Origin of the sequence: Neorhodopirellula pilleata (assembly GCF_007859915.1) — a bacterium.
GTDB lineage: Bacteria > Planctomycetota > Planctomycetia > Pirellulales > Pirellulaceae > Rhodopirellula > Rhodopirellula pilleata.
Window position 1 is genome coordinate 475566 of sequence record NZ_SJPM01000004.1, and the last position, 57671, is coordinate 533236.

At 56.1% G+C, this 57671-nt stretch carries 47 protein-coding genes (2 of these 47 cut by a window edge); 27 read left to right on the top strand and 20 right to left on the bottom strand.

The genetic code is table 11. The features are described 5' to 3' along the window. On the top strand, window positions 1–33 hold the 3' portion of the coding sequence (locus Pla100_RS12790) for an alpha/beta hydrolase family protein (protein WP_146578045.1). The gene continues 2139 nt to the left of window position 1, outside the view; 33 of the gene's 2172 nt are visible here — the last part of the coding sequence; its start codon lies off the left edge, out of view; its stop codon occupies window positions 31–33. A 9-nt stretch (window positions 34–42) separates the two neighbouring features. Here the strand turns inward: Pla100_RS12790 and Pla100_RS12795 are convergent, their stop codons facing one another. Continuing rightward, the gene (locus Pla100_RS12795; RefSeq protein ID WP_146578046.1) at window positions 43–1611 is read right to left on the bottom strand and encodes a sulfatase; all 1569 of its coding nucleotides are present in this window, start codon (window positions 1609–1611) and stop codon (window positions 43–45) included. Between the two features lie 372 nt (window positions 1612–1983). Between Pla100_RS12795 and Pla100_RS12800 the strand changes: the two genes are divergently transcribed. Further along, entirely contained in the window at window positions 1984–3933 is a 1950-nt protein-coding gene (locus Pla100_RS12800) for a methyl-accepting chemotaxis protein (protein WP_146578047.1), read from the top strand. Between the two features lie 44 nt (window positions 3934–3977). Here the strand turns inward: Pla100_RS12800 and nhaR are convergent, their stop codons facing one another. After that, window positions 3978–4886 (bottom strand): transcriptional activator NhaR, encoded by a 909-nt coding sequence (gene nhaR, locus Pla100_RS12805; RefSeq protein ID WP_146578167.1) that lies wholly within the window; start codon window positions 4884–4886, stop codon window positions 3978–3980. Between the two features lie 232 nt (window positions 4887–5118). On the opposite strand from nhaR, the gene Pla100_RS12810 reads away from it, so the two are divergent. From Pla100_RS12810 to Pla100_RS12820, 3 genes are all read left to right on the top strand, one after another. Next, a complete protein-coding gene (locus Pla100_RS12810; protein ID WP_146578048.1) occupies window positions 5119–5460 on the top strand; it encodes an HPF/RaiA family ribosome-associated protein in 342 nt (113 codons plus the stop codon). A 54-nt stretch (window positions 5461–5514) separates the two neighbouring features. Then, window positions 5515–6153 carry a sigma-70 family RNA polymerase sigma factor gene (locus tag Pla100_RS12815; protein ID WP_146578049.1) on the top strand — a complete coding sequence of 213 codons (639 nt, stop codon included), beginning with the start codon at window positions 5515–5517 and terminating at the stop codon, window positions 6151–6153. Window positions 6154–6333: 180 nt separating this feature from the next. Continuing rightward, complete coding sequence (locus Pla100_RS12820; protein WP_146578050.1) at window positions 6334–8160, top strand: SHD1 domain-containing protein; 1827 nt, start codon at window positions 6334–6336, stop codon at window positions 8158–8160. A 105-nt stretch (window positions 8161–8265) separates the two neighbouring features. On the opposite strand, the gene Pla100_RS12825 is transcribed toward Pla100_RS12820, so the two are convergent. Continuing rightward, a complete protein-coding gene (locus Pla100_RS12825) occupies window positions 8266–9291 on the bottom strand; it encodes a hydantoinase/oxoprolinase family protein (protein WP_146578051.1) in 1026 nt (341 codons plus the stop codon). Window positions 9292–9733: 442 nt separating this feature from the next. Between Pla100_RS12825 and ileS the strand changes: the two genes are divergently transcribed. Next, window positions 9734–13309: an isoleucine--tRNA ligase gene (gene ileS, locus Pla100_RS12830; protein ID WP_146578052.1), complete on the top strand. Its 3576-nt coding sequence runs from the start codon at window positions 9734–9736 to the stop codon at window positions 13307–13309. After that, a complete protein-coding gene (gene purN / locus Pla100_RS12835; protein WP_146578053.1) occupies window positions 13306–13905 on the top strand; it encodes a phosphoribosylglycinamide formyltransferase in 600 nt (199 codons plus the stop codon). Before ileS ends, purN begins: the two co-directional genes overlap by 4 nt. Before the next feature lie 212 nt (window positions 13906–14117). On the opposite strand, the gene Pla100_RS12840 is transcribed toward purN, so the two are convergent. After that, entirely contained in the window at window positions 14118–16325 is a 2208-nt protein-coding gene (locus Pla100_RS12840) for an AAA domain-containing protein (protein ID WP_146578054.1), read from the bottom strand. Window positions 16326–16419: 94 nt separating this feature from the next. Between Pla100_RS12840 and Pla100_RS12845 the strand changes: the two genes are divergently transcribed. From Pla100_RS12845 to Pla100_RS12875, 6 genes are all read left to right on the top strand, one after another. Further along, on the top strand, window positions 16420–16758 hold the full coding sequence (locus Pla100_RS12845; protein WP_146578055.1) for a DUF1294 domain-containing protein: 339 nt from the start codon (window positions 16420–16422) through the stop codon (window positions 16756–16758). Window positions 16759–16768: 10 nt separating this feature from the next. Beyond that, complete coding sequence (gene smpB / locus Pla100_RS12850; protein ID WP_146578056.1) at window positions 16769–17335, top strand: SsrA-binding protein SmpB; 567 nt, start codon at window positions 16769–16771, stop codon at window positions 17333–17335. 125 nt (window positions 17336–17460) lie between these two features. Next, window positions 17461–18189 (top strand): ABC transporter ATP-binding protein, encoded by a 729-nt coding sequence (locus Pla100_RS12855; protein WP_146578057.1) that lies wholly within the window; start codon window positions 17461–17463, stop codon window positions 18187–18189. A 13-nt stretch (window positions 18190–18202) separates the two neighbouring features. Further along, the gene (locus tag Pla100_RS12860) at window positions 18203–19564 is read left to right on the top strand and encodes an ABC transporter permease (protein WP_146578058.1); all 1362 of its coding nucleotides are present in this window, start codon (window positions 18203–18205) and stop codon (window positions 19562–19564) included. Between the two features lie 346 nt (window positions 19565–19910). Beyond that, a complete protein-coding gene (locus tag Pla100_RS12865; protein ID WP_146578059.1) occupies window positions 19911–20303 on the top strand; it encodes a hypothetical protein in 393 nt (130 codons plus the stop codon). 546 nt (window positions 20304–20849) lie between these two features. Further along, a complete protein-coding gene (locus Pla100_RS12875) occupies window positions 20850–21263 on the top strand; it encodes an SseB family protein (RefSeq protein ID WP_146578168.1) in 414 nt (137 codons plus the stop codon). Window positions 21264–21301: 38 nt separating this feature from the next. Here the strand turns inward: Pla100_RS12875 and moaC are convergent, their stop codons facing one another. Then, the gene (gene moaC / locus Pla100_RS12880) at window positions 21302–21796 is read right to left on the bottom strand and encodes a cyclic pyranopterin monophosphate synthase MoaC (RefSeq protein ID WP_146578061.1); all 495 of its coding nucleotides are present in this window, start codon (window positions 21794–21796) and stop codon (window positions 21302–21304) included. Between the two features lie 840 nt (window positions 21797–22636). On the opposite strand from moaC, the gene Pla100_RS12885 reads away from it, so the two are divergent. The 6 genes from Pla100_RS12885 (at window position 22637) to Pla100_RS12915 (ending at window position 27508) form a co-directional block, all read left to right on the top strand. Continuing rightward, the gene (locus Pla100_RS12885) at window positions 22637–23209 is read left to right on the top strand and encodes a helix-turn-helix domain-containing protein (protein ID WP_146578062.1); all 573 of its coding nucleotides are present in this window, start codon (window positions 22637–22639) and stop codon (window positions 23207–23209) included. A 245-nt stretch (window positions 23210–23454) separates the two neighbouring features. Next, on the top strand, window positions 23455–24555 hold the full coding sequence (locus Pla100_RS12895) for a M24 family metallopeptidase (protein WP_146578064.1): 1101 nt from the start codon (window positions 23455–23457) through the stop codon (window positions 24553–24555). A gap of 91 nt (window positions 24556–24646) precedes the next feature. Further along, the gene (gene accB / locus Pla100_RS12900; protein WP_146578065.1) at window positions 24647–25210 is read left to right on the top strand and encodes an acetyl-CoA carboxylase biotin carboxyl carrier protein; all 564 of its coding nucleotides are present in this window, start codon (window positions 24647–24649) and stop codon (window positions 25208–25210) included. An 8-nt stretch (window positions 25211–25218) separates the two neighbouring features. Continuing rightward, complete coding sequence (gene accC, locus Pla100_RS12905; RefSeq protein WP_146578066.1) at window positions 25219–26574, top strand: acetyl-CoA carboxylase biotin carboxylase subunit; 1356 nt, start codon at window positions 25219–25221, stop codon at window positions 26572–26574. Between the two features lie 565 nt (window positions 26575–27139). Beyond that, window positions 27140–27298, top strand: coding sequence for a hypothetical protein (locus tag Pla100_RS30740; protein ID WP_197167891.1), 159 nt, complete (start codon window positions 27140–27142; stop codon window positions 27296–27298). 96 nt (window positions 27299–27394) lie between these two features. After that, window positions 27395–27508 (top strand): hypothetical protein, encoded by a 114-nt coding sequence (locus Pla100_RS12915; protein ID WP_261344791.1) that lies wholly within the window; start codon window positions 27395–27397, stop codon window positions 27506–27508. Between the two features lie 8 nt (window positions 27509–27516). Here the strand turns inward: Pla100_RS12915 and Pla100_RS12920 are convergent, their stop codons facing one another. After that, window positions 27517–29328: an AAA family ATPase gene (locus Pla100_RS12920; protein ID WP_146578067.1), complete on the bottom strand. Its 1812-nt coding sequence runs from the start codon at window positions 29326–29328 to the stop codon at window positions 27517–27519. 196 nt (window positions 29329–29524) lie between these two features. Between Pla100_RS12920 and gyrA the strand changes: the two genes are divergently transcribed. Then, window positions 29525–32464, top strand: a complete 2940-nt coding sequence (gene gyrA, locus Pla100_RS12925) for a DNA gyrase subunit A (RefSeq protein WP_390620601.1) — start codon at window positions 29525–29527, stop codon at window positions 32462–32464. A gap of 196 nt (window positions 32465–32660) precedes the next feature. On the opposite strand, the gene Pla100_RS12930 is transcribed toward gyrA, so the two are convergent. Then, window positions 32661–34727, bottom strand: coding sequence for a sigma 54-interacting transcriptional regulator (locus tag Pla100_RS12930; RefSeq protein ID WP_146578069.1), 2067 nt, complete (start codon window positions 34725–34727; stop codon window positions 32661–32663). Between the two features lie 108 nt (window positions 34728–34835). Between Pla100_RS12930 and Pla100_RS12935 the strand changes: the two genes are divergently transcribed. Continuing rightward, window positions 34836–36215 (top strand): DUF1598 domain-containing protein, encoded by a 1380-nt coding sequence (locus Pla100_RS12935; RefSeq protein ID WP_146578070.1) that lies wholly within the window; start codon window positions 34836–34838, stop codon window positions 36213–36215. Window positions 36216–36443: 228 nt separating this feature from the next. Continuing rightward, a complete protein-coding gene (locus Pla100_RS12940) occupies window positions 36444–38006 on the top strand; it encodes a hypothetical protein (RefSeq protein ID WP_146578071.1) in 1563 nt (520 codons plus the stop codon). A gap of 56 nt (window positions 38007–38062) precedes the next feature. Here Pla100_RS12940 and Pla100_RS12945 read toward each other — a convergent pair whose 3' ends face one another. Beyond that, complete coding sequence (locus Pla100_RS12945; RefSeq protein WP_146578072.1) at window positions 38063–39655, bottom strand: hypothetical protein; 1593 nt, start codon at window positions 39653–39655, stop codon at window positions 38063–38065. A gap of 207 nt (window positions 39656–39862) precedes the next feature. Between Pla100_RS12945 and Pla100_RS12950 the strand changes: the two genes are divergently transcribed. Further along, entirely contained in the window at window positions 39863–41938 is a 2076-nt protein-coding gene (locus Pla100_RS12950) for a FlgO family outer membrane protein (RefSeq protein WP_231603007.1), read from the top strand. Window positions 41939–42150: 212 nt separating this feature from the next. Next, window positions 42151–42435: a peptidylprolyl isomerase gene (locus tag Pla100_RS12955; protein ID WP_146578074.1), complete on the top strand. Its 285-nt coding sequence runs from the start codon at window positions 42151–42153 to the stop codon at window positions 42433–42435. 152 nt (window positions 42436–42587) lie between these two features. On the opposite strand, the gene Pla100_RS12960 is transcribed toward Pla100_RS12955, so the two are convergent. The 5 genes from Pla100_RS12960 to Pla100_RS12980 all read right to left on the bottom strand — a co-directional run bounded on the left by Pla100_RS12960 (window position 42588) and on the right by Pla100_RS12980 (window position 47639). Beyond that, the gene (locus Pla100_RS12960) at window positions 42588–42932 is read right to left on the bottom strand and encodes a hypothetical protein (protein WP_146578075.1); all 345 of its coding nucleotides are present in this window, start codon (window positions 42930–42932) and stop codon (window positions 42588–42590) included. A 58-nt stretch (window positions 42933–42990) separates the two neighbouring features. Continuing rightward, a complete protein-coding gene (locus tag Pla100_RS12965) occupies window positions 42991–44619 on the bottom strand; it encodes a sulfatase family protein (protein ID WP_197167894.1) in 1629 nt (542 codons plus the stop codon). Window positions 44620–44810: 191 nt separating this feature from the next. Continuing rightward, on the bottom strand, window positions 44811–45812 hold the full coding sequence (locus Pla100_RS12970; RefSeq protein ID WP_146578076.1) for a hypothetical protein: 1002 nt from the start codon (window positions 45810–45812) through the stop codon (window positions 44811–44813). A 131-nt stretch (window positions 45813–45943) separates the two neighbouring features. Next, window positions 45944–46819: a DNA adenine methylase gene (locus Pla100_RS12975; protein WP_146578077.1), complete on the bottom strand. Its 876-nt coding sequence runs from the start codon at window positions 46817–46819 to the stop codon at window positions 45944–45946. Window positions 46820–46886: 67 nt separating this feature from the next. Then, window positions 46887–47639 carry a hypothetical protein gene (locus Pla100_RS12980; RefSeq protein ID WP_146578078.1) on the bottom strand — a complete coding sequence of 251 codons (753 nt, stop codon included), beginning with the start codon at window positions 47637–47639 and terminating at the stop codon, window positions 46887–46889. Between the two features lie 66 nt (window positions 47640–47705). On the opposite strand from Pla100_RS12980, the gene Pla100_RS12985 reads away from it, so the two are divergent. After that, complete coding sequence (locus Pla100_RS12985; protein ID WP_146578171.1) at window positions 47706–48551, top strand: SDR family NAD(P)-dependent oxidoreductase; 846 nt, start codon at window positions 47706–47708, stop codon at window positions 48549–48551. A gap of 289 nt (window positions 48552–48840) precedes the next feature. On the opposite strand, the gene Pla100_RS12990 is transcribed toward Pla100_RS12985, so the two are convergent. Continuing rightward, window positions 48841–49635: an SDR family NAD(P)-dependent oxidoreductase gene (locus Pla100_RS12990; protein ID WP_231603008.1), complete on the bottom strand. Its 795-nt coding sequence runs from the start codon at window positions 49633–49635 to the stop codon at window positions 48841–48843. 36 nt (window positions 49636–49671) lie between these two features. After that, window positions 49672–50706 carry a DUF6807 domain-containing protein gene (locus Pla100_RS12995; protein WP_231603009.1) on the bottom strand — a complete coding sequence of 345 codons (1035 nt, stop codon included), beginning with the start codon at window positions 50704–50706 and terminating at the stop codon, window positions 49672–49674. 266 nt (window positions 50707–50972) lie between these two features. Here Pla100_RS12995 and Pla100_RS13000 point away from each other — a divergent pair, with 266 nt between their 5' ends. Then, a complete protein-coding gene (locus tag Pla100_RS13000) occupies window positions 50973–52931 on the top strand; it encodes a DUF1549 and DUF1553 domain-containing protein (RefSeq protein ID WP_146578081.1) in 1959 nt (652 codons plus the stop codon). Window positions 52932–52962: 31 nt separating this feature from the next. Then, the gene (locus Pla100_RS13005) at window positions 52963–54255 is read left to right on the top strand and encodes a DUF1501 domain-containing protein (protein ID WP_146578082.1); all 1293 of its coding nucleotides are present in this window, start codon (window positions 52963–52965) and stop codon (window positions 54253–54255) included. Window positions 54256–54314: 59 nt separating this feature from the next. Here Pla100_RS13005 and folE read toward each other — a convergent pair whose 3' ends face one another. From folE to Pla100_RS13030, 5 genes are all read right to left on the bottom strand, one after another. Continuing rightward, window positions 54315–54995 carry a GTP cyclohydrolase I FolE gene (gene folE, locus Pla100_RS13010; protein WP_146578083.1) on the bottom strand — a complete coding sequence of 227 codons (681 nt, stop codon included), beginning with the start codon at window positions 54993–54995 and terminating at the stop codon, window positions 54315–54317. Window positions 54996–55326: 331 nt separating this feature from the next. Then, window positions 55327–56367 carry a type II secretion system F family protein gene (locus Pla100_RS13015; RefSeq protein ID WP_231603010.1) on the bottom strand — a complete coding sequence of 347 codons (1041 nt, stop codon included), beginning with the start codon at window positions 56365–56367 and terminating at the stop codon, window positions 55327–55329. Then, on the bottom strand, window positions 56364–56996 hold the full coding sequence (locus Pla100_RS13020; RefSeq protein WP_146578084.1) for a hypothetical protein: 633 nt from the start codon (window positions 56994–56996) through the stop codon (window positions 56364–56366). Before Pla100_RS13020 ends, Pla100_RS13015 begins: the two co-directional genes overlap by 4 nt. Before the next feature lie 9 nt (window positions 56997–57005). Then, complete coding sequence (locus Pla100_RS13025; RefSeq protein WP_146578085.1) at window positions 57006–57491, bottom strand: hypothetical protein; 486 nt, start codon at window positions 57489–57491, stop codon at window positions 57006–57008. 9 nt (window positions 57492–57500) lie between these two features. Further along, window positions 57501–57671 carry the 3' portion of a hypothetical protein gene (locus tag Pla100_RS13030; RefSeq protein WP_146578086.1) on the bottom strand. The gene runs 72 nt beyond the window's last position, so the window shows 171 of its 243 coding nt (coding positions 73–243); the start codon falls outside the window, past its right edge; it ends in the stop codon at window positions 57501–57503.

Below are 57671 nucleotides of genomic sequence, written 5' to 3' on the forward strand. Positions count from 1 at the left end.
CTGGGATCAGAAAATCAATTGCGGATTGAATAAGTCTTTCAATCAAGACCCGGTCTGCTCGGAAGGCAATTTTGGCGTCAGATTGTTTCCCTCGTCATCAACCGGAGGAAGTGCTTGGTGCTGCTTGAGCGCCGCGACCAATCCTTCCATCATTCGGGATAAATGTTGCGGCTCGGTCGCGGCAAGGTTGGTCGACTCGAACGGATCATTGGCGAGATTGTAGAGCTGATAATGTCCGCCTTCGGATTGTAGCCCTTGGCCATTGCTCGGTGTGTCGGGCAACCAGTGATAGATCACTTTCCAATCGCCGTCACGCCACGTCGTGAAGTAACTGCTGCGATGCGGACCGTGTGGGTAGTGCATCAGGAACCGTTCGTCTCGCGAGTCATCTGGCTTCCCGGCAATCAGAGTCTGCAACGATCGGCCGTCGACGATATGTCCAGGCGGTGCCGTCGTTCCGGTGACTTGGAGAACCGTCGGAAATATGTCCTGAACCGCCGCGACTTGCGATTGGATTTCATCGTGCGGGATCTTCCATTGGCTCTGCGTCGAGTTTTGTGAATCGGGTTTCGCCCACGCGGCGATGAACGGAACCCGCATGCCGCCTTCGTAATGAGCCCCTTTTTTGCCGCGAAGCGGGGCGGCACAGGCGACAGTGTGTTCATGCCCCAGCGGCGCGTCCGAACCGTTGTCGCCCAAGAAAAGAATCAATGTGTTTTCGGCGATTCCGAGTTGCTCGAAATGGTCCATCATTTGGCCAAGCGAGCGGTCCATGCCTTCGATCAAGGTTGCGAACGCTTGAGCGTTCTTGGGCTTGCCCGAGTCGGCGTAGTTGTCCGCGAATCGTGGATCGGATTCGAACGGTGCGTGGACGGCGTAGTGAGCGAAATAGAGGTAAAACGGTTCTTTGTTTTTGACCGTATTGGTTACCGCCTGCTTGGCTTCCAAGGTGAGCGCTTCGGTGAGAAACGTTTGCGTATCATGGTACTTTTCCAAGTGCGGGACGGCGTGTCGCTTGCGTTTTGATTTGTGACCGTAATTCATCTCGCCGTAATAGCTGCCTGGAGCGCCGAACGACGCTCCGGCGATGTTGACATCGAAGCCCAAATTGAGCGGTTCGGCGCCTTCCTGTTCCTCAGCACCGAAGTGCCCTTTGCCCACATGGATCGTCCGGTAGCCATGATCACGCAAAATCCCCGGCAGCGTCACGTCTTTTTTCGATAGTCCGGCCCAATCCCAATCAGGTGCTCCATGGGGTCCGGCATTGTTACGTTCGGGATTGATCCAGTTCGTCGCTCGATGTCGTGCCGCGTTCTGGCCCGTCATGATGGCAATCCGAGTCGGTGAACACACGCTCATGGCGTAAAACTGATTGAATCGAACTCCCTGTTTCGCCAAACGTTCCATGTTGGGCGTGCGGTAATAGTCATTCAGCGGATAACGTTGAGGCTTTCCATCCGCATCGGTCAAGAACGGAACCGAGGTGTCCATCACGCCCATGTCATCGACCAGGAACACCATCACGTTGGGCCGATCCGCAGCCGTCGCAACGACGTGAAAAAAAACAACTGAAACAACCAAAACGAAAGGTCGGGTGAAGAATGGATTCATGGTGAGACTCGGTGGGGAAACAAATGGGAATCTCAGTTCGGTGAACTGTCTGTCGGGTATGGATTGTAACGAATCTGAAAACCGGTGGTCGTTTTTACGAGCACCTCGGACTCCAACAATCATCTCGCTTGTTCAGACCGAAAACCGCTACCAGTCTCCCGATCCATTTAATCTGCACAGATGGCGAGGTTCGCCACGCGTTTCCCCCCGCTTGGAATCGTTCCCTGGAAATTAACAGCCGTCCCCAAAAAACTTGGCCAATGCTCTTATCAACTGGCATTGGTGTCATTTTCCTCGACCGGCTGTGGCGATGAGCGTCAGCGATGACTCGGTCGGAATTTCGAGGTTGGATAATCTAGTTTTGGGATCAAGATGAAGAATACTTTCCGTGGACAGATCGCATTGGCTTGCTTGTTGATGGGTTCATTGCCCGCGATCGCAATCGGGTTAGTCGCATGGTCGGCAACAGACGATTTGGAAAAAGTGACCGTGGGCAGTTACCAAGCCCAGGCAACTCAAATTGCGGAGAAGATCGACCGTAATTTGTTCGAACGCTACGGCGATGTTCAAGCTTTCGGAAAGAACGCGATCGTACAAGAGCGGAGCCATTGGTATGAGAATTCCGACACCAACCCGATCGTCCAAGCGATGAACGAATATGTCCAAATCTATGACATTTATTCGCTAACACTGTTGGTCGACTTGGAGGGCAGATTGATCGCCGTCAATTCCGTGGACCAGGACGGCAATCCTATCGAATCCGATCGCATGTTTGACCAAAACTTTGCTAACGCTACTTGGTTTCGAGACTGTCTCGACGGGAAATTTTACGCATCCGACGACGGCCGTTTTACGGGAACCGTTGTGGAGCATCTCTACGCCGATGAGCACGTTCAAAAGGTCTACGGGAATGACGGACTGTCGCTCGGTTTCACTGCTCCGGTCCTTGATCCATCGGGAAACGTTATCGCCGTTTGGAAAAACGTCGCCAATTTTTCTTTGGTCGAAGAAATCTTTATCGCTTCTTATCGACACTTGAAGGAAAGCGGTCTAACGACGGCCGAGCTTACATTGCTCGACGAAGCTGGAAACATTCTGATCGATTACGATCCGATGGAACGCCAAACCGAGGCGATCGTTCGAGATCTTAATTTGATCGGCAAACGCAACTTGGTAGCTGATGGTGTGGCAGCCGCATCCGCCGTGATCCGCGGAGAATCGGGAGTGTCGTTGTCAGAGTTACACAGTCGTAAGTTGGTTACACAGTGTGCGGGTTATGCGCCCCTCAAGGGAGCGTTAGGCTTCCCGGGAATGAAATGGAATGTCTTGGTCCGTGTCGATCGTGCCGAAGCTCTGGCAAGCGTGGCAACGCTGAAACGTTCACTCGGAATATTCCTTCTGATCGGTTTTGCCTTGGTTGGCATCGCCTCGTTCCTGTACGCTCGCGTCTTGGTCCGCCCTTTTGATCGGGCGATCGAGTCGATCGAAGAAATCTCCAATGGGAATTTTTCAACGAGGATGCCGGCGAAGGGCGTCAACGAAGTGGTGCGATTGGCGACCGGTTTCAACCGGTTTGCCGATCGCATGCAGCAGGTGATCGATCAGGCGACGGTACAATCAAGTTCCGTCGCGGCAACGGCCACGCAAGTCGCCGAATCAATGAACACCATGGCCCATTCAACGAATGATGTGTCGGCGACGGTGCGCTCGATGGCCACTTCGATCGAGCAGATGTCGGCTTCCATTTCGGAGGTATCCGTCAGCGCCAGTAAGTCAGCCGAAATCGCGCAACATGCCGCGTCGTTGACCCTTGCAAGCAACGAGAAAGTGGAAGAACTCGGTGGCGCGGCCAGTGAAATCGGACGTGTCATCCAGGTCATCGAAGAGATCGCCGAAATGACGAATCTACTGGCACTTAACGCAACGATCGAAGCAGCCCGCGCAGGCGATGCCGGGAAAGGATTCGCCGTCGTCGCGAACGAAGTCAAAGCATTGGCTCGCCAAACGTCCGAGGCCACCGACGACATCCGTGCTCGGATCGAGGCGATTCAAAACGCCACAGGGCAAACGGTCGAATCGCTGCATCAAATCGGCGAAGTGATCCAAGAGGTCAATACGGTCGCCCAAAGTATCGCGTCTGCGGTCGAAGAGCAAAGCGTGGTCACACGCGAGTTCGGCGACCAAATCAAACAGACCGCCGCGTCGGCCGAAACGGTCGCCAAGGGCGTTAGCGAATCGGCCACCTCGGGCGAGGATATCCGAAACTGCATCACGCAGATTGATCGTTTGTTGAAACTGGAAAGCCAACACCTCGCGGTCTGATTTGCGATCATCGCAAAACGACCATCCCTTGATGTTTGTTCTTCTCACGTATCAACGAAAAGATTCAACTTCACTGCTTTGGAAATCGCGACGACGGCAGGATGTTTTAGTCGCCTTTCGACTGATATGGCATAGAACCGCTCGATGATCTCGGGAATACGATGCACCGGCTTGAGCGAATACTGCCGGCCGACTTCATCGGCGATCACGGTCGGCACCACGATCATGCCCTGTCCGGCTTGACCGAATACCTTCAGTAACGCACTGTCTTCGAACTCATGAATCGTCTCGGGGCGTATGTCGTGCTGATCGAAATACTGTTCGAGCGCCCGTCGCATCGTGGTGTTCTGCGTCGGCAACAGCATCGGAGCCCCGTTGAGCGACTGTGGGAAATCCTGTGAATACTTTCGAGCCATTTCGTCGGTCCCGAAGATCGTGACATCGCATTGGCCGAGTTGATGACTGAACGCCCGCACGTTGATCTCGGGAGTCAACGGTGAATCGGCCAAGACGAGGTCGAGTCGGTGCAATGCTAATTCGCTTAGCAGTTGTTGTAGCTTTCCCTCGTAAACGACCAATTGGACCCGTTCCTCGATCTCGAGAGCCGATTGTAAGATTCGATAGACGATCAACTTGGGCAGCACGTCCGGTACCCCGACGACCAACCGCAGGGAGTCCGCGCTCGGACGACCGCGGACCGCGTCGGTTAACTCGCGGCCGAGGGAAAATATCTCATCGGCATATCGAAAAACCATTTGCCCGGCTTCGGTCATCACCATCGTCCGGCCGCGTCGGTCGAACAATTTGACGCCCAGTGACTTTTCAAGCTTCTGAATTTGGGTACTCAAAGTCGGCTGGGACAGATGCAACAGTTCCGCCGCAGGAGTGATCCCGCCTTCTTTGGCCACCATCCAAAAATAAAGCAGGTGGTGGTAATTGAGCCAATCGACCATGAAGAATCTCACTTAGAGCCTATCCGAAAAGGGGTCTGACCCTCTCCGGCGATACCAGAATAGCAACGAAATATCGACTCGCCTCCAAAGGGTCAGACCCCTTTTCGGAACGACCCTTAGTTTTTTTCTATCGATCGCGGACGTGCTTTCGATTGGTCAAACTCTATGAACGAGCCGTAATATTCAACAGGTCAGAAAACTATCTTGTCTCAAATTTTTGAGGACGCCGACGATGACGATATCCATCACCGATCGAAGTGATCTGTTGACTCCAATTTTGCGAGACCTCGCCGAGCGGCGTCTTTTGTTTGCCCTTTCCCGTTTCGATTCGCGAGTTGAACACGTCGAAATGGTGGTCGAAGACGAGAACGGACCGCGTGGGGGCATCGACAAGTCGTGCCGAGTCACCGTGGGTCTACACCGGTCGGCCGATGTCGTCATTTCGGACAAGGATTCCGACATCAGCAAGTGCATTTCGCGTGTCGCCGAAAGGCTCGGACGGGCGGTCAGTCGTGCGATCGCACGGACTCAACATTTTGAACGAGAACGTCCGGCTTTCTTTGAAAACTCTTGAGTTGGTTCTTCGTTTTCCGTTTGCCCTTCATTGAATCCATTTAAGGACACTGTCATGGTGCTGTTGACTGCCCAAGAAGAACGGGCTGCATTCTTGCGATTGGCCGAACTGCGCGAGAACGATTCGCGGGACGCCGAACAAGTACGTCACCGAATCATCGAGTCGAATCTCCGATTGGTGTTCTCGATCGCTAAACGCTACGCCCAACCCAAAACCGACGAGTTCGACGAGTTCGTCAGTGTCGGCAACGCGGCGCTGGTTCGTGCGGTTGACATGTTCGAACCCCATCGCGGATGGCGGTTCAGCACTTACGCCTACAAAGCGATTCAGCGGGCGATTTTTGGCGTCTACCGCCAGGATCGACGGCGTCGACAGCGGATCGTATCAGGCGAATTCGAATTTGCCGAAACACTCCTGGGTGACGACGGTGACGAAGTCCGCAGACTCCACCAGGCAAAACTGATCCGGCGCAATGCCAATCGGTTAATGAAAAAACTTGACGACCGCGACCGCGCCATTGTGATGTCACGGTTCGGAATCAATCGATCCGAAAGTGGGCTGGCGTTTCGGAAAATCGCCGACGAGATCGGAATCAGCACCACACGGACGGTGCAGTTGTTTCATCGCAGCATGAAATTGATGCGGCAAGCCGCCGAGGAATTGCGAATCGACCATCAGATTGAGGTTGCTTAGCATCGCGTGAACATTAAGTGGTGGCGACTTTCAGTCGCCAAACCCTGAAACGTCGACTGAAAGTCGACGCCACGTTAAGAATCCATCACTTATTGTTCACGCGATGCTTAGCATCGAAGAATCAAACGGGTGAAGATTGATGCTACAATCTGTTCATCCCTTCAACCCTGAGTTTGGTTTATGCACCTTGTGACTGGGCATCGGGCGTTCACGACGTCACGCTGCGTTTGGCTTTTCGCCGTACTGTTGATTTTCCCAAAGCTCGGCTCCGCCCAATCGCTGCGTTACGCGCCCAAGCCAGGGGCGGAATTCCGCTATCAGTTCGACATCAAGCTGGATCTGGGAACCGAGGAAACCGTTCTCGAAGGCGTGACAACGTATCGGGCGGAGGAGATTGTTGAGGAGTCCCAGAATGCCGACACGGGCGAAAAACAGAGCGACCAAACTGATAGCGATCCAGTACGACTTCAGTTCACCGGAGGATTGCGTCAAACCGAAAGGTCCAAAAACACCAACCGATTTGACATCCGACCGCGTTTCCCACCCTTCGGAATGCGTTCGGGGCCGGTTTACCGAGGCACGACTCCCACGTCCAACACCGTTACGCTCTCGCCCACTGGTGAAACGTTGGCGCTGCAAGGCGAATCACAATTGCCTTATCTTTTAGGGCACTTGTCGCTATTGCCGTTCGAACCACTGCCTGAAGAAAACCAAACCCAGTGGTCGGCCGAAGGGACCACCGCGATCGTTTCGAGTAAAACGAACAACCATTGGGGACCGGGACACTGGTCAGCACTTGGCGCCTTTCCGGGCCAACTTCCGGGCCAACTGCCGGGGCAAAACGATCGGGACTTGCGTGTCGCCAATACGAAACGAACGTATCGAATCGTCAGCCAAGACGATCGCCAAGCGGTGATCGAAAAAACGGAAGAACTTTCCTTATCCCCGGCTCAAGAAAACGCAACCTTGCAACTCCGAGGCACCGGCACGTGGGTCTTTGACAAGACAGAAAGGATGCCCCTGTCGATGGACTTCCGATACGACCTCACGATCGAGTTGAGCGGGCTAACCGTCAAGGCTCCGTTGACTCTGAAGTACAAACGACTAACCGCCGAAGAGATCGCCCAGCAAAAAGCCGCCGCTGAAAAGCGAGCGGCGGAATCGAAACGGTTGGCCGAGCAACGCAAGCAAGAAGCCGAGCGAGACGTCACCGAAGAAGAGAAACAGAATTGGCTGGTGGGTTTGCGATCGGAAAAAAACATCGACCGTGTCCGAACACTCAATGAACTTGTCGGACGAAGACCGCCTCAGCGGGATCCGGAAATCGTCGCGGCGATCAAGTCGCTGCTCGACGATTCGGATCGATCGGTATCCTTGTCTGCCGATCGCGCCCTCAAACAATGGGACCCGCTCTACGCAGAACAAGCCGAGTTGGAGTCGAAATACGCCAATATGGCACCATTGAATCCGACCGGCCGAACGGTCGATAAGGACACCCCGTTGTACGTCGGGCAGGTGATCCAGGTGCAATTCTCACGCTCGTGGTGGAGAGCCGCCGAAATTACCGAACTGCTCCAAAGCGGTCGGGTCGAAGTCGAAATGCGTCTTTCGAAGGACCGAAAAATATTCGACCGTGAAGAGATTCAGTTGCCACCCGAAGCTTATATCCAACCCAAAGCACCGCCAGCCAACGGCCCACCAGCCAACGACCCACCGGCTAAAGAACCGGCGACAATGAACGCCTCGGATGAACCGGCGAAATCGGCCGTTACGCCCTCGGCAACGGCGAAGCCGCTCAGTCCCATGCGAACTTGGAAAGACGCCAGCGGTCGATTCTCGATCGAAGCCGAATTGCTACTAATCGCCAATGGCAATTTGGTGCTCAGCCGTGCCGACGGAAAGTTAATCACCGTCGCGATCGAAAAGATGAGCCAAGCTGATCAAACCTTCGTGAAGGAGCTGTCTCAACCGGCCGACGAGCCCGTCAACCCGTTCGAGTTCAATTAAGTACACGAGCAACGATCAAAACTTGAGTTTTGAAATCATCGTTTAGGCGACGATTTCGTCCTGCATGGTAGTTTTTTTGACTCAACTTCCTTGTTTCATTTTGTTTCAGGAACGACGTTCAATGCCTTCAAGCAGCCCGGCAACTGCCCACGCGGGAGCGACGCGAGAAACTTCCGGGGTCCATCGTGATCGCAGGTCGACCTTGGGTGTATTTTTCGAAATCGATAATAAGTCTTGGCCGTGGCCGCTCAGGATCCATGGAATGGAATCGCCTGGGGCCCATCTGCCGATCGCCGCGCTGATCCGGTCGGTGGCCGATCGTACGATCTGGCTTGACCACGCTCGCACTTCCGCTTCGTTCACTTCGTCCCCATCGAGACCGATCATGCGGGCCAACCTCGCGACCGCGTGGGGCCGATCACGTGGTTTGCCGTCGGCGGTTTCTCGGTCCCCAGGGTCTTCGGCTTGTTGTCCCAAGCACAACCGGGCGTCGTCGATCGTGGCGAACAGTTCGTTCATCACGGCGATCGATTGACCGCGAAACGAAAGCGAACCGACCAAGGCGCACACCGGCGTCCGGCGACAACCGACGTAAACGAGTGAGTCATCGGCCAAGCGTTCCATATCGGTTCTCGCCTGCGTTTGTATCTTTCGGTCGCGAATCAAAACGATATCGGTGGTCGTCGAACCGATGTCGATCAGCAATCCGTCAGGGGCAACTTCGTCGGCCACCCACTGAGCCAATGCGTGCCAATTCGACGCCGCAACCCGAGACCAATTCTGGGTGGCTTGATGGGCATCGTGAAATCTTCCGTCGGTGCCGTAAAAGCCGACCGACGTGATCTCGAGCGATGACGCGGCTTGCTCGACCGAAGTGACGATCGCCGCAACTCCGTCGCGGCGGCTGTTGTAACAGTCCGCGAGTTCGCCGGTCATGGTCACCGCCAAAGCCGCAAATGTTCCCAAAGTCGCGATATCATCCGCCAAAACCTTTGCCAGTTCCGCGTGCCGTTTCCACATCGCAAAGGGCCGTTCGAAACAGCGTCCGTCGGCGGACGCATACTTCAAATTCGCTCCGCCGATGTCGACGCCAAGAGTCGCGGAGGATCGGGGTGAGGGGGGCTTTGGCATGGTCGGTTGGGGTTTGAAATGGATTTCCGGCTCGCCACTGGCCAACTCGTTCCCAGGCGGGGCCTTTTTTTATCCTACACATCTTTTTGACCCCCACGAGCTCGTCTCGTGGGTGAATAAGGTTTGCAAGCTAGACACCGACGTCCCAACCTTCCGAGTTCAACTTGTGCTCGCCGCTTCAAGCGGCGAGCACAAGTTGAACTCGGAAGGTTGGGGAAACTGCGGCTTGTGTCTAGCTTGCCAACCTCGGCTTCCTGCCAGACGAGCTGGCAGGGGAGCAATCCATGAGATGTGGCCTATCAAGAGGGCGGGAGCCTGGGAGCAAGAGCACCAGTGCATGGGCGTCTTCACCGGGCCCGCGAACCTTGGGGCTGGGGAAAATCTCCTGGAAGGCTTAAAGTAGCGTCTTTCCGCTTTCTCTTCACCCACCGATCGATTTTTGATGACCGTGCCGCCTCCCAAGCCCTCGTCAAAGCCGTCCTTGCCATCGTCCGTTGATTTGTCCTCAACCTCTTCCGCAGGCGGGTTTCGGGCGGCCGACGGATCGCCCTCGTTCCCAAAGCTCGAAGAAGAAGTGCTGGCGTTTTGGGACGCGAACCAAATTTACGAACAATCACTCGCCCGTCGGGCGGACGCGCCGACGTTCGTTTTCTACGAAGGTCCCCCGACGGCCAACGGGATGCCGCACCCGGGGCACTGCCTGACACGGGCAATCAAAGACGTCTTCCCGCGCTACAAGACGATGCGTGGATACCGGTGCGAACGTAAGGCGGGCTGGGACACCCACGGGCTGCCCGTCGAAGTCGAGGTCGGCAAGGAACTCGGCATCCACAGCAAAGAGGAGATCGAGGCCTACGGCGTCGAGCCGTTCATCCAAAAGTGCCAACAGAGCGTTTGGCGGTACATGCAACAGTGGCAAACGCTAACCCGTCGGCTCGGCTTTTGGGTCGATTTGGAAAAGGCCTACGTGACCTACCATCAATCCTACGTCGAGAGCGTTTGGTGGAGCCTGAAAAATCTCTTTGATCGCGATCTGCTCTACCAAGGACACAAGATCGTGTGGTGGTGGGCTCAAGGCGGCACGGCGTTGTCCGCCGGCGAAGTCGGACAGGGCTATCGCGAGGTCGCTGATCCGAGCGTGTACGTTCTTTTCCCATTGATCGACGACAACAACAAAAAAACCAAACGGTCGCTCGTCGTTTGGACGACGACGCCGTGGACGTTGCCCAGCAACATGTACGCGGCCGTCAAAGCGGACTTGGATTACGCGGTCGTCGAGGACAGCGAAACCGGCGAGCAATTGATCCTCGCGGAGGCTTTGGTGGAAACGCTCGCGGGCAAGATCAAACGCGAACTCAGAACGATCGAAACCGTCTCGGGTCGATCGCTCGTCGGAATGCGTTACGTCCCGCCATTTGAAAACTATCGTGACACGCTCGCCGATCCGGTCGGGGAACTCAAAGATGGCGGCAGCGACTCGTTGTACTGGCGGGTTGTCGCGGCTGATTTCGTGACGACCGATTCGGGCAGCGGCTTAGTTCACTTGGCCCCCGCGTTCGGTGAAGTCGACCATGAAGTCCTCGTCGAGGAGCGGATGCGATTCGTCGACGGGCAACGTCCCGATCTGCTGTGCGCGGTCGGTCCCGATGGCAAGTTCACCGACGACTTCCCGTCACTCAAAGGCGAGTGGGTCAAGGCTGCTGATAAAACGTTGACGCGTGACTTGCGTGAACGAGGGTTGCTGTTGCACCTGGAACAATACCTGCACGATTACCCGTTCTGTTGGCGGGCCGAAGAGGATCCGTTGATCCAGTATCCGCGTGAAAGTTGGTTCATCCGCACGACCAAGTTCCGCGACTTGATGCTCAAGAACAACTCCAAGATCGGTTGGCAACCCGAACACATCCAAGACGGCCGGTTCGGCAACTTTTTGGAATCCAATGTCGATTGGGCGTTGTCCCGCGAACGCTACTGGGGTACGCCGCTGCCGATTTGGGTTTGCCAATCGACCGGCCGGATGGAAGCGATCGGCAGTTACGACGAACTGCTCGCCAAACCGGGGGTCGAGGGCACCGAAGTGTGGGCTCAAGCGAAAGCGGAAAACCCCGAATTGGTCGACGACCTACGTGTCCACAAGCCGTACATCGACGCCGTGACTTACGCCTCGCCGTTCGAGGACGGGGCCCGGATGAAACGTGTCACCGAAGTCATCGATTGCTGGTACGACAGCGGCGCGATGCCGTTCGCCCAGTGGGGTTGGCCGCATCAAAACCACGATCGTTTTGCCGAACAATTCCCGGCCGATTTTATCAGCGAAGCGATCGACCAAACCCGCGGTTGGTTCTACAGCCAACTCGCGATCAGCACGATGTTGTTCGGCGAGGGTGCTTCGATCGGCACCGACTTGAACACGGATGTACCAACCGTTTCGACCGATGCGGCACAAGACTACCCGCATCCGTTTCGCAACTGCATCGTGTTGGGGTTGATGCTGTCGCAGTGGTACGAGGCGGCGAACGAATCTGGTCCCAAGACGATCGTTTTGACCGAAGAAGAAACCGCCGAACACGCCGATCTGAAGTTCACCAAGAAGACCGGCAAGATGTCCAAGAGTTTGCGAAACTATCGCAGCCCGTCGGAGATTTTTGATCGCTATGGTGCCGACGCGATGCGTTGGTACTTCTTTGCCAACCAAGCCCCGTGGAATTCGATCATCTATGCCGATCAGGCGATCCGTGATTCGATCCCCGAGTTCCTGTTGCGACTTTACAACACTTTCAGCTTCTTCACGATCTACGCCGAAATCGACGGCTTTGATCCGACGCTTGCGGCGGACGCGGACGATCAACTCTCGCCCGCCAGCCTCGCGTCGGCGACAACCTATCGTGACGTTTCACAGCGCAGCGAGATCGACCGTTGGATCTTGTCGGAACTGAATCGGACTTTAGAAGTCGTTGTCGAACGAATGGATAAACTCGACAACTACAACGCATGCCAGGCGATCACGAGTCTGCTTGACGGTTTGAGCAATTGGTACGTCCGTCGCAGTCGCGATCGATTCTGGGGTAGCGACAAGGCATCCCAAGACAAACTCGATGCTTACTGGACGTTGTATGAATCGCTCGTCCAATTGACCAAAGTCATCGCCCCGTTCGTACCGTTCTTGGCCGATAAACTTTGGCAAGAGTTGACTCGGCCGTTCGGTGATCGCGTGCTCCGCAGCGTTCACCTGACTGACTACCCGACGGCCGATTCGTCGCGGATCGACGCGTCGCTGTCTGAGTCGATGAAAGTACTCCGTGAGATCGCGTCGCTCGGTCGATCAGCTCGCGCCGACGCGAAGTTGAAGGTTCGGTTGCCGTTGTCGAAAGTTGAAGTCATCCTGGCCAATGATTCGCAAATCGGATGGCTTGAAAGTCACGATCAATTGGTTCTCGAAGAACTCAACGTCAAGGCGGTCGAGTACACCACCGAAGGTGGCGACTATGTTCAGTACAACGTCGTTCCCAACTTCAAACGTCTCGGCCCGAAGGTCGGCAAGAACATCCCGTTGGTCAAGAAGATGTTGGGCGAGGCCGACGGCAACGAACTACTTGGTCAACTGCAAACCTCCGGCAAGGTGACGCTGGCGATGCCCGACGGTCCGTTGGAATTGGACAACGAAGACATCGAAGTTCGATTGAAGGCCCGCGAAGGATGGGCGGCCGCGCAAGGGACGAGCTGCGTCGTCGTGCTCAACACGGAAGTCACTGATGCACTGCGGCGCGAAGGCATCGCCAAGGACTTGATCCGAGCCATCCAAAGCCAACGCAAAGAAATGAAATGCGAGTACACCGACCGCATCGAAGTGGCGATCGTCAGTGACGACGCGGACACCGAGGCGGCGATTGCGGCCCACCGCGAAATGATTTGCGAGGAAACCTTGGCGATCCGATTGGCCGATCAGCCGCTGCAAGCGATCGACGCGACATCGATCGAGAACGGTCAATTGTTCGTCGCGAAGGTGCCCGGCGAATGAGCGACGCCGATTCTCCTTCCAGATTGCCGATCGCGGTGTTCTTGAGCGGCAGTGGTCGCACGCTCGCAAACTTGATTCAACATCGTGACGAGCACGGCTTGCCGATCGACATCCGCTTGGTGATCGGCAGCCGGTCGGGCTTGCGCGGCATCGAGATCGCCGAGCAACATCACATCCCAACCATGGAGATTCGTCAAAACGAATTTCCCGAACCGGAGGCCTACAGCTCCGCGATGTTCGAGCCGGTGCGGGAATCGGGTGCCGAATACGTCGTGATGGCCGGTTTTTTGAAACACGTTTTGATCCCCGCTGATTTTGAAAACCGGGTGATCAACATTCATCCGTCCTTATTGCCGAAGTTTGGCGGTGCGGGGATGTACGGGCACCACGTTCATGAGGCGGTGATCGCCGCGGGAGAAAGTACCAGTGGTTGCACCGTACATTTCGTCGACAACGTTTACGACAACGGCCCGGTGCTGCACCAACGTTCGTGCCCGGTCATGCCCGACGACACTCCCGATACGCTCGCCGCGAGGGTGTTTGAACAGGAGTGTTTGGCCATGCCCGAGGCGATTTGGAAGATTGCAACGGTTTAATTTTACAGGACGGTAGCGGGCTGTCGAGCTTAGAACCTATCCGAATGACAACAATCAGCCGCAACGCGATAGCGTACGGTTCCCGAGACAAACGCAACGCGATGAAGAGCGTCCCGCCCAGTGTTGGGAGTGAGTCGTTGTCTAGCTGGCGAACCTAATTCACCCACGAGACGAGCTCGTGGGGGTTACCTGTTACCTGTTACCTGTTACCTCTAAACCCCAAATTCAAAAACACTTCGATACGCTTCGTTTGCTTCAAAATACTCCAGCACATCCGCATAGAAATCGTGGACGCACAACGTCGCGCTGTCTCCGACCATGATCAATTTGCGTTTGGCCCGCGTCATCGCCACGTTGCTCCGCCGACGATCAGCCAAGAACCCGATCACGCCTTCGGGATTGCTGCGGACCATCGTCAATAGCACGACTTCCTTTTCACGGCCTTGAAAACCGTCGACGGTGTCCACTTCCAAACCCTCCAGATCCAACCGTTGACGCAGCAACCGAACCTGCGCGGCATACGGCGCGATGATCGCGATGTCGGGGCCTTTGATGCCCGCGTCGACGAGTTGTTTGACGAGATCAACGATGATCGTCGCTTCGCCCGGATTGAGTTTGCTCTGTCCGTCCGGTTCGAGTTGTTCTTCATAGCCGGCACCGGCCGTGTCGATCCACATCAGCGGCGTGTTGGTCAGCGGCGTATCGTCGACGCCGGGCAGATCGGACAACAGATGCGATTTGACGGATGCGTCGGCGATCAATGAACCTTCGTAAAAATGATCGCTGCTGAACCGCATGATCGCTTCGTTCATCCGGTACTGGACCGTCAAACGTCGATACACGGGCTCGCCGAACCGCTCGACGAGTCGTTGCATCAGCGAGTCTCGCATGCCGATCGCGGCGGCCTCGTCGCTGAGGACGGTCGGCGGCAATTGGCAATGATCCCCGGCGATGATCAATCGATCGGCCCGCAAGATCGCCTGCCACATGCCCGCTTCGGTGCTTTGACAGGCCTCGTCGACGACGACCAAGTCAAAACGTTCGTCGCTGAGCAATTCTTCATCGATCGTGGCGGTCGTGCAAATCACATCGGCCCGATCAAGGACACCGCGAACAACGGATTTTTCGAGCGATCGAATCTGGCCTCGAATGCGACCAGCCTCGGCGAACATTTCGCCCCGTTGTTTCCGACCGCGAGACTCGCCGCGAGATTCCCGTTGAGCCAGACGCAACAATTGCTCCAGCTCTCGCCGGAGGTCTTTGATCACGTGCGACGACGGGTCACGTTCGACTTGTCCGTCGAGTGTGTAATCGCGGAGATGTTCGAACACGCGAGCGGGGTGGCCCACGCGGACGACGTAAGGCACCAAGCGTTGCAAGCGTTCGAGCAGGTTGTCGACCGCCGTGTTGCTGGCCGCACATGCGAGCACGCGTTCGCCGCGATCGACCGCTTGAGCAATGATTTCAGCGAGAGTCGTTGTTTTGCCCGTTCCCGGCGGTCCGTGGATGATCGCGAAATCATCTGCCAAAAGCGCGAAGGCGACCGCATCTCGTTGCGGCGGGTTCAGTTCGGTTCGAAAATCGATGTCCCGCCGTTCCTCATCGATCGTTTCGTCGGGCAACGCGGCAACGTCGATCTTCGTGCCGTCAAACCGAGGTGATTCGATGCCCAGCAACACGTCACGAAGTCGGCCGCCGCGTCCGCGTTCACCGCGTGCTTTGGCCATCGCCGCGATTTGTCGCTTGCGGGTCGTTTCGTCCGGGGACAGATCCAGCCGATAACGCAGTTCGCCGATCGAAGCGTCGGCGCGCTTGCTCGCTTTCTTGCCGCTGGCCGTTTGAGCGTCCGGGTCAGGGAAAACTTCGGTGGCGATTTGAATGACGTGGTTCTTGCGATGACTGACCACACCCGCAATGCCTTCGTCGGAAAGATCCGCATCGTTGGACAAGACCACCGGCGAACCGACCTTCAATCGGTTCATCGGCAATTCGCGACCGCCCGGTTTGGCCAAATCGAGCAGGTATCGCCCGGCTAAACCGGTGTGATAATCGACCAAGTCCAATCCGACGATCGCTTGCCCCGTGCTTTCAACGTCCCGTTGAGAACGAATCTGTCGCAGCCGAGCTAAACGTGCGCGTTCGGCATCAGCTTCCAAGTCCAACCAAACGTGCAGTTGGTCAAAGTAATCGTCGACATCCAATGGCCTGTCGGTCGGCAAGCCGCGGGGGTACGGAACGTTCGCTAGTTTATCTTCTTCGCGACGATCGTCGCCGTGTGCGTCGAGTCGATCGGACTTCTTCGCTTTCTTCTTGCCGCTCTTGGGTTCGCCATGAATGCCATCGCCGAACGACGCGGACGCTTGGCCCAACGGGACCTCGTGCGGAGAATGAGATCGACCTTTACGGGAACGTGCCGACATGCGATGAGTCCGAGCGAAACAAAAACAAACAATGAGCCTATCCGAAAAGGGGTACTACCCTTTGAATAGGCTTTGGAAATGGACTCGATCGCCCATGAGTTGGTTACCCATCATCGTCGTTGAAACGATTCTCGCCAGTGCCATTACGATCGTTTTGTACTGGTGGGACAAACGCGTGGCTCAATCCAGCCCCTCGAATTCGTCCTCAAGCGGGCGCAGCCGACGAGGTTCCGATTCGCGATCCGGGCAAACCCCGCGCCGGATCTCCGAGCGAACCTTGTTACTCGCCTCGTTACTCGGCGGATGGCCGGGGGGGTGGTGGGCGTCACGCCGATTTCGGCACAAGACTCAAAAACGCTCGTTTCGCATCCGTTTTGTCGCCGTGTGTATGATTCACGTCGTTGCCGTATTGTGCCTTTTGCGATTCGGTTAGAATCGGGGTCATGTCCAAATCAAAAACTAAATCGCACAAAACGACGCTGACGGAGGCTGGCCAGAAAAAGGCCGACACGAAGGCCAAGAAATCCGGCAAGGCCAATGCCGCGAAAAAGAACCAGCCCAACGTGACGATGGTTTCGGAAAACCGCAAAGCCAAGTTTCGCTACGAGATTCTCGATTCGATCGAATGCGGCATGATGCTCGTTGGCAGCGAAGTGAAATCGATGCGTGAGAAAAAACTCTCTCTCGACGAGGCCCACATTCGCGTCACCGGCGGCGAGTTGTGGTTGATCGGCGCGGATTTGGCCCAGTACAACAACGCGGGCATGTGGAATCACGACCCCCGCCGGCCGAGGAAACTGCTCGTTCATCAGAAGGAATTCGACAAGTTCGCCGGCCGCGCGTTCGAACGCGGGCTGACGCTGATCCCGCTGCGTGTTTATTTCAACGACCGAGGCTTGGCCAAGTGTGTGATGGGGTTGGTCAAAGGCAAGAAAATCCACGACAAGCGCGAGACGATTAAAAAACGCGATACTGATCGAGGATTGCAGCGTGCGATGCGTGGACGATAAACCCGCCATGCCATCTCGGTGAACCATCGGACAACATCGGACGTAGCCGTAGGCTGGGTGAAGGAGGCTTTGCGACGCCCACCCGGCATTCCCACTAACCCACCTGCCACAACGAGCCCTTGTTCATGTTGATGATCGCCGACTTAGTCAAGACATTCCCGCAGCCCGGTGGGGGTGAATTGACGGTGCTGGACATTCCTCGGTTCGAGATGGCCGCCGGAGAACAAGTCGCGTTGATCGGCCAAAGCGGCGGTGGCAAGACGACGTTGTTGCATTTGATCGCCGGCATGTTGTCAGCAACCTCTGGGTCGATCCGGATCGACAACATGGAATTGACTCGATTGAGCGAACAGGGACGCGACCGATTCCGCGCCTCGAAGATCGGTTACGTCTTTCAGACCTTCAATCTGTTGCCCGCCTTTTCGGCGCTCGAAAACGTCAAGTTGGGCATGTCGTTCGGTGCCGGGAAAGTCGACGTGCAACGGGCAATGCGGTTGCTCGACAAAGTCGGCTTGGCCGATCGGGCGTCCTATCGACCCAAGCAGCTTTCCGTCGGGCAGCAACAACGGGTCGCCATCGCCCGAGCGCTGGCCGGGCGTCCGACCTTGCTGCTCGCCGACGAGCCGACCGCCAACGTCGACCCGGCGAGTTCCGATTCGGTGCTGAACTTGATCATCCAATCTTGTCGTGCCGAAAACATCGGGCTGTTGATGGTCACCCACAGCATGGACGTCGCGTCACGATTCAAACGGGTCGAGCGTCTCGAAGAGATCAATCGGGCGATCGGCCCGAGTCTGATTTCGCAAGATGCCACCGAAGTTTCGCAAGATACCGCCGAACCCAACGCCTCGTGATCCGAATCACCCTATGAATTTGCTCTTTATCGCTTGGCGAAATTTTCGATATCGCGCTCTGTCGAGTTTCCTAACGACGTTGTCGCTCACATTGGGCGTCGGCTTGGTCGTGATGGTGATGGCGATTTACGGCATCATCAGTGAAGCGTTCGTGCGAAATGCTTCGGTGGGATACAACCTCGTCGTCGGTCCACGGGGCAGCGCATTGCAGTTAACGCTCAACAGCGTCTACTACCTCAGCCAACCGATCGAGAATCTGCCCTTCACCGAATACATGGAGTTCTTTCCCAAGGAAGAGCGAGCCGCCATGGTCAAACAGTTCGGAGGTGATCCGGCACTAGGCGAGCGAGACGGCGAGTACGCCGGATTCGTCGCCGGCGGATACGCCATTCCGTTGGCCTTGGGTGATTATTTCGGCGAGTTTCGTGCCGTCGGGACGACGACCGACTTTTTTGAAAAACTCCGCCACGGTCCAGACGTCGACCAACCGTTCGAGTTTCGCGAAGGTCGAGCGTTCGAAAGCTTTTCGACCGAGAACAGCTATTTCGAAGCCGTCTTGGGTTCCCGCGTGGCCGCCCAAATGGGAATCGAAGTCGGCGACATGATGAATCCGACTCACGGTGATCCCGAAGGCAAAGGGCACGGGCAAGGTTTTCGTGTCGTTGGAATCATGGCGCCGACGGGCACGCCCAACGACCGAGCCGTGTTCGTCAACCTGGAAGGTTTTTATCTGCTCGAAGGTCACGCCAAACCGATCCCCGAAGGTGCGATCGTGGTTCCTCCGGAAGACGACGGGAACGGATCGGGCGAAAAGTTGCTGACGATTCCCGAACGGGAGGTCACGTCGATCTTGGTCCGCAACGGAAACTTGATGTTCGCCCCCGGCATGCAAAACCGAGTCAATGAAAGCGGTCGGGCGCAAGCGGCCGCCCCGATCGGCGAGATTAACAAGTTGATGTCGCTGATCGTCGGGCCGCTCATGAAAGCGTTGCTCGCGATCACCCTGATCACGTGTATCGTGGCCGCCGTCGGCGTTTTGGTCGCGATTTACAATTCGATGAATGATCGCAAACGGGACATCGCCGTGATGCGGGCCCTCGGTGCTCGGCGGGGCAGCGTCACGATGGTGATCTTGTTTGAAAGCCTGATCATTGCCGTCGTCGGCGGTGTCGCCGGATGGGTGCTCGCCCACGTGGCGATCTTTGGTGCCGGAACGTTCATCGAACAACAAACGGGCGTTCAAGTCGGTTTATTGTCGGTGAGCGAATTTGAATGGCTTTTGTTGCCCTTTGTCATCGCCCTGAGCCTGGTCGCAGGCGTCGTTCCCGCTTGGGCGGCCTACCGCACCGACGTCGGCACCAACTTGGCCGCTTGATAGAACTTCAGCAACCTCGAGTACGGTCAGCTTCCATGTCGGCAAACCACTCAAGCACGGCAAATGTTAAGGAGAGAGGAATTGTTAAGAAGAAGGGCGTGTAGATTCCTCTTCTTGGCCCCTTGGGAAAAATAATCCGCCCAAAATCGCCAGCGGGGACTTGACTCTCAGTAATAATGGGGAGTAAACCGCTCAGATCGAGCAGGTGCGATATTTTGTCTCACCTTCTGGTTCTTGCGGGCCATCGCTGGCTCGGCAGGGAGCAACCAGGGAACGATTCACCTGATCTCCAACATTCCCCGTGGGCCATAGGGAGCTGAATTTGCAATTCCTGTTCGATAAACCCTTGGTCCTCACTGCCCCGCAGTCAGAAAGCATCCAACAAGACGTTCGTCGTGAGTTAGCGCAGCTTGAATCTGACTTCGTTCGCGTCAGCGAATGGTTGGAACTGGCCCAGTGGAATCCAAAGGGACCACGTTGGGTTGATGAAAACGGAAGTGAAATCGATCAAGATTTCTCGATAGGAGAGCGTTTGGATCGGCTTCAAACCACATCGGCGGTTTGTCTGCGCGATGGAGACCGAAGCCTGAGTGGAATGAACTCGCTGTTTCGCGATTGGTTTACGACTCTGGATGATGGCTTGGCCTTTCGATCGGAAGGCCAAGACACTCATTCGCATGGACGCTTAGACGAGTTATCCGAGCGGATGCTGAGGTCCGGGGCCGTGCCTGCGTTTTGAACACCAGGGATCCACCATTAACGGGCAGTGGTACAACTGGGCGACGATCAAGGCGAGGCTCTCCAAGTCCACTCCGTACAGTTTCGGAACGTTGACCGTATCGCGACCGATTGTGCCGATTTCCCAGCCGACCGAGTCGTCGTTAGCGCACTTGGAAGAGCAACTTGCGCAATTCCGCAAACTCGACGACATTGACCGCGAGATTTGCCAAGGGATCGCATTGGGGGACAGCCTTAGCGAAATCGCTTGTTTGGTTGGACTAACCCGACGGACGGTCGAAATTCGACGCAGCAAGATATTGGAACATTTTGGCTTTTATAGGGTCGTCCAGATCGTCCGAATGATGGTCCGATTGGAAGAAAACGGACTTTTGGACGATAATTGAGCTACCTGCGGAAGCGACAATTTTACCCAACCTGATTATATTGAAGCGGTCGGCTTCGGATCGCGGGTGCGTTCGGCCGATCGGAATGGACATCCCAGCGTATTTTTTTGGGCGAGAATGACGGATTGCATGCCTACGTCAATCTTCGGGTAGGGCCATTCATGGGCGTCGAATCGGAATTTAACCATCGAGCCTTTCACGACGCGGTGGAACAAAATGACATCGCGAAGCTAACTCGCCAAATCGTCGGGCATCAGTTCTTGCTGATTCATTTGGCCGACGAATCCGATCAAGCCAACAACGACGAGATCTTGGGCGCACTGACGGCTGAGTACCAGGGAATGGATTACCTTGTTGCTTTTTCGAACCAAGAGCACGCGAGCGAGTTCGTTGAACGGCGTACAGATTTGTTTGACGGCGAATCCGAAGTCGGCGGGTTTTGGGTCGATGGGCAAACGATGCTGGACTATCTCGATGACGAACTCGGGTTGCTGATTAATCCTGACAGTGATCAACAGCGGCATCTCGACAACGACTGGATTGGGAAAATCCTCGATGAATTGAATCTGATGTAAGTGCTTCGTTCAAAAGCCTTTGCTCGGCATCCTCTTCCCTACTGACCTCTAACAAATTCGCCGGATTTTCCTCCGGTTTTGGATTCCAATCGAATCTGCTTGATCACCATCGCCCGGTCAACGGATTTGAGCATGTCATAGATCGTCAAGGCGGCGACCGAAGCCGCCGTCATCGCTTCCATCTCCACGCCGGTCTTGTAGGTCGTCCGAACGGTGGCGAGGCATTGCAGGGATTGGCGATCAGCGTCGTCCGGCGATGTCAGCCAGTGAAACTCCAGTTCCACGCCCTCGATCGGGATCGCGTGGCATAGGGGGATCAGCGTGGGCGTCCATTTGGTCGCGCCGATGCCGGCCAGCCTTGCGACGGCCAGCACGTCGCCCTTGCGACTGTCGCCGGCGCGGATCGCTTCAGCGGCAGTCAAATTCATTTCGATGATGGATGACGCGGCCGCGGTGCGGGCGGTGACGGCTTTTTCGGTCACGTCGACCATTCTCGCTTGCCCACGGTTGTCGAAATGGGTTGACGTGCTCATGGTTGACTTAGCAAGGTGGCGAGAGATTTTGGCAAAATAAACCGGCCGGGAGGTTTGCGACGTGGGAACCGTTCCCGGTCGGCGGCCGTCTTAAAGATACCATGAAAAATAATTTGCTTGGTGTTGATTGGTCTTGACTCGCGATTGACGGTGATTCGCAGCTCGTTTCGTTGATACTGATTGTTCCTGCTGAATCGCATTAAAGAGTTACCCCGGTTTTGCTCGACACTAAGCCTTGGAAGGACACTTTCTGATTTACTTCGGTTTTCAAAACTGATTTCGAGCAGAAGGTCGACGGACACCCAGGGGGGAAATCTGGGAAACGTGTTCGGGTGTCCCGCTTCATTGCGGTTACATGAACACGGTCGTTGAGCGATCTCAGCCGATCGTTCCACGCGGAGTTTAGAAACAACGTGCAGCCCGTCTGCCGCCATACCATCGCATCACCACTTTCGTTTTTCGAAAGGCGGGGATTGTGAAGCGGGAAAGGTGTGCCGCATGGGCAGCGTTGGAACTCCGTGAGGAACGATGGGCCGAGCGTGCGAAACGCGACATCTGATTTTTCTCCCCGAACGGCCAAGTACCCGCTTGGACGATCCAGTTTCAATTGACATTTATCAACCGCGAGAAATCCCACTTCGGTTTTGCGTTCAGCAGGATGCGAGCCGGCTGGCCCAGACCCAGCGTTTTGAAGGTGACCGAGCCGATTCCGCCATAACCCACGATGGCATACGGAAGAGAGCAGAGTACCGGACGAGCGATTGAGGGCCATCGGGAAAATGGTTACCGACGCACCATTTTCTCAAGGGAAGAATCAACGAGGCGTTTGGAGAACCTAGTATGAAGGTCTTCACAACTGGACAGGTCGCCAAGATCTGTAAAGTTGCCCCGAGAACCGTTAGCAAATGGTTTGACTCGGGGCGTTTAAAAGGCTACCGGATTCCGGGATCGCAAGATCGTCGGATTCCTCGAGAATATTTGATCAAGTTCCTCAAAGAGCACGGTATGCCCTTGGGCGACCTGGAAGACGAAGCGATGGCCAAGTGCCTGATCGTCGCCCAGGACCAAGTGCTCATCGAGAACTTGAAGCGTGAACTTCCGCCAGAAAATTCGTTCAAGGTTGCCGTGGCAGCCAGCGGATTCGAAGCGGGCATTCAAGCGGAAAGCTTCAACCCAGACTGCATCATCGTGGACTTCTCGATCGGTAAGATCGAAGCCGTCCAGATTTGCCAGAACCTGCGGAAGAACATCGATTTCACTGATATCGTTCTGATCGCGTTGTTGCCCGATGACGGCCAACCGATGAGCTTCGATCGAAGCAGCATCAACGAGACGTTCAAGAAACCATTCGACGCGCACCTGCTCGCCGAACGACTACGAACCCTCGTCGGTGCCAAAAAAGAATTGGTCTAACCACCAACTCTTCCGCCACGCCTCATTCGCCACTGACGCATGCCCGCAAGCGTCAGTGGCGTTTTTTTTTGCGCCACATACAGTAAAGAGTAGGCTGGGTCGAAGCCGCTTCGGCGCAGACCCGGCAGGCCAAACGCCAAACGCCAAACGCCAAACGCCAAACGCCAACAGCCAACAGCCAACAGCCAACAGCCAACAGCCAACAGCCAAACGCCAAACGCCAACAGCCAATCGCCAATAGCCCCATGACCCCACGCATTGAACGACTCATCGGCCGCGACTTCGAGGCCGACTTCGACGCCTTCTTGATCGTCGATGAAATCAACGTCCGCTACCTCACCGGCTTCACCGGCGACAGCACCTGGTTGGTTGTCGATCGCGCAGGCAAAGCCACGATGCTGTCCGACGGACGGTATGAGACCCAATTGTCCGAAGAGTGCGGTGAGTTGCCCCGTGTGATTCGACCACCCGGGCAACTGATGCCCGAACTGCTTGCCGAGTTTGTCGGTGATGCCAAGCTCAAGGCGATCGCGTTCGAAGCGACCCACGTGCACGTCGCCACGATGAAAACTTGGTCCGAGGCGATGCCGGACGTGACCTGGCTCGAAACCTCCGGCGTCGTCGAAGACCTACGTCAGATCAAAGACGCCGATGAACTCGCCGCGATCCGACGGGCGATCGAGATCGCACAACGTGCCTACCGCAGCGTGACGGCGAAACTGTCGCCTGAAATGACTGAGATCGATTTGTTTTATGACTTGGAAGCGACGATGCGTTCACTCGGGGCCGAAGGCGTCTCGTTTCATCCGATCGTCGGTGCCGAACCCAGCGGCGCGTTGCCCCACTACCGGCCACGCAAAGTAGCCCTGGGCGATTGCCGCACGCTGCTGATCGATTGGGGCGCCAAGGTCGACGGCTACTGCAGTGATTTAACCCGAACACTGCATCGCCCCGGATCAAGTTCACCGACTTCGGCCCGGTTCGACGCGGCCTACCAAGCCGTCTTGGACGCGCAGAACGCGGCGATCGAGCGGATTGCCGACGGGGTCGAAACGGTCGATGTCGACCGGGCCGCTCGGGAAGTTTTGGAAAATGCCGGGCTCGGCGAAGCCTTTCGACACGGACTCGGGCACGGCTTCGGCTTACAAATCCACGAAGACCCCCGCATGGGGCCGTCGTCCAAAGCCAAGCTGCGATCGGGGATGGTCGTCACGGTCGAACCGGGGGTTTATTTCGAAAATGAGTTCGGAATTCGGATCGAAGACGATATTTTGGTGACTGATAACGGGTACGAACTTCTCAGCGACCTGCCCAAGGGTCTCGATGATTGCCCGCTCGTGATGTAAAACATGCCTCCGAGTTTGAATATCACGGCCCGAAATAGCCCGTCGACTCTTCCCCGTCTCTTCCACTGATTGCACATTCTAGGCCTTCCGCATGACTGCCGATTCGCCCAAAAGCGACCCGCCGCCCAAAAAGAACGAAAAGAGCGGATCGAAACCTCAACCGGCACGCTCAGTTGACGTCTTCGACATCGATCGAATTCGGCAAATCGTTGAGTTGATGAAACAACACGAACTCAACGAAGTCGATCTGCAACAAGCCGACGACCGTATTCGTTTGACTCGTGGCGGTGCCGCTCCGGCGGCTCCGATTTATGCAGCACCGGCGGCCACGCCGCCCCCGTTTCCCGCTGCTCCTGGCCCAGCCATCCACTCCGGTTCGGGTTCGGCCCCCAGTCCTGTGGCAGCAGCGGGGACGATCACGATCAATTCACCGATGGTCGGTACGTTCTACGGCAAAGCGAACCCGGAAGCGCCACCATTTGTCAAAGTGGGTGACACGGTCAGTGAAGACACCGTCGTTTGCATCATCGAAGCCATGAAAGTGTTCAACGAAATTCCCGCCGAGTGCAGTGGCAAGGTGGTAGAAGTCTTGGTCAACGACCAAGAACCTGTGGACTTCGGCAAACCGCTCTTCCGCATCCAAACGAGCGGCTAAAGAAAACGATGTTTCAACGAATCTTGATCGCCAACCGTGGCGAAATTGCTCTCCGTGTGATCCGCGCCTGCCGTGAAATGGGCATCGAATCGGTGGCGGTCTACAGTCAAGCAGACGCCGACTCGATGCACGTCAAGCTGGCCGACAAAGCGATTTGTGTCGGTACGGCTCGCAGCGCCGACAGCTACCTGAAGATTGATCAAATCATCGCCGCAGCGGAAGTTGCGGGCGTCGACGCGATCCATCCCGGCTATGGTTTTTTGGCTGAGAACGCGCAGTTCAATGAGATGTGCCGCAGCAGCGGTTTCGAGTTCATCGGACCTTCGCCGACGGCGATGGAGAAACTCGGTGACAAGAACACCGCCCGCTCGATGGCCGTTGCGCAAAACGTGCCGGTCGTTCCTGGCAGTGATGGTTTGATCGCCGACTTTGCGAAAGCGGCTCAAACGGCGATCGATATCGGGTTCCCGGTGTTGATCAAAGCCACCGCCGGCGGTGGCGGCAAAGGCATGCGGGTAGCCGAATCCGAGGACGTTTTGGTCTCGCAACTCGAAGCCGCTCGCAACGAAGCGATCGCCGCGTTCGGCAACGGCGGTGTCTATCTTGAAAAATTTGTCGAGCGACCCCGGCACATCGAGGTTCAGGTCATCGCCGACACCCACGGCAACGTGTGTCACCTGTTCGAACGCGATTGCAGCGTCCAGCGTCGCCATCAAAAACTCGTCGAAGAAGCCCCCAGCGCCGACTTGCCTCAAGATCGTCGCGAGGCGATTTGTGACGCCGCCGTGCGAATGATTGCTGGCGCGGACTACGCCGGTGCCGGAACGGTCGAGTTCATCGTCGACAAGGATTACAACTTTTATTTCATCGAAGTCAACGCGCGGATCCAAGTCGAGCACCCGGTGTCCGAAATGGTCACGGGCGTGGACTTGATCCAGGAACAAATTCGCGTCGCCGCCGGGTTGCCGTTGTCGTTCCGTCAAGACGAACTGACTTGCAAGGGCGCCGCGATCGAGTGTCGCATCAACGCCGAAGACCCGACCAAAAACTTCCAGCCCAGCCCTGGCAAGATCGAGTCGATGTTCGCCCCCGGCGGTCTCGGTGTTCGGTTCGATTCGCATGTGACGAGCGGATACTCGGTTCCGCCTTACTACGATTCGATGATCGGCAAGCTGATCGTGCATCGGCCGACGCGAGAACTGGCCATCGCGACGATGTTGCGAGCCCTCAAGGAACTTCAAATCCAAGGCATCAAGACAACGGTGCCGTTCCATGAATGGATCTTGAAAGACCCGGCGTTCCTCGACGGCAGCGTCGACACCAAATACGTCGACCGAGCCTACCAAGGCCAATCGCCGAAGTAGTCGTCGTAGGCTGGGTCGTAGCCGCTTCGGCGGAGACCCGGCAATGGGCTTTGGGTTTGTACCGATCGCAACGAGGCAAACGCCGGGTGTGCGTCGCAAAGCCTCCTTCACCCAGCCTACTTAAGTCGCCGCTTCGGCGGAGACCCGGCGGGTGCGCAATGCTGGGCCGTTCAAAATTCGGTGTTGACTCGTTGTTTTTCCTTTATCTCTCAGCAGTTTCTTGTCCGCCAGCCACCTCTCCCGAACGCAGTTTGGGGGAGGTCGAGCGACGACGTTCAGGAGTCCGCGAGGGAGGGGGCACGGGCGTTATTTGATTGAATCGGCTTGGTTTGCCCTGGGGATGCCCCCTCCCGGATCTTGCTTCGCTCGATCCGACCTCCCCCAGCTTCGCTGGGAGAGGTGACAGGAAGTTGCGGAGAACAAAAATGTCGCAATACCAAATTTTGAACAGCCCAGCGCAATGCCGGGTGTGCGTCGCAAAGCCTCCTTCACCCAGCCTACTTGAGTAGCCGGTTCGGCGGAGACCTGGCGGGCTACTGGAAATCGGTCCGATCAGGGAAACCGCATGTCCAAGATTCGCAAGAGCGGCGGCTACCGACAAGATCGGTCAGATTCGACAGATTGGACCGATCTGTCCGATCACGAGCGTTGGTCGCACTATTCCCGCTGGCTCGACAGCGACGATGGTGCTATTCGTGCTAAGCATCGCGTGAACAATAAGTGATGGATTCTTAACGTGGCGTCGACTTTCAGTCGACGTTTCAGGGTTTGGCGACTGAAAGTCGCCACCACTTAATGTTCACGCGATGCCAACGCAACGATCTGCTTGATTCACCAAGCCAATTATTTGTTGGACCAACAGATCGCGTCACTGGAAAATCAGTTCATCATCGAAGGGGGCTATCCCGATTGCAAAGGCACCGCGCCGGTCTAACGCCCTTTTCATTCCGTCGGCAGTTGCATGTCAATCACCGGGCTGCCCCAATTCGCATCGAAAGGTTCTTGGCACGCCTCGCAATTCAGTGTCGCGCCCAATCGATCGTCCTGCATCACTTGCGGTGCATCGCAATGCGAGCACAACACCCTCACCATTCCTTCGGGATCCGTCAGCGCGGTCAATTGCTCGTCGGTCAAGTCGGGGACTTCAATGTCTTCGGGTTGCATCGTGACCAATAGTTCCCGCGTGATCTCCGGCGCCACCGCGATTCGGTTTGCCAATCGACGAACGCTGCGTTCGAACGAGTTACGCGACGTTCGGCCGTTACCGAAATGACGATCGCGATTGAAGTACAAATGCGTGAACCCTCGCAGTAATCGTTGCCGCGTGAGTGACGGCAGTTGGTATTCCGCCTTCTTGGCAATCAACTCGAAGATCCGGCACAGGGCTTCGGGGTCGTAATCATCAAACTGCATCGTCGTGCCGACGCGGGAACTCAAGCCAGGATTGCTGCGAATCATCTTCGTCATCTCTTTGGGGTAACCCGCCAAGATCACGACCAAACGATCGCGTTGATCTTCCATTCGTTTGAGCAACGTTTGAACGGCTTCGCGTCCGTATTGATCTTGGCCGCTCTCATCGATCAGCGTGTAGGCTTCATCAATGAACAACACGCCGTCGATCGCCTCGTCTATCTTCGCGTTCGTTTTCGGCCCCGTTTGGCCGGCGTATTCGGCCACCAAGCCGCTGCGGTCGGTCTCGACCAAGTGTCCTTTGCTGAGCACGCCCAGTGCACCATAGATGTCCGCCACGATCCGCGCAACGGTCGTCTTGCCGGTGCCCGGATTGCCCACGAACGCCATGTGCAAACTCGGACGCGTCGTCGGCAACCCCGCTTCTTCGCGGTGCTTTTCCATTCGCAAGAAATTCGACAGCGTTTGGATCTGATTCTTGATCGCGTCCAATCCGATCAAACGATCCAGCTTCGCTCGTGTATCGGCGAGCTTTTCTTCGGTCGTTCGTTCGTCGACCGGTTCGGCTGCGGTCGACGGGGCTCTTGGAGTCGTAGCAGTGGGTGTAGACGGTGCCCCGCCGACCACGGTTGGCGTCGGTCGGTTGGCAGCTTCCTTGCTGACGCCGGATGTTGTCTCAGTCCCCTCACGCAACCGTTTGGCTTCGCCGCGCAACCACGCGATCGCGTCGCGTGCGTGATCGATGTCGGCTTGGTGATCGACGACCGGACGATCATCCGCGACCGGTTCTTGAAACGACCCCCGCGCCGACGCTTCTGCTTGGGCAAGCCCGTCTTGGATCCGTTTCAGCCGAGCGCGATCGGCGTCGTCTTCGCCACCGTCGACGACCACGATCAAGCTGGCTAAACGCGTGGCCATCGTTTCGACTTCGCCCCAAGCGTCTCGCAGCGAGGGGAGTTCCAAAAATGGGCGAACAACGTCGTACCAACTCAAATCCTCCGCCGTTCCGATCAGCCAATTGATCGCTTCGTGCAGTTGAGCCCCCATGACGGGAGTGCCCCAGATGTGTTCGAGTAGGACTCGTCCGAGCTGTCGCTGTTCCATCGCCTGCGAATTCGCCCCCGGAATGCTTTCGGCGAACACCTTCATCACGAACCCCTGGTGAAGGTCGTTCATCTGAGAGGCCATGTCTTCGGCCCCCGATGAGGCGGCATCGCCGGCTATCCATCCGTAGCTGCCTTCGGCGATCCGACCCGATTCGACGAACAAACGCTGGGTCTGTTCGAGGGCTTCACGAAACAATCGGATCGAACGCAAGATTTGGTCGTCGTCGCGGCCGGACATGAGCGAACTCGGTGAGGATGGTTGAGACGGAAGGTGAACCTAAGTATTTGAAAAGCAACGGCTTGCGTCAATCAGGCGAGAACACCGGGGCGTTGTGAAGAAATCCCCACTCGGATAGAATATCTGGCCTGCGTTCGAACGTTGTTCGGCCGCATTTTGACCTGATTTTCTTATCGCATTTGGCACGAGAAGACACTTGGCTGACGACGGCGAAAACTCCAACGACAACGAAATCAACGACGAACCCGGCCAGCCCGGCGACGTCGACCTAAACAACGCCACGCCAAGCGATCCGACCGCCGCAAACGGTTCCGGCAATGGTTCCGGAGGCGAGCCGCCGATCACCGGCGCACCGGGGGCTCCGCCGCCGGACGACGAAGGCAATTCGGGGCGGTCGAACATTCCCATCGGCGGTTCATCGGGCGGATACGGCGCGCTGCGTATGGTCGACTTGCCGATCGAAGAAGAACTGCGGGAAAGTTACCTGACTTACGCCATGAGCGTGATCGTCAGTCGTGCGTTGCCGGACGTCCGGGACGGATTGAAGCCGTCGCAGCGTCGGATTCTCGTCGCGATGAACGACCTGAACCTCGGCCCCGGTTCCAAACGCGTCAAATGTGCCAAGATCTCCGGCGACACCTCCGGTAACTATCACCCGCACGGTGAAAGCGTGATCTATCCGACCTTGGTCCGGATGGCTCAAGAATGGAACATGCGATGTTTGTTGATCGACAAGCAGGGAAACTTCGGCAGCGTCGCGGGTTTGCCACCGGCGGCGATGCGGTATACCGAAGCCCGCTTATCGGCCGTCGCCTCGCAAATGCTCGAGGACATCAAACTCGACACCGTCGACTTCGTTCCGACCTATGACGAAGCTCGTACCGAACCGACGGTTCTGCCGAGTAAGTTCCCCAACCTGTTGATCAACGGTTCGGGCGGAATCGCGGTCGGGATGGCCACGAGCATCCCGCCACACAACCCGACCGAAGTTTGCGACGCGTTGATCAAACTCGTCGACGAACCGGATACGACGATTGACGAACTGTGCGAGATCATTCCCGGTCCCGACTTCCCGACCGGTGGGATCATCTGCGGTCGCGCTGGCATCCGACGCGGTTACAAGACAGGGCGTTCGACCATGGTCGTTCGCGCCAAATGTTCCGTCGAGGAAATGAAGGGCAATCGGTCGCGGATCGTTATCTCCGAAATCCCGTATCAACAATACCGCGACCGGATCGTTGAGAAGATCGCTGCGCTGGTCAACGGCGATCGCATCAAAGGCATCTCGGCGATTCGCGATGAAAGCGATCTGAACGAACCGGTCCGCTTGGTCGTCGAACTCAAACGTGGCGAAGATCCCGACGTTATCCTCAATCAGCTCTATCAGTTCTCGCCGCTGCAAGACACGTTCTCGCTGATCTTCTTGGCGCTCGTCGACGGCAAGCCCCGCGAGTTGACGCTCAAAGAGATGTTGATGGAGTTCCTGCGTCACCGCACGAACGTCATCCGCCGCCGAACACAATTCCTGCTCGCTCGCGCACGACGTCGCAAGCACACCGTCGAAGGCTTGTTGCTCGCCCTGGCAAACATCGACGAGATCATCCAAACGATCCGAACCAGCCGCACGCAACCCGAAGCGAAGCAACGCTTGATGGGCATCGAATGCCCGGCCTCGATGTTGCAACGCGCCCTCGGTGAGGGTGGCTTCAAACAGTTCGTTTCCGAACGAGGCGAGTCGGACACATACACGTTGACCAGCGTCCAAACCGACGAGATCCTGCGGATGCGTCTCGGCCAACTGGTCAACTTAGAACAAGAGAAACTTTCGAGCGAACACGCCGAACTACTCGAAGAGATCTTGGACTACCTCGACATCCTCGGTGATCCACAACGCGTCAGCAACATTATCAAGGAAGACCTCGAAGACATGAAGCGTCGCTTCGGCGACAAGCGACGCACCCAAATCAGCCACGAGGAACTCGGCAACATCGACCTCGAAGACCTCATCACCGAGGAACCGATGGTCGTTTCGATCAGCCACCGGGGCTACATCAAACGAACCCCAACGAGCGTTTACAACACACAGCGCCGGGGCGGCAAGGGACTCAAGGGTGCCAAGAGCGACGACGAAGATCCGATCGAACACTTGTTCGTGGCCAGCACGCACGCGTATCTGTTGTTCCTGACGACGACAGGCAAAGTCCGTTGGCAAAAGGTTTACGATATTCCGCAACTCGCCCGCGATGCCAAAGGCCGCGCGATCGTGAACCTGTTGCAAATGGAAGAAGGCGAACAGATCGCCCAATGCCTCGCCGTGCGGGACTTCGATCAACCGGGGCATTACGTCGCGATGGCGACCCGCAGCGGATTGGTCAAGAAGACGCCACTCGAACAATACAGCCGTCCCAAACGGGGCGGCATCATCGCGATCAAGTTGCGTGAGGGAGACGAACTCGTCGACGCCGCCGTCGTCGGCCCCGGCGATGAAATGCTACTCGTTACCGCTGACGGCATGGCGATCCGGTTCCGCGAATCCGATTCGCGACCGATGGGACGCAACACGTCCGGTGTCAAAGGCATCTCGCTGCAAGGCAATGACCGCTTGGTCGGAATGGTCGTGACCGATCCCGAGGCAACCCTGTTGACCGTTTGTAAAAACGGCTACGGTAAACGAACCCCGTTCGGCCCCAATCTCGCCGCGATCAGCGAGGATCTGCCGTCGGACGTCGAGGCAACCGATGAGGTTGTCGAGAACGGCGATGGCGCCTCAAATCTTGATGGCGTTGCAAGCGATGATGGCGCCGAGAGCGGTGAAGAGGAAGCCGGCTCGACGAGCGGCTCAGCCCGATACCGGACGCAAAAACGCGGGGGCAAGGGTTTGCGGGACATTCGCACCAGCCAACGTAACGGCAAGGTGATCGGCATCGCCCGCGTGACCGACGATGATGAGTTGTTCATGATGACGGCCAAAGGCAAACTGCAACGCATCCGCGCCGCCGACATCAATGTCATCGGCCGCAACACACAGGGTGTCCGCATCATGAACGTCGATCAAGGCGACGAATTGATCGCCGTCGTCCGCGTTCCCGCAGAAGAAAAAGCAGAAGAACCGATCGCCGGCGAACCCACCGCCTGATCACCCCTTCGTGCGGCGATCACCGTAACCCGCTGCGTCAGCGAGGGATTATTGATACTGACTCATCCCTCGCTCACGCTTCGGGTTACGATTCAATCAACAGGCCCTTACGTGTCGGGTTACGATTCAATCAACGAGCCAGAGTGCTTCGGGCTTTTATCCATCACGTCTGAATAACAGCAACCGGGGCAACCTTTTAATCGCCCTTTGCATACCGCTTGAGCTTTCGATCAAGCGTGCTGCGTTCGATACCCAAGATGGTCGACGCTTGACTTTTGTTTCCACCGGTTTGTTTCAACACGCCGACGATGTGCTGCCGCTCCAATTCGGCGAGCGAGATCGAAGCCCTGTTCGAGTTCACGGGATCGTGATCGATCGACGGCAAGTTACCGGCAATCCGAGTCGGTGCGAGAAGCAGATCATCCGCATCGATGGTGGGACGCTCGTCGTCACGATGCGGCGTCATCACCACGGCACGTTCGATCACGTTGCGAAGTTCACGAACGTTTCCCGGCCAAGGATACGACATGAGTTTTTCGATTGCGGCGCGGGACAACACCAACTCGCGACGCCCCATCGACTTGGATAATGTTTTAACAAAGTGTTCGGCTAGCAATACGATATCGCGGCCGCGTTGTCGCAACGGCGGCACGACGATTTCGATCACGTGCAACCGGTAAAAAAGGTCTTGCCGGAATTCACCCGCCTGGACCATCGCTTGCAGGTCGCGGTGCGTTGCGGCGATCACGCGGACATCGACCTTAACCGACTCGTGACCCCCGACGCGTTCGAACGGATGGCCTTCCAAAACTCGCAACAACTTTGCTTGCAGGTCCAAGTTCATCTCGCCGATTTCGTCGAGCATCAACGTGCCACCGGAAGCGGCTTCGAACTTGCCTTTCTTTTGCATCGTCGCGCCGGTGAACGCGCCTTGCTCATGGCCGAATAGTTCGCTCTCGAGAAGATCTTTCGACAACGCGGCGCAGTTCAAACAAACCATCGGTTGATCCGCCCGGGGGCTGGCGTGATGGATCGCCGAGGCGACCAGTTCCTTCCCGACGCCCGATTCGCCGCGTAACAAAACCGCTGCACCGGAGCCGGCGACTTGGACAATCTGGCGTTGGATTTCTCGGATCGCGTCGCTGCGTCCGAGGATTGCCGACCGCCCCGTCAATTGGGCCCGCAATCGCTTGACGGTTTGTTGAGTTTGCAGCAGGTCTTGGCGGAGATTGGCTTGGCTTTGAAGTGACCGGATCGCTTCACCAAAGATTTCGCTCGCCGTCACCACCAGCGAAAGTTCCTCGTCGGTGAGACTCGGGTCGTCGGCCGCCGTCGTGACGTGAATTAACCCGCTGGTTCGATGCGGCGTCGATTCGGTGTTGATCAACGGCACCAAGATGATCGATTCGACGTCGATTTCACCCTGCGTGTTTTCGGTGGCGAGTGTCGCGTCGCCCAACACATTACGAGCCAAAATCGACGAGGCGTTCGGGGCGAACGCTTGTTCCAGGAGGGTTTCGGGCGGCCGGCGATAGCGATGACCGGGACGCTGATGCACCCGCCGGGGCGGCGGCAACCGGGCACCCGAACCGCGTTCGGCAGGCACGTCGAAGTACAACCCGATCTCGGCGGCGGGAATCTGTTCGCTGATCGTTTCAAGTAACCGCTCGGCCGCCTCGTCGGGGCTTTCGGCGCGGCCCATCGCAAAAGCCATTTGCAATAACGCCCGATCGGTGCCTGCCCGAGGCGGGATCGGGTCACCGGCACGACTCCGGTCATACGGCGATCGCTTCGGGCGTTTGAGAGTGAGATCGCCCGAGGATCGGGACACGATGTCCAGGCATTCCGACGACTCGAGGATCTGCGAAAGATCGCCTTCAGTCACCCCGTCTTGCCAGGAATCAACCGGCGACTCGGCCGAGTTCAACTCGCCGTTTGCGAGATCGCGGGTGAACCGCAGTTCGAATCCGGCGATTTCTAATCGATCGCCCTCGCTCAGCGTTTGGGGCGAATCGATTTTTTGGCCGTTCAATTGAACCCCGTTTCGGCTCGCTAGATCCTCGACCCACCAACCGGGGGTTTGGCCGTGTCCCCAAAACACCCGCGCGTGGCGGCGACTCGCCCGGCCGCTGCGGAGGATGATCTGATTGGTCGAGGCCCGGCCCATCACCACCTCGTCGGCCGGACTGAGTCGATACACGTCCGTCCATCGTGACCCACGATGTAGCACGAGGTAGGCGTGGAGGTCCGGCGGAGCGGCCATTTTGGAGGAACCGTGAGCAGAAGGGCAGGTCTTGCTTGTCGTTTGAATTCAACACAACTATTCTAGTAGCTCTTCCCATCGCTAACACCAGAGCAGGAATCTGTCTCGATGCGCTCTTCTCAACCAACTCTTCCACGAATCGTTTTGGCCTTTGCCGCCGCGATCATGTTCGCGGCCTCCGCGACATCCGCTTTCGCCGGTATCGGCCTGGGACGCGGCCAAGCGGTCGGTGGCGTGATGATCGACCCGCAAGGCAACGTGCGTGCGGCGACCCCCGCCGAGCAAAAGGAGATGGCCGAGGTAATCCGAGCGGCCATGAACGAACCCGCCGGTCAACTCGCACAAGTGACCGAGAAACGTGTCATTTCGCTGGCGAAACTCCAAAACGCATTGCGACAAGTCCATGAAACCGGCGGCCACATCGGCGACGAAGCCGCCTTCTTGGCCGGCTTGCAACGGATCGAGTACGTCGTCGTCGACGAAGAAAACCAGGACTTGTTGCTCGTCGGTCCGGCCGAACCTTGGGAGTTACGAGCCGATGGCAGCGTCGTCGGTAAACAGTCCGGCGGCAGCGTCTTGCGACTCGACGACCTTTTGACCGCCTTTCAAAGTGTCGAGACGGCTCGCCGGGATGGTGGCATTCGCTGTTCGATCGAGCCGACCGCAGAAGGTCGCATGCGATTGCGCAGTTTTTTAAAGAACGTCAAATTGCGTCCGGGACAAAACCCTGCTTTCTTGGAAGCCGGCATGCGGGAAGCCTTCGGGGCTCAAATGGTGTCGTTGGCGGGCGTTCCCACGACCAGCCGGTTTGCCCGAACGTTGGTGGCTGCCGATTTTGAAATGAAACGGATCGCGATGGCGTTGACCGAATCGCCCGTTCGCGGATTGCCCAGCTATTTGGAAATGGCTCGCAACAAACGCCAATCGGCGGCCCAAAGTCCGCGTTGGTGGATGGCGTGCAACTACGATCCGATCGCCCGTGATGGGGACGGTCGTGTTTGGAAAATCAGCGGCCAAGGCGTTAAGACGATGACCGAAGAAGATATCGTTGCCGCCGACGGATCGGTTGAGTCAGACGGACGCCAAGACCCGTTGGCGTTGAAATGGGCCGAAACGATGACCGAGAAATTCGGCGAATTGTCGACCGAACGCAGCGTTTTCCGCGATTTGCGAAACGTGATGGACTTGGCGGTCGTGGCGACGCTGATCACCCAAGAACAGCTCGATCGAAAAAGCGGGTTGGACTTGAGCGTCCTGCGTGGGCAGGATTCGCTGGTCGAGACGGCCAATTACGAACTGCCCCAATCGCTCTCGCCGCAGTGCAGTTTCATCCACGGCCGAGCCGGCTGGACCGTGACGGCGTCCGGTGGTGTGAACATCAACGCGTTCGGCGTTGTCGACAATCAAGTCGAATCGGCCGATTTGCAAACGCTCGTCGTCGCCCGAGACAATGGCGATGACACCCGATGGTGGTGGGACAGCAAGTAGGCAACGCGGCATGCATCCGTGGTGGCGACTTTCAGTCGCCAAACCCCAGAGACGTCGACTCAAAGTCGACGCCACGTCAGGAATGCATGATTCGTTGATCCCGCATTGTTGATTGCCCCAACTTGGTGGGTTCCTCTTGATTGCAATTGTTGTCTGCCGGGCGGATTTGATACTTCCTAGATCGTACTGATCTAGGAAGTTTCGTATCCCGCCCATGGTATTTCTGAGATGGATTTTTCCCGTCGCACGGACGAACGACGTCGACGGGTGATGTTGTCGACCGGCGCGGGGTCGGTTGCAGCACCGACGGCCAGTTCACGCAAACGGATCGAAGAGTTGCGTGAAGCTCGGCGTCCTTCGATGGCCTACGGTTCTCGGGTGCGTCGCTGCCTTCGCGGTCGTTGGTTCTCGCTCGTGCCCGTTACACCGGCCGCCTACGCCAAGTCGCTCCTAGCGATCGCCGGGATCGTTTTCTTGCTGATCGTCCTGCACGACGCGAGTGTTCGGTACGAGTGGGTCGCCGGTCGTCAGACGTGGGTCGATGTCCTGCGAATCAACCGATACGGCAGCCTTGGGCGGTACGTGATCGGATTGCTTTACCTTGCCGTCGCCGGGGCGGCTTGGCTGGTTTATCAATTGCGGCGATATCGCAATGACGATTTCAGCGGCAATTATCAACTTTGGCAATGGATCCTGGGCACTTCGCTAGTAGCCAGTTTCGCTAGCACCGTACCGTTGACGGAAATGGCCGGTGTCGGCATCGAATGGTTCTTGGGAAAACGAATCGCGTTGTCCGGTGAAGATTGGATCGAACTGTTCCTGATGGTTGGCGGGGCGATTTTGGCACTGCGAACGATCGCCGAAATGTGGCACTACCGTTTTGCCGCAGTTCTGATGGTTGGCGGATGGGTCATGATCGCCATCCCGATCGCCGCCCAGTGGAACGTGATCGCCGTCGAGGAGGTGAACCGCTGGACGATCGTGACGTCGGCACCGCTCGTAGCGGTGGCGTTGTGGTTCGCTGCCACAGTCGGATACTTGCGATGTTTGTTCCGCGAAGTTCGCGGGATCCAGCCCGCCCCAGGCTTCATCGAACGTTTCCGTCTGATCGCGCGTCCGGACTCGGGCGACTCCGAAGAACCGCTCGAAGATTCGGCCCTTCCGGTCACCCGTCCGAAACCGATTCAGACCGAAGCCCCCGCCCAAACCAAGCCCGTTGCACAACCTAAGCCCGCTACCCAACCTAAGCCCGTTGCCCAACCAACGAAGCGCGACACTGACTCGGACGACGACGAACAAGACCGCGATCAAGCGAAGCGAAGTTGGATGTCGTTCTTCCGCCGCAAACCCAAGCTGGTTTCCGCAGATTCATCGCCATCGAAAGACGTCAAAGACTCGTCAAAGGTCGTTGCTGCCAAAACGCCTCCAAAGGAGAGTCATCCGATAAAAAGCCAATCGGACACAAACCGCGATACTGCGGCGGGAAGCGAGCACGACGCCTCATCTGAACCGCCCGCGAAAAAGCGTCGTTTTGGTTTAGGATCGATCATGAAACGCCGTCAAGCTGACGAAGCAGAAGACGACGAGCCGAAAAAACCAGTTCACGCTCAATCGGCAGCCTCACAACCATCTCACGATGATGAGGATGACACCGACGATGACGATTCGAATAACGACGACGGATCGGACGACGGTGATCTGTCCGAGGACGGCATCGATTGGTCGAACATGAGCAAAGCCGAACGCCGACGAATGCGAAAGCAACTCAAACGAGGCGGCCGAGCCGCCTAATCCAATCAATGCTTCAAAAAGTGTCCTGCATCGTTCGACGGGACACCGCGTCGGCATCAGGGTTTGAGGCGAATGCTGCTGAACTCACTACCGCCACCAAAGAACAGCGGTGAATTCTTGGAATGAAAGAATGGTGCCGCTTTCGCGATATCTTGAATCGTCGTTTCAAGGTCATCGTCGGTTGGGCCATCATTACCACAATCCACCTGAAACGTCACGGTCGCGCCCATTTTGATAATACGCACCAAATGCGGGCCAAGATTAGGTAGTCGGCCAATTTCGGCGCGGTCCAGCTTGAACCGATTGAGCAGCACCACACCGCCACTTGATGATGGTCCGATGCTTGGATTGACAAGTTGCAAATACACCGAGTCCGTCAAACCGTTGTAACTAACGTCAGCAAGTCCGGGGCCCATCCCGACAAATGCCTCCCGGTCAAGTTGCTCGAACTCCAAGACGACTTCAAAGACAAAGTCCTTTGTCAGAAACCCCGCATCTTTGGTTTGGATTGCGTTCCGATTTCTGCTCGATGATTCATGGGCGCCTTGAATTCGAATGCCCCCGCTGCGAGTCTTGCGATACTGCGACTGCGTGGTCAAAAAAGCGGGTAGTTGACGAGAGATGGTGTTGCCGCCGATTCGATCAACGCCAGCCACAGCCACCCGGCGCCGTGTCATCGGATGCGTTTGAGAAACCGCAATCGACGTGGTCGATGCTACCAAAATCCTACCCGTCTCCACTTCGACCAAGCGGACGTAGGCGGTGCCGCGTTCCTTGGATGTGGGAATGACTTTCCCAACCACCACGTGAGATGCTCCGGTTAGTTCTCCGACTTTCTTTGCGGATTCTTGATCGAAAAGAACGGTGTTCTGGACGAGCAGTTCCGTCACCAAGTCATTTAGGTTGGAGCGATCGACGACCGTGATCTTTCGATTGACGAGATTGGTAACGAGGTCTTCTTCAAGTGCCGCATTCTCATCGCTGGTCGTGCCATCCTCGAACACGAGAGGGCAAACCGCCACAACCACTCGACTGTCGACGTCGACCTCGTCGCCGACACGAAGGGCGACCTCGATATCACCCGCCATGCGTGCCTTGCAATAGAGCTGATCCACTTCCACGACGGTAAGCTCAGCGATCTTTGGTCGCTCCGTCGCCAAGACCTTTCCCGTTTCCGGATCCACGATGTCATCCAGATTTCGGAATACAGAGAGCTTCGCGCCCTTCCGCATTCCCTGACTTCTTCCAAGGTTGATATAGACTAGCTGTGGTGTAACTTTAGCAATCTTGCCTAACTTCTTGACGTTTTCTGCTAGTCCGAAAATCTTCCAACTGAACATGACTGGAAAGCCCACGATCTCAACCGCTTGATCGAAGTCCACGGCGCTCACTTCCTTGACATCGGTCCTTGGAAAACTCAATGCTTTGTTCGACTTCAAATCGAAGAATTCAACCGTGGTATCGTCGGCCCGGATCGTGTAGCCGACGATGATCGATTTATCATTAAAGGCAACTTTAACGATTTCCTTCGTTGCTCGATCGTCAGCCGCAAGGCACGACCCCGCCGCAAGAGAAACTGCCACGACGACCAACAGACCGACTAACACAGTAATGGCCGATTGAAAGACAATGGGATTGAGTTTTTTCATGGTGAAGTGACGAATTGGATTTCGGAATTGTTCGTGATTGAGCAGACGTTAGGTTCGTCTCGATCACAAGACTTGAAAGTACAGGCCATCGGTTCTAGACTGACATCTCCTGCTCTCAAAATCGCCGCCTTTCCCTCATCTGATAGTATGCGCAAGACAATATCAGGCTACCAGATTAGCGAATCGGCCACATGTGTGTTTCAAAGCATGGGCATTATATGCGATGGACGTCCGAGCATTCCGACTTTAATCTGCCGCCTGGCGTTTGTTTTCGTTACTGCGGCGGCAACCCCGCTATGCGGCCAGAGCCAGCACGATTCTGAAACGATCGCTAGAGTTTTCAACAAACAGAACTCCCTGGTCGGCACCATCGTCAGCGAAGACGAGACAACCATCACGGTGCAGGAGCTGGCAACAGGTAAAGATTTCACGGCGACGAAATCGGCCGACTTGAACATCCAAAAGCCTCTCTCGTTGGACGAAGCCGCTAAGCACGTCGGGTTGGCCCAAGTCGTTGGTTGGAAAACGAAACAACTTTGCGAACAGGCGTCGCATCGCGGTAAAGTTATCCGCGTCGCTCAACAAACCGTCTATATGAATTTGGGACGCGACGAAGCCATGACGATTGGCCTGCCGCTGTCTGTCTACAGGAATGAAGGCGTGATTGTCGACCCAGAAAGCGGTGCCGAGCTTGGTGTTGATCGTCGCAAAGTTGCCGAATTACATGTCACGGAGGTCAACCAAGAGTATTCGAAAGCAAAGATAACGTCTGAACTCGAAACCGAACTAGAATTCGGTGACGAAGTGTGTGCCGCAAACAAACCCATGGTGGTGGGCGTTTGTTCCATCGGCAATCTTGACGGAACGCTGACCTCGGCGGGTTCGATGATCACTGAAGATTTGACCGTGGCATTAGTCGATAAAGGTATGCTAGTGGTTGAACGATCAGTGATGGATTCCGTCTTGTCCGAATTGGTAACTCAGAACTCAGCGCTCTTTGATGAGCAACTCTCTCAAGAGATCGGTAAGTTGGCGGGAGCCGATGCAGTACTGACGGGCAAGATCGTGACCGACCGCACAGGAGGCACGGCCCATCTAAGACTCATTGATGTCGAGAATGGCAAAATCCTCTTCGCGATTTCCTCCGCCGTTGATACAGCTCTTGAAGATGGCAGCAACCCACGTGTCGGTCAGCACGCCGTGAAGCCTCGTTCGCGAGCAACCTTCGGCCCGAATGCGGTGATTCAGAACGAAGATCGATTTCCATCGTTCATGACGACCAGCGCGGCACTGCAACGAGAAACCAACGGAGGCTTCCGGGTCCCTGCCGAACGAGGTCGTGAGGCTGCGATTTTCACGAAGAACTCCGGTTTTCTAGACGGTGATTTTACGTTCGAAGTACAGTTCCAGTTTTCACCGCAAGATGACCATGCCGCGAAATTTGCAATGGGGACGGGGAATTTCGATCGTCGAGATATTATTTTGGATGTAATCGCACCGGCCGCCCGGTCCAATGCGGGGATGGCGATTCTGAACGGGACTTATCTCAATAAGATTAACACCGATGGCATTCATACCGTGCGTTTCATCAAGGAAGGTAACGCCCTGACCGTGATGATTGACCCTCAGAGCGACGGTCCGACGGACGACGACATCGAGTCAACTTATGGCGACATCAAGCAATATCGTCCAGATTTCAACTCGAAGAATGTCTACCTGTATGTCGGCGGATCGTGCTCCTTTATGGGGTTCTCGCTCGCGCGAGGCGTTGCGCTCTATCCCAAACCGATCGTCGCCATCGCAATGCGTTCGGAAGCGTCCATCAAGGGCATTTCGCTCGAGTCGAACATGCCGGTAACCGCCGTTCCAGCCACTACCGTCCCAGCCACATCCAGCAAAGCTGACGCCGCGGTCCAGCCCGAAGCAACGAATGCACCCGAAGCAGCGCCTGCGCCCGAAGCAATGACTGCGCCCGAAACAGCGGAACGGCCCGAAACGGAAGCGGCAAATAAGTCAGAACCTCTGACACCGCAGGAGGAACTCCTGAGCAAGATTGCGGATTCGGTTTGGCGAAGTCAACAGCTCAGATTCTCCATCAAAGCCGATGGCAGTGCAGGCCACTTCTTTTCCGGCGGCACTTGGAAATACGATTCCCCGCAGTCCGTTCTCTTTTACAATAAAGACAACATTTTCAAAATGAAGATGGTGTTTTCCGACGACTTTCGTTCTTTCAAAGGCACCTGGATTTCGGGAGGAACAAGCGTCGGAAAACGGGTCAAATAGCTCACGGACTCGCTAGCACGCGGCATCACGCCGATCTGCCAATGCGTCGGGTTTGTCTCTATTTCGTTGCTCCGCTGCGTTATTGCCTTACCCGCGTTAGAGGAGGCGGTGAGGTCATGTCAATCGAAAGCCCTGGGGTGGTCCGGCACCGCCGAATCGGTAAGCTTGGAGATCTTCACTTTCCTCACTCCCACTGATCCAAGGTCATTGTTATGGCACAAGCGGCTGCTCGTCACATTCTTGTTTCATCCGAAGAAACCTGTTTGGACTTAAAGAAACGAATTCAAGCCGGAGAGGATTTTGGTGCTCTCGCCGCCGAACATTCGTCTTGTCCGTCCGGTAAATCGGGTGGCGCTTTGGGAACGTTTCGTCCCGGGCAGATGGTTCCGGAGTTCGACGCCGTCGTGTTCGGCGATTGCGAGGTCGGCGACGTTCAAGGCCCCGTCAAGACCCAATTCGGCTACCACCTCGTTGAGGTCACTCAGCGAACCGCTTGAGATACCGATTCGGTCTTGATGCCTGAAACGAGTCCTGAGATCTTTACGCCGAAGGCGTTGTTAGCGATTAGCCGGTGGTCGAGCGAAGCGAATACCATCGGAAAACTTCTCTATCCACGGGTGCGCTGCGCGACCCGTGGCTAATGGGTGAGTTAGGCGTTTTCGTCATCTCGTACGCGAATTCGAACTCCTCCAGTAGTTCGCGCGAGCATATTAAAAAAGCCAGCCAACATGCCTCCTGCAATCAATCCAACCACGAGCCATCCTACGCAGCGGATCCCCCCAGCAAGGAACATGTCCTTCATAACAAAAGCAGGTGTTAAATCTGGGAGTTTGCCGCTTGCTTCACCTGCCTTGATCAAACTGTACGATTCCATCATGCCTGAAATGAGACCGTAGACTGAGCAGCCAAGCGAAATGATCATGGCGAAAGAAATGGACGAAATGTGCGTAACATAAACGTCCCTTTCTGCGGCACGCCCGTCATCAAGTACCATTATCTTTCCTTCGGGACTATAAAAAGTGTCATGCAGTCCTGACACCTTTTCGGGGCGGTTAGGGTTGTAAGTGCGGGTAGAGTTTGAGCACCGGTCCGGGGAAGGTTTGGGGCCATCCTTCGTTCGAAACTTTTTCGCCGGGTGTGGTTCGGCCGTTGGCGATTGCTTCGACGAGTAGGTCGGCGAGACTATCGGCGATGTCCGGTTGTTGCTCGATTAAATTATTGCTCTCGGCGATGTCGGACTGCATGTCGTAGAGCTGTACCGGCGGTAAGGTTTTGTCCTTGAGTGCTTGGGGAGGTCGTGGATCGCTCCATCCGCCTGATCCGGGACACAGACTGAGTTTCCATCGGCCTTGGCGGATGGCAAATGAGCCATTGATCGAATGGTGAATCAGATACGGCCGGATCGCTTCGTCGGTACCCTGCAAGATCGGCAAGAACGAAAATGAATCCTCGGCCGCGTCGTTGGGAATCTGAATCTTCGCTCCGATCACATCGGCGAAGGTCGAAAAAGCGTCGACGGTGCTGACAAGTTGATCCGACTGCGTTCCTGCGGTGACCACGTTCGGCCAATGAACCAGGAACGGAACCCGATGTCCGCCATCAAAAATATCCGCCTTATGGCCACGCAAGTTGCCGTTGGGCGAATGACCTTTGGCTTGCAACTCGGGAATCTTCGCTTGAGGGGAGCATCCGTTGTCGGTCGTGAAAAGAATCAGTGTGTTGTCAGTTGCGTTGAGTTCGTCGAGTTGTTCCAACACTTGGCCGACTACCCAATCGGTTTCCATCACGAAGTCGCCGTACTCGGACAGTTTCGATTTACCCTGCCACGCGGGCGATGGGACGATCGGAGTGTGGGGGCTCGAAAGCGGCAGATACAAGAAGAAAGGTTGATCTCCACTCGATGCGATGAACTGCCTCGACTCACGGGCAAAGTCACGCAAGCAATTCACCGCTTCGAAACCGGCTGCGGCCGGTCCCGGGCGATGAAACGCTTTGACGGTTGTTGGCTCTTCGACGACTCGGCCGTTTCTAAGATAGACGTAAGGGAACATGTCGAGCGATGCCGGGATAATAAACGATTGATCAAATCCCAATTGATTCGGACCGCCCGTGACCGGTCGAGCGTAGTCGATCGTCCAGGCTGACTTCTTCAGTTCCTTCAGGGGGCGAGAACGTTCAGCTTCGGGTGTTCCTGGATACAGTTCTCCTTCGGGCATCGCCTGCCAGCCCAACCCCAGGTGCCATTTGCCGACAACGCCGGTCCGGTATCCGCGATCTTGCAAGAATTTTGCGATCGTTGATCGTTCGGTCGGGATCAGTGGTTGATCGGGCCCGTAGAGCACACCGGACTTCAACCGCGATCGCCAGTTATAACGGCCGGTCAAAATGCCGTACCGCGTCGGCGTGCAAACAGAACTCGTCGTGTGGGCGTCGGTCAATCGCATTCCGCCGGCGGCGAGTCGATCCAAATGAGGAGTCGGTGCGAGCCCGCCATTGTGCGAAACGTCGCCGATGCCCATGTCATCGGCGAGAATGAAGATGATATTAGGACGGTCGTTGGTTTCCGCAGCGATCACGCTAGACTGCGACGGCGAAAACATCCCTACAGCGCTCACCGCGAACGCCAACGAAAGAAGCTGCAACGGAATGCATCGGCAGCGGGACAAATTAATTCGATTCATCAAACAAGATCTTCCGATTGGGGGTTGAGCGTTCGGAAACGTGATTAAGGATTAAAAGCGATCCGCCAGCATACTTCAAAACGAAAGACAAAGAACCTATCCGAAAAGGGGGCTGACCCTTTCGAGGCGAGTCGTTATTCATTCGTTTGAGGGTATCGCCGGAGAGGGTCAGACCCCTTTTCGGACAGGTTCTAATCACGCAATGCTTCGACGAGCTTCAGTTGCTCACGGCATTGATCGCGATAAGGGTCGATCGTTGCATGTTCGAGAGCGGCCGCATAATGCTTCTTGGCCGGTTCCTTAGCGAGATGTTTTAGGAATAGGTCGCCGAGTAATCGATGCCATTCGTATAAGCTGCGACTGGCACGCACGTCCGGCCCCAGGTTCGAGGCTTTTACGGCAGCGTCGATTGATTTCTTGCTCTCGCCTGCTCGCTGCCACGATTCGGCCGCCTGGGCTAATCCGAAGGAACGATAGTTCTCATCGGAGTTTGCGATGGCCTCGTACATTTCTGCCGATTCGATTTCTTTGTGGGAGAGTCGGAGGGTGAAGGCTAATTGAGCTCGCATCTCTGGATCGGGTGTGACGCCTTCGGCGACGTCTAGTTCGATCATGCGTCGCAGGTAGTCTGCCCGACGTGGCAAATCGTGCTTGAGTTGTTCGACCGCTTTCTCGAGGATAATGAGTGTCGTTCGATCCTTGGGGTTCTCTTCGAGCCTCGCTTCATAACGGGCGAACAATTCCTCCTGCATTTTCTTGCGATAAACGTAGCCGATCATCGCCCGGACCGAAAGTGATGAATACGCAGGATAAGGTGGGTTCTCGACGATATACTCGGTCGCCTTGTACATCGACTCCCATTGGCCGAGTTCCGAGTAGATCGAGATGAGTTGACGATAGGCGTCGCACTTTTGCCGATCCGTTGATTCGAAGCCGAGTGCGGCTTCGTAGGCATCACGACTTGCTTTTAAGTTGCCCGCATTCTTGTGTTCGTATCCCGCTGAAATCGCTTCACGGTAGCTAGCAAACGTTGGTGGCAAAGACTCTTGTTCGTTGCCAGCGTTCTTTTCTTTTAGTTGCCGCGAAGCCGCATCTTTTTTATCTTTCTCGGTCGGTGATTGCGCCCGGCAGATCGAAGATGCCGTCACCAAGCAGGTGATAAACAGAGTGAGAAACACGAATCGTTGGTTCATGCCCAATGGCCTCAAATGCAGTACAGAATGATCGGACGGTGAGTGTCTGCCGGGCCGATTGCTCGATCGCCTGACAACGTTCGTTTCATTCTAGCTGCTTCAAGGCTTTGCGGTGTCAACGACTTCAATGTTTAAAAGTTACACCACAAGCATTCGGTTTTCTTCTCTTTGATCTTGCCCGCCGCGGCTTTGTTGTCGATTTGGTAGTCGTGTCGGTTCCATCCGAGGCGTTGTTCCCAACGCGTGTACAGATCACTGGGATAACCACTGAGCATGAACTTGCCCTGAACTTGCGACAGGGCGCTGAGCAGATCCTCATGTTCGGCGACGGTCATCTCGAAGGCATACTCTCCCGTCGTTGATCGCGATTCATGTAAATAAGGTGGGTCGCAATAGAACAGAGTCTTGAAGCCGTCTTGTTTGCGGATGACATCGGTGGCGGGTTGGTTCAAAATCACGACGTTTCGCAAACGACGATGGACGTCGGCGAGTCCTTCTACCACATTCAACCAAGCCGACACCTGTTCGTTCATTCGGCTCCGCGTTCGGTTTCGCGAGAGGGTCGCGAAGTCCCTCATCAGACCTTGGCGTGACTGTCGCGCGAGGATGAAGAACTGCACGGCCCGTTCGACCGGGCAAGCCTCGGGATCACCTTGGAACTGTCGTGAATACTCCAACGCTTGATCGAACTCCGCTTCACTAAACGGCGTTATTTCGATTCTTGTTCGAAATGCTTCAAAATGTTCAGGGTTTTGAAGCACTCTCCAAAAATTAATGAGTTCACCGTGTAGGTCGTTGGCAACCTCACTGCTGCCCTTTTCAGCGGCCGGCAATTTTTCATCGCCCGACGCCATCCAATCTCGGGCCGGATCGCGGGCTAGCAAAATCCCCCCACCACCAAAAAAGGGCTCGACGTAGTGCAGGTGAGGCGGCATCAAGTCGATGATCCATTTCCTCAAGTAGTATTTCCCACCGTGCCATTTCAGGGGTTGAGTCAATGACGTCATGAATGTCTTTTTCGCGAAAACTCAGTAAGAATGATATGTTGTGATACGCGCCGAATTCGGACGCGATTCACAACGTTACCCAACCTGGTCGACTCGGACGAGAGCCCCGATTGCGGTGGATCGATTGGAGGGCGGGCATCCAAAGCAGCTGTTCGGCCACGGCGAGCAGAGCCGACGGGTCGATCGGTTTGAACAGACAGCGGGTCGACGCGGATAACGACTCGGTCTTTTTCTCCAGTCCCGCCCATTGGTATTCGGCCAACAAGATCGCGGGAAGATCCGGGTGAGTTTGACGTATCTGAGCCAAGGCATCGAGCACACCCGGGGCATCGTCGCCGACATCCCAAACGATCAAATCGATGTTTCGGTTGTCGGCGTCCATCGGGCCCGTTGGCGTGCCGGAAACGGGCGTCGGATTAACCGTCGGCGGCAACCCCCGATCGCCTTCATCGACGCGAATTCCGCCGCGGGCCGCGTCGTCAACCAGGTCGATCAGTTCGTTGGTCATTCGCTGGATATTGGTTTCAGGCGTTGCAAGGGGCTCTGGTGACGGGAAAATCGTTGTCGGTGAGATACCGCACGCCTTATAGACCGCATCGACCGTTCGCGCACACAGGCATCGCATCCCGCCATGATGCAGGACCCCGGCCGTGGCCAGTAAAGACAGCGGTTTGGCGTCGGCGACCACGACGGTCGCGCCGTTCTTAAATGCGGCTTGGGAGGTCGCGTTGGGTTTCATCGAATCGCACTCATCGAGATCAATGGGAATATCGGCTTTGTAAGCATCTATCAAAACGCAAACTCCGGTGGCAAGTCCCAAGGATGCCAGCGAAGCGTTATATTCACGACTGATTTCTTCAATCCTTCCTCCTTGACCTACTCGACCATGACTGATTCCGGCGATTCTCAGCAACCCTCTCCTACCGGCTTCTCATCACGTCCTTTGTCAGGCAAGCGAGCGGTCGTTTCAGGCAGTTCGCTAGGCATCGGTCGTGGCATCGCGATCGCTTTGGCCCAGGCGGGGGCGGAAGTCACGATCAATTACCGATCGCACCCCGAACAAGCCGACGAGGTGGTTCAAAAGTGCGAATCACACGGTGTGCGGGCTCACGCGATCGCCGCCGATATGGGGATTCAGTCCGATGTCGAACGGCTCGTCGATGAAGCGGCCGAGTTGATGGGCGGATTGGATATCGTGGTTTCCAACGCGGCCTACAGCGACCGGCATACGATGTTGGCCTCGGATCTTGATGAGTTTCGCAAGACGATCGACATCAGTATGTGGGGTGCGTTTTATCTGATCCGCCGCGGTGCCCAAAAGATGGTCGATGCCGGCCAAGGCGGCAACATCGTCGTCATCAGCAGTCCACACGCGCACATGCCGATGCCCGGCGCGATGGCGTATAACATGGCCAAAGCCGCCAACGATCAGATGGCCAAGACCGCCGCCGTGGAACTGTGCCGCGATCGAATCCGCGTTAACGTCGTTCATCCCGGGTGGATCGACACGCCCGGCGAGCGCAAATTCTTCAGTGAAGAAACCTTGGCCAACGAGTCGGCTAAGTTGCCCTGGAATCGTTTGGGACGTCCCGACGAAATTGGTCGGGGCGTCGTGTTCCTGTGCGATCCGGCGAGCCAATACATCACCGGCAGCACGCTGACGATCGACGGCGGAATTCAATTACCGTGGCGGGAGATGTACCGCGTCGAAGAAGCTGAAAAACTGTCTTAGTTCGGTTCCGCCGCAACCATAAAAGCCCGACGCGCAACGGCGTGTTGACTGAGTGCACGTTTGGGCGTTTTCGTTTAACGGCAAGCCGCAGGCGTCTGGGTTTTCAAACTCTGTCGCCTGTGGCTTGCCGTTAAACGATTCAATCAAACTCTGTCGCCTGTGGCTTGCCGTTAAACGATTCAATCAACAGACAGGCAAGCGAGTGGCTCTGCTGGGACGTGGGTGAATCGAATATATTGGTCTTGTGATGCCAATAGCCTGTCCGACGTCGAGCCTGTCCGACGTCGGGCTATGGCGCGTCGGGCTGCTGCCAAATGCTCATCCCGCCGTCGACGTAAATCGTTTGCCCGTGAACGTGCTCGGCCGCGTCACTGAGCAGGAAGACGACCGCTCCACCACAAACATCCGGTGTGGGTACCTTTCCGTTGGGCGTGTGAAGCTCCATCCACCGGCCGATCCGTTGGTCGTCGATCGCGGGATTGGTCAGCGGCGTTCGCACCAAACCTGGAGCCATGGAATTGACCCGAATCCCAAGCGGTGCCAATGAAACGCACAGCGAACGGACCATCGCGGCGACGGCTCCTTTGGAGGTGTCGTAGGCCGTGTGATCAGGTTCGGCCAGGATTCCGTTGATCGAGCCTGTAAACACGACTCGTCCGCGAACGCCTTCATGCACCCAGCGTCGGGCGAACGCTTGGGTCAAAAAGTATCCGGCGGCAACGTTGAGATTCATCGTTCGGTCATAAATTGCCGGTGTCATTTCCAGGAACGGTAGGTCGATGAACGTGCCCGCGTTATTGACCAGTGCATTGATACCAGGCGAGCAATCTTCGACCCGCTGCATCAAATCATCCAGCCAGGCCGTCGATGGTTCGGACAGATCACATGTGATCAAATCTGCCTGAACCCCTTCAGAGCGACAATCGTTCAACGTTTGCTCAGCGATCGCGTCATCGACCAGTCCCACCAAAACGACGTCGCCACCCGCAGCGGCGATCGATCTGGCGATCGCCCCTCCCACTCCCTGCGTCCCGCCGGTAATGAGCACGCGGAGGCCTTGTAACGAGAATGGAGTTGTTGGCATATCGGACGGTTTCATCAAATGAGCGCGAGACGTGCGTTACCGGCTGTAGTCGAGGTAGTGTTGTTTCGTTGTCGGTTCATCAAAGAGACCGTCGTGCAAGACAACTCGAAAGTCCAGGGTTAACGACTCGTTCTTGCGGATCCTGACACCTTCGTACTCGGGCAAACCAAAGTGCCGCCGAGCGAACGGGTTCGCCGCAAACAAACCGTACGTGCGAACGTGCCAGCGACACTCTGGGAGATGATTCGTCGGATGGTACATCATCGTGATGCCGCCGACGGGTAAGTCCGATGCGAGCAATTCCTCTTTGGTTTGAACACGAGTCCCGTCGATGTGACTCGTTGGCAATAGCGGGCCGCTGTAATCGACCCATGCCGAGGGCTTACTCCATGTGTCCGCATCCCGCAGCCCTTCGGCGTTGATGATCGTGCCACCGATCCGCTTGTCCATTTTCTTCGCATCGACCTTCATCGTGCCAGCGACGCGAACGCCGAAACTGCCTTCCTTGGTATCGCCGAAGGTGACGTCGCCGTCGCCGGCGATCAGTTCGATCGTGGTATCAATCACCGTATCGCCGTGCGATTGGGTGAAGCGAAATCGCCGGACGTCGCTGAGCAGTGTTTGTCCGTCGTGGTCCTGCCAATCATTTTTAGTCGTCAGGACCACTGCGTTGCCGTCGACTTGAACTTGCGATTCACGTTGAACGATCTTTCCTACGTGCGATTTGTCGTCATCGATCCAAAAGTCCAGACCGTTGACGATTCCGTGCGTGAACCAAAACGAGCGGTGGTGGTCGTGATCTTCCTTCTCAAAATCACGAGGTGGGCCGATCGGGAACCGGCGCGTCAGTTCCAATCCGCTCGGCGTTTTGACAGGGAAAAAACCAGGCGTGCCGGCGAGATCCCCGTAATAAGTGGTTACCAACTCGCCTTGGCAGCGGATTTCCCACGCGGATGAATCGCCATCGGGGTGCCCGACGGACCACTGATTCTTTTCAGCCGGGACGTTCTGAACCTGAGCATCTCCGCCGCGAATTTCATCCGCCGCAGTCGTTCGGGTGAGCAACCCCAACCAACCACAATCGACCGAAATGACGAGAACCACAAGCCCGCACCAAAAGGGTGGGGCTGACGTGGCGGGAAACGGGGGGAGGCTCGAGACGTGGGACCGAGAGGTGTTCATCATGATTATTCGTCAAATTTTGCTTCAACAAGAGTATCAAGATCGACAAACACCAGTTTCGGCGTGCACGATCAAGCGGCGATCAGTTATCATAAGAGGTGACTCGACGGGGTTCCATCTCCCCTTAACTATTCTCTTCAACAGTTATCCGTTCCATGATGAGTTTACACCGATCGATCAAAACGATTGGCCTCGCGATCGCAATACTCGGCATCCTGTTCGTCGCATCGGCCACATCCGCTTCGGCTCAGTCGTCGCGAAACAAAAAGGCACCGCCCAAGCCCGTCACGAGCAAGTTGCCCGAAAGCGTTCGCGATGGAAAGCCGGCTGAGATCAAGGTTGCCAAAGTTCGTGTGCCGCGTGTGGAAATCGCAGCATCGGCGGCGATGCTTGACGGCTTGGTCGAACAAAAACTGTTGTCCGAGTCGATCACGCCCGGGGACTTGGCCTCCGATGAAAAGTTCTTGCGGCGGATTTACCTGGATGTGGCTGGCCGCATCCCGACATTGAAAGAGGCGACCGAGTTCTTGGAGTCCAAGGATGACGATCGGCGTGAGAAGTTGATCGACCAGCTGCTAGGCAGCCCTGACTATGTGAGTAATTTTTATAACTTTTGGGCCGATACGCTGCGGTTGATTGACCGGCCGCAACCGAACATCGTCGTGGACCCCTACAACGGCTACGTGAAGCAGTGCATTGCCGAAAACAAACCCTACGACAAATGGGTTTACGAGATGCTGACCGCTGACGGAAAAGTTTGGGACAACCCGGCGACGGGTTACCAACTTCGAGACGAAGGCATGCCGTTACCCTACGTCGATAACACGGTGCGGATTTTTCTCGGGACACAGATTGGTTGCGCCCAATGCCACGATCATCCGTTCGATGTTTGGACCCAGCACGAGTTTTATAAACTCGCGGCGTTCACGGCAGGAACACGAACCCGAATCATGCGAGGTGATCCTGGTTTCGAGAAAGGCAATCCAGCTCAAGCATTGATTCAAAAAGCCCGTGAGCATTTTCCCAATGGACGCGTGCCGGGGGAATTTCAACGATTAGCTCAAGCGAACACATACATGGTTCGGGAAGTCAAAGCCGACCTGCGGTTGCCGCATGATTACGCATACAGCGACGCAAAACCAAAAGACAAAGTTGAACCCGCCGTTTTGTGGGGCGAAATCCCTTCTTCGGCTAGCAACAGTTCACCCCGCGAGCAATTCGCCGCTTGGGTAACCGACGCGTCCAATCCATTCTTTAGCAAGATGATCGTCAACCGCATTTGGCAACGCTTGCTCGGGGTGGGATTGGTTGAACCGGTCGACGACTTCAACGAAGACAACCCTTGTGTCAATGAGCCGTTGATGGAATTCCTGCAACAAGAAATGGTCCGGCGGGATTTCGACTTGAAGGAGTTCACCCGGATGGTGCTGTACAGTCAAACCTATCAGCGTGAAGCGTTCGACTATGACATCACCGACGGCGAACCCTACTATTTTCCCGGTCCGACGGTTCGCCGGATGACGGCCGAACAGGTGTGGGATTCCATCTTGACGCTCGCCGCGCCCAATCCGATGCCGTTTCAACGGCCGACCGCCGAGGACATGCGAGACATCATGGATGTTGATTTTGGCACGATGACGTTTGAACGCATGTTGCAACGTGTCGAACGTTTCGGTGACACGTACTTCAGCCGCGGGTATCAACGCGAACTCAGACAACACGCCTACAAAGGTATTGTGCTGTGCCGTGCCAGCGAACTGCCATCGCCACTGCCCGGCGACCATTTTCTTAGGCAGTTTGGTCAGGGTGATCGGGAGGTCATCAATGGCAGCCAATCCGAAGCGACCGTTCCGCAGATCTTGTCGATGTTCAACGGTGCCATCACCCACGTGATGTTGGAACCAGGTTCTGCACTGGTCGACAATGTTTTGAAACTCAATAAACCCGCCGATCAAATGGATGCGATTTTTGTCAGCATCTTAGCTCGAGAGCCGAAACCGGCGGATCGCGTCGTGGCCGCCAAGGAATTCAGTCAGCAACAGTACGATACCGTCGCGTTAGGAAACATCGCTTGGGCATTGCTCAATACCCGCGAGTTTTTGTTCATCCAATAATCCATTCCCCTACGGAACCAATTGCCCAATCATGTCTGGAATCGAATTTGATCTCGAAGATCGTCGTCAGTTCATCAGCCGCGTGGCACGCCAAACGCTGGGCGTTTCGTTTGCCGGTGGATTCATGGGCAGCCAGATCCTCGACAACGAAACGACGGCCGCAGCAGTTTCGTCGGGCAAAGCCAAGCATGTGATCTATCTGTTTATGGACGGAGCGATGACGCACTTGGATACATTCGATCCGAAAGTAGGCGTCGAAGAAGCCGGGGAGACCAAGCCCATTGCCACCCGCGTTCCTGGTATCCAATATGGCGACCGGTTCCCGAAGTTGGCGTACTTGGCCGGTGCGATCGCGGTCGTTCGGTCGTTGAATACCGAGACCGGTGCTCACGAGCCCGCGCGGTACTTAATGAGAACCGCCTATAAGCAAATCAACAGCATCCGCCATCCGGCGTTAGGTGCATGGATGGTTGATCGAATGGGACGAGAGAACAAAGAGCTCCCCGGCAACTTCTTGATCGGTAGCGGCAACCGACACCCTGGCGCCGGGTTTCTACCGCCTTCGCTTTCGCCGGTTCCGATCGCGAACGCAAAAAGTGGTTTGCAGGACATCAAGTTGCCGAGCTACCTCAGCGACGATCTCTTTTCGCGGCGGTTGTTTTTGGCAAGCAAGTTCGACAAAGAATTTCAGTCAACGCGAAAAAATAATGCCGTTGAAGCGTACAACCAACTGTATGTGGAAACACAAAAGCTAATGGGAAGCGAGCACTTAAAGGTCTTTAATATCAACGACGAGCCAGCCGCAGTGAAGGAACAGTACGGCGACAACTCATTCGGGCAAGGCTGTTTGCTAGCGCGACGATTGGTGCAGGCCGGTGCTCGATTTGTGGAAGTCAATGATGGCGGTTGGGATATGCACCAAGAAATCTATGATCGTTTGGATTCGAAAGCATCCAACGTCGATACCGCGGTCAGCGCATTGATGCGAGATTTGCACGCCAAGGGCTTACTCGGTGAAACATTGATCGTGCTAACGACTGAGTTCGGCCGAAAACCCAAACTCAACGCCAACGCCGGGCGCGACCACCACCCGGGCGCCTTCAGCAGTTTGTTGGCCGGAGCGGGTATCAAGGGAGGCCAAGTTTACGGGGCCTCGGATAAACACGGCCACTCGGTCGAAACGGACGGTTGCAGCGTCTCGGCATTCAACAAGACGATTGCCGCAGCGGCCGGTCTGCCTCTCGAAGAAGATTTTTTCGCCCCCAATGGTCGTCCCTTCAAGATCGGTGGAACGGCCGATCCGATTACCGAGCTATTGGCTTAACGCTCCATTGGCCGGAGTTCACGTGCCGATGTGTTGTTGGTCTTCTCTGGCAGACCGGCTCAGGAAGGTTCGCGATTAATCAATCCGAGGACCTCGGCCCGCGATTTCGGATCGGTCTTGAACGTGCCACGCATCGCACTGGTCAGGCACAGGCTGCCTGGTTTGCGGATGCCCCTCATCGTCATGCAACTGTGAGTTGATTCGATGACGACCGCTACGCCACGGGCTGATAAGCGTTCTTCGATTAAGTTGGCGACCGTGTGCGTCATTCGTTCTTGCACTTGAGGACGACGGGCGACCTCCTCGACGACACGTGCAAGCTTACTCAAGCCGACGACCTTGCCGCTGGGCAAATACGCGATGTGCGCCTTGCCCGTGAAGGGCAGCAGGTGGTGTTCGCACATGCTGCAGAAGCTGATATCGCGAACCAAGACGATTTCGTCGTAGTCCTCCACAAAAACCTTATCGAGGTGACGTCCCGGGTCGGATTTCAGGCCGGCGAACATTTCCGCGTACATCCGCGCCACTCTCGCCGGTGTTTCGAGCAATCCGTCACGCTCAGGATCCTCACCAACCGCCTCCAAAATGACCTTCACGGCAGCTTCAATCGCCTTAAAGTCGACCGCGTCGTTTTTCGGCGCATTCCGATCGACAAAAAACGGATTGGGGGTGACGGCGTGGCCGTTTTCAGCTTGCGAGGGTTCCGCGTCAGAAGAAGAGTCTTTCGTCGGTGTGAGCATTCAATCAAATTCCTAGAGTCATCGATGGGGACCCACGATTGTAGGCGATCGCCTAGCCTCTCGTAGCCCTATTGAACCCGATTGGCCTGATCCCGATGGCTATACGGCAGGTTGCCTCAAGAAGTTTGGCCGAATCGGCGCAAAGGAACTGTTCGAAAATAACTTCGGTATTTGCATCAAGCAAGAGAATCGGAACCCGAAGCGTCAGCTAGGGATACATACTGAGGGTTTAATGGCGTTGAATCCCTCGCTCACGCATCGGGTTACGATTAAATCAACACGCCGTCACGCGTCGGGTTACGAAATCAGGCAGTTATTTGCGAACAGTTCCTTAGATCCCCTGCAGGGCTTCGTTGTAAACTCCCGCGATGCTCATCACGATCCGGAAAATCACGAACAAAATCGCTCCAGCGACGCCCAGCCAAACCACTCCGGTGGCCACCCCCGAAATGGTTTTCATGGCCGCTTTGGCTCGCTCGTCGTAATCGCGGGCGACATAGTCGATCGTCTCCGAATCGGTCCCTGAAATCTCTGCAACGCCGACCTGAGTTAAGAATTCATCTGGAAACAGCGATGTCGCCTGCAACGCGTCGGTCAATGTACCGCCGGCGCGAATATTATTCTCGGCGTCTTCGGCTCCCGAGCGGTAGTAGTCACTGTCGGTCGCATCCAGTGCCAGCTTGATCGCCGCAATCGGGTTCAATCCGGCATCGAGGGCGAGGGCGAGCGTCCAGGTAAATCGGGACAACGTGATCGTCTGAATCGCGTTGCCGATGACCGGGATCTTGTAAAGCAACGGGATCGTGTTTTGCACACCACCAATGTTCTTTTGAAACGCTGTGATCGCTGCCAAGACGATCGCAAAGAATCCAGCGATGTAAGCCCAGAACACCAAGACGCCGCTCGAACCCCTCAGTCCCAGTCCGAGCAAATCCATCATCTCCCCGCCGGCCGATGGGGTCACATTGCCCATGATCCAGATCAACAGTGAGATCACCCCGATCCCGAGGATCAATTGGATTGAAGGCCACGTGATCGCCCGAACAAAATCATTCTTTAATCGAACCTGTTGCTCGTAGTGGTCGGCTAGCTTGAGCAATGTCCGTTCTAAGCGACCGGTCGCTTCGCCGACCTTGACCATCGAACGCAACAGCGGTGGAAAGAAATGACTATTCTGATTCATGCCGTCGGCGAGCGCGGTGCCTCTGGCCGCTTCGGCACGCAATGCCTCCATCGCCGCTCGCTGTCGTGGCGAGCCATGTTTGGCTTCGCTATCGAGCAAGCGCAACAGGTCCGCACCGGCTCGATGGCCGATGCCGAAACGTCGACAAAAATCTCGACACGCCTTCAGCGGCATCCGGCGACTGATCAAGGACGCATCCTCGATGCGTTAGGGGAGAATGAGTTGGCAGCGAAGGTACCGGCGGGCAAGGGGCCGTATAATTTGGAGTATTCTACTTCCGCATATGCTAGCATCTTGGCAACCAATTCCTCCGGTGCAGAGGGATGTTGACGAAGCCGCACCATGCGATCGATCGCCAGATCGTAAGTCGCTCGCGATGCCGATCCGCGTCCGGCCAGATGCAACGATCGTGCATTGCGGACCAATGATTTGATTTCCTCAATCTGTTCGTCTGGCGAAGCCGCATGGCGGTGTCGGGCGTGCCAAGCGATCCGACGAGGGTCCTCGCCGAGCAATTGACGATCGATCTCTTGATGATCGATGATCGTCGCAGATACGGAAACACCGGAACTGGTTTCGATGCCACCGAATTGAGATTGCGGCATCGGTCCGAAGCCGGGAATTCCTCTCGACCGACTGCCGGTAGCGGACGTCCGGTTGCCGCCGAGGTAGGTTGATCCCTGATCAGGGACCAAGACGCCGCCGCTGTAAGAGAACTGCCGGATGCTGGGCAACTGCACGACCTGCGACAACGCTTTTGACGTCATCGAAGCCAGCGCGAAGCAAATCAACCCGGTTCGGAAAATGGTAGGAATCATTCCTAGAGTTTACCCGACTGCGGGTGACTTCGCGATCGGATAGGGGCCCGGATGAGCCGCCAGCCACTTGAAAAATTTGTCGCGGAAATCGTCCGCAGACAAACCGATCACTTCCAAGCCGATGTCCTCGCCGAACCAATGATCACGAATCTCGGCGAGCGATTGCTTGATGGCCACTTGAACCTGGTTCGTCTGCGACGGATCAAGTATTTGCCGGAAGAGTGACAATTTGCTCGATGTGTCGTCGCTACGGACCAGTTCGCATAAACGTCCGTCTTCGGCCGCGAGTTTGCGTCCCTCGACATAAGCCCGCCGCAATTCACCTCGGGTGTTGAAATGAAAGACCGGGTCTTGTTCGACGAACAAGCTCATGGCGTCTTCGCACCGCCACCCGATAATCCACTGCTGCGAATTAGGGCCGGTCAGCCGACCTCGCTGGGGCAGATTCACACCCTCGGCAAACAAATCTTCACGATCGGCTTCACGTTTAGCCATCACGGCGAGTCAGCGTTGAGTCTGATCTTCCGCAGGCTTCGAGCCCGATTGGGGCGTCGTGTTTTCGTATCGATTGTTTTTCTGGGTGTGCTGAGGGTCTTCGTTCTCCTCTCGTTGTGTCGTTCGCATGACCTTGTAAGTCAAGCCATGGACCGTTTGGATGAACGAGGGAGCGTGAAT

What these genes read in the sequence shown, in the direction of transcription:
- Pla100_RS12895 (WP_146578064.1), top strand. Translation starts at nt 23,455, where the DNA reads ATGACCCCACGCATTGAACGACTCATCGGCCGCGACTTCGAGGCCGAC.
- Pla100_RS12950 (WP_231603007.1), top strand. Translation starts at nt 39,863, where the DNA reads ATGGGCATTATATGCGATGGACGTCCGAGCATTCCGACTTTAATCTGC.
- Pla100_RS12930 (WP_146578069.1), bottom strand. Translation starts at nt 34,727, where the DNA reads ATGGCCGCTCCGCCGGACCTCCACGCCTACCTCGTGCTACATCGTGGG.
- Pla100_RS12825 (WP_146578051.1), bottom strand. Translation starts at nt 9,291, where the DNA reads ATGCCAAAGCCCCCCTCACCCCGATCCTCCGCGACTCTTGGCGTCGAC.
- Pla100_RS12810 (WP_146578048.1), top strand. Translation starts at nt 5,119, where the DNA reads ATGACGATATCCATCACCGATCGAAGTGATCTGTTGACTCCAATTTTG.
- Pla100_RS13005 (WP_146578082.1), top strand. Translation starts at nt 52,963, where the DNA reads ATGTCTGGAATCGAATTTGATCTCGAAGATCGTCGTCAGTTCATCAGC.
- moaC (WP_146578061.1), bottom strand. Translation starts at nt 21,796, where the DNA reads ATGAGCACGTCAACCCATTTCGACAACCGTGGGCAAGCGAGAATGGTC.
- Pla100_RS12945 (WP_146578072.1), bottom strand. Translation starts at nt 39,655, where the DNA reads ATGAAAAAACTCAATCCCATTGTCTTTCAATCGGCCATTACTGTGTTA.
- Pla100_RS12840 (WP_146578054.1), bottom strand. Translation starts at nt 16,325, where the DNA reads ATGTCGGCACGTTCCCGTAAAGGTCGATCTCATTCTCCGCACGAGGTC.
- smpB (WP_146578056.1), top strand. Translation starts at nt 16,769, where the DNA reads ATGTCCAAATCAAAAACTAAATCGCACAAAACGACGCTGACGGAGGCT.
- purN (WP_146578053.1), top strand. Translation starts at nt 13,306, where the DNA reads ATGAGCGACGCCGATTCTCCTTCCAGATTGCCGATCGCGGTGTTCTTG.
- Pla100_RS12800 (WP_146578047.1), top strand. Translation starts at nt 1,984, where the DNA reads ATGAAGAATACTTTCCGTGGACAGATCGCATTGGCTTGCTTGTTGATG.
- Pla100_RS13020 (WP_146578084.1), bottom strand. Translation starts at nt 56,996, where the DNA reads ATGATTCCTACCATTTTCCGAACCGGGTTGATTTGCTTCGCGCTGGCT.
- Pla100_RS12820 (WP_146578050.1), top strand. Translation starts at nt 6,334, where the DNA reads ATGCACCTTGTGACTGGGCATCGGGCGTTCACGACGTCACGCTGCGTT.
- Pla100_RS12875 (WP_146578168.1), top strand. Translation starts at nt 20,850, where the DNA reads ATGGGCGTCGAATCGGAATTTAACCATCGAGCCTTTCACGACGCGGTG.
- accB (WP_146578065.1), top strand. Translation starts at nt 24,647, where the DNA reads ATGACTGCCGATTCGCCCAAAAGCGACCCGCCGCCCAAAAAGAACGAA.
- Pla100_RS12935 (WP_146578070.1), top strand. Translation starts at nt 34,836, where the DNA reads ATGCGCTCTTCTCAACCAACTCTTCCACGAATCGTTTTGGCCTTTGCC.
- Pla100_RS12955 (WP_146578074.1), top strand. Translation starts at nt 42,151, where the DNA reads ATGGCACAAGCGGCTGCTCGTCACATTCTTGTTTCATCCGAAGAAACC.
- Pla100_RS12845 (WP_146578055.1), top strand. Translation starts at nt 16,420, where the DNA reads ATGAGTTGGTTACCCATCATCGTCGTTGAAACGATTCTCGCCAGTGCC.
- folE (WP_146578083.1), bottom strand. Translation starts at nt 54,995, where the DNA reads ATGCTCACACCGACGAAAGACTCTTCTTCTGACGCGGAACCCTCGCAA.
- Pla100_RS13000 (WP_146578081.1), top strand. Translation starts at nt 50,973, where the DNA reads ATGATGAGTTTACACCGATCGATCAAAACGATTGGCCTCGCGATCGCA.
- Pla100_RS12855 (WP_146578057.1), top strand. Translation starts at nt 17,461, where the DNA reads ATGTTGATGATCGCCGACTTAGTCAAGACATTCCCGCAGCCCGGTGGG.
- Pla100_RS12940 (WP_146578071.1), top strand. Translation starts at nt 36,444, where the DNA reads ATGGATTTTTCCCGTCGCACGGACGAACGACGTCGACGGGTGATGTTG.
- Pla100_RS12885 (WP_146578062.1), top strand. Translation starts at nt 22,637, where the DNA reads ATGAAGGTCTTCACAACTGGACAGGTCGCCAAGATCTGTAAAGTTGCC.
- accC (WP_146578066.1), top strand. Translation starts at nt 25,219, where the DNA reads ATGTTTCAACGAATCTTGATCGCCAACCGTGGCGAAATTGCTCTCCGT.
- Pla100_RS12965 (WP_197167894.1), bottom strand. Translation starts at nt 44,619, where the DNA reads ATGAATCGAATTAATTTGTCCCGCTGCCGATGCATTCCGTTGCAGCTT.
- Pla100_RS12975 (WP_146578077.1), bottom strand. Translation starts at nt 46,819, where the DNA reads ATGACGTCATTGACTCAACCCCTGAAATGGCACGGTGGGAAATACTAC.
- nhaR (WP_146578167.1), bottom strand. Translation starts at nt 4,886, where the DNA reads ATGGTCGATTGGCTCAATTACCACCACCTGCTTTATTTTTGGATGGTG.
- Pla100_RS12960 (WP_146578075.1), bottom strand. Translation starts at nt 42,932, where the DNA reads ATGGTACTTGATGACGGGCGTGCCGCAGAAAGGGACGTTTATGTTACG.
- Pla100_RS30740 (WP_197167891.1), top strand. Translation starts at nt 27,140, where the DNA reads ATGTCCAAGATTCGCAAGAGCGGCGGCTACCGACAAGATCGGTCAGAT.
- Pla100_RS12970 (WP_146578076.1), bottom strand. Translation starts at nt 45,812, where the DNA reads ATGAACCAACGATTCGTGTTTCTCACTCTGTTTATCACCTGCTTGGTG.
- Pla100_RS12920 (WP_146578067.1), bottom strand. Translation starts at nt 29,328, where the DNA reads ATGTCCGGCCGCGACGACGACCAAATCTTGCGTTCGATCCGATTGTTT.
- Pla100_RS13025 (WP_146578085.1), bottom strand. Translation starts at nt 57,491, where the DNA reads ATGGCTAAACGTGAAGCCGATCGTGAAGATTTGTTTGCCGAGGGTGTG.
- Pla100_RS12990 (WP_231603008.1), bottom strand. Translation starts at nt 49,635, where the DNA reads ATGCCAACAACTCCATTCTCGTTACAAGGCCTCCGCGTGCTCATTACC.
- Pla100_RS12815 (WP_146578049.1), top strand. Translation starts at nt 5,515, where the DNA reads ATGGTGCTGTTGACTGCCCAAGAAGAACGGGCTGCATTCTTGCGATTG.
- ileS (WP_146578052.1), top strand. Translation starts at nt 9,734, where the DNA reads ATGACCGTGCCGCCTCCCAAGCCCTCGTCAAAGCCGTCCTTGCCATCG.
- Pla100_RS12985 (WP_146578171.1), top strand. Translation starts at nt 47,706, where the DNA reads ATGACTGATTCCGGCGATTCTCAGCAACCCTCTCCTACCGGCTTCTCA.
- Pla100_RS12860 (WP_146578058.1), top strand. Translation starts at nt 18,203, where the DNA reads ATGAATTTGCTCTTTATCGCTTGGCGAAATTTTCGATATCGCGCTCTG.
- Pla100_RS12795 (WP_146578046.1), bottom strand. Translation starts at nt 1,611, where the DNA reads ATGAATCCATTCTTCACCCGACCTTTCGTTTTGGTTGTTTCAGTTGTT.